Below are 55,238 nucleotides of genomic sequence, written 5' to 3'. Positions count from 1 at the left end.
CTGACGAGCCCTGGCACGACGGCGTCGAAGTCGACCAGCAACTGCTCGATCGCACCCGCGGTTGCTGCGTGGGCTGCGTAAGAAACATCCGTTGTGCCGCGCTGCGGCTTCAACTCATCATACCGCCCGATCAACTCCCTGATTTCCCGTGTGGTCGATCGATTAAGGATCGGGATCGCCTGATGCTCTAGCGCCGGGTCGGTAGATCGGTCAGGATTTCCCTCTATAATATCCTCGGATAACTCCGGATAGTTGCAGATCGCACGGAACATCGAAGCCAGCGGCTCGGTGGCGGCGAGGATGAGCGGCGCCGTATGTCCGCGTAATGTATCGCGGACGGCCTGGTCCACTTTCTCGACATATTGGTGCAAGAGCACTTTCTCGCCCTCAAGATTCTGCAAATGCCCGCGCGGCGCGCGGACATGGAATGATGGACGTTGCGTTGCCTCTTCCGCATTCTTTGGCAGTCCTGGCACCCATAACCGCGACGGCGGCAAATTGGCAAAGACGTGAATCAGTCGGACGCTCTCTTTCGCAAGTGCAAGCACGAAGGCATCGTGCCGCGAGGTCATCGCCCGCAACACCGGCGTCAGGTGCAAGCGATCCGCGACCTCGGCGAGCGGCTTTGGCGCTTCCGCCAGACGGAAGGTGCGCAGGGATTCAGGCAGCGCGAGCACCGCAAGTCCGTTACCCTGATGGTTCCAGAACGAGAGAGTCTCGTCCGGCTTCGTCCGCTGGCGCTGCCGGACTTTGTCTTGATCCGGGTCATGTTGGCCGCCGGCGAACTGATCGAAGCGCTGTTCGAACGCTTCGATCACACGCTTGTCGGCGCCAGCGTCGCGCAATTGCGCGAGCGCCTGCTTCGCCAGATCCTTGAACAGGGTACGATTCGCCTCGGCCCTCTCGCCAAGGCGAGACGTTGGCATGTACAGGGAAACACAGAACTGGGCCCTTAGCTGCGCTAGATCCCTGAACTCTGCTACGGTTGGTAGATCGATGTGAAGCATCGGATCCTCGAGGGTGCCGGTAAACGTAATGCAGATTCTCGCAACATCGTCGCCAAATGACGTTGACGATCGTCAATGACGGAAGCTGCTTGAGCGCCCAACCAAATGCGCCGCAGGGAGCCGATCCGATCAGGGTGTAACCCCACGCCAGCAAACCCCAATCCCGCATCGACTTGCGCGCCGGCGCCGAGCCTTTTCTCAGGTGGAATGGCGCACAGCCAGATGCTCACCGGTGCCAGCACGTAGTAATCGTAGGGCCAGCTTGTCAGGATCGTGAGGCCGCCGATGATCCAGCGCACGTCACCGCCGATCCGATAGTGGACAAAGGCGAGAGCTGCCGAAACTAGGGAGCTTGGCATGACCGTAGCCACCCATCACGATCAGGGTTCCGGACTCGTCTGCGACATGAGACAGGATCGCGTCTGCCACCTCGATATCCGGTGCCGGGATGATTTCGATCTCGACCTTGACGTCGTGGCGCGCCAAGTGGCTTGCCATTTCGACCCCGCGAATCTCGGTGGTCTCATTCTTCGTTTTGTCGTTCTCGATGATCAGCAGATCAACCTGGTCCGCCCTCGCCAGCAGCGGTAGCGCATCGTTGATTGCCCGCGCCGCGGTGAGGCTGCCGTCCCAGCAGCATACCACGCGGTCGAGCTTCAATCCGTTCTTATGGATATATGGCACGACGATGAGTGGACGTCCCGACTCGAAGAGCGCGCTTTCGATCATGTCGTCATTGGCTACCCCGTCTGGGCTGGACTGAAGAAACGTGCTGAGATCGGAGCGTCGAGCGATCGCCGCGAACAGCGTTGGCGCCTCCGGCCTTACGGTCCTGACGAGACGATGTTCCGCCGAGAGCTGGCGGCTCCTTGCGGCCTCGTCAAACCTCCTGATTGCTGCCTCCGCGGCTTTCTTGCTCTCCTCCACCATCATTGCGACGATATTGGGCGGCATTTCCAGCATCACATAGCCTGGAAAGTCCGGCGCATAGACAAAGGCCACGCCTGCAATATGAGCATCGAATGCTTCCGCGACCGTGATCGCGAACTCGCGCGCCCGGTCTCGTGAGACGTCATGCTCCAGATTGACGACGATATCCTTGATCATCGAGAAGTTACCTCTCCGTGAGGCGCACGCTTCAGGCGTCAGTAGCGATCCTCACCGCGACGAACGCACGTTCCAGCCCCATCCATCCTTAGAAGCCATCCTTAGAAGCGCTCACGCCGGAAGACACAGCACAGTCCGTGGCGACTCATAGTAATAATGAGGCGCGGCGAGTGCGGCGCCGATCAATACGCCCGCCGCCCAGCCCCTACAACGGGAGCGACGGAAAACCGTCATGCCATCAAGCCTGTGTCGCGGTCGGAGAAATGGCAGTGCCTGTGGCTCCGCAGCAATCGTGATTAGGTTGTTCTTCGTCACAGAGGTCCACTTGTTTTTGCCGCGACGGATCCGCCTCCGTTGATGATAGTGCGGCATCTTCACATCATTATGCCGGCCGTACCCTGACGGTTATCAATTGCCCTCCCCGGAATCAGCCCCATGCTTGTTGAGTCCTCTAGAGCAGGGTACTCCTCGTGAAAACTGAAAGCACATCGAGGCAGGATGTTCGTCGCACGGCGGCAGCGGTGGAAGCGTCCCGGTTGCCGCAGGTACGGCTATCCGGTACCGATCGATTGGAAACCTTCAGCGACGGCGTACTCTCAATAACAATCACGCTGCTGGTCGCCGAAATCGTCCGGCCCGAACATGCTCCCGGTCAACTCCTTGACCGACTGGTCGAGCAATGGCCCAGCTACATCGCTTTCCTCGCGTCGTTCTTTTACACGGGAGTCATCTGGCTCAATCATCGCGCCGTGTTTGCCCGCGTGCGCTACTGCGACCGCGGCCTACATCTTGCCAATCTATTTCTGCTGCTGACATCCGGGCTTATCCCGTTCCCGACCGCGATCCTTTCGTCCTCCATCCAGATCGGCAATGATTTTGATGCAAGGATTGCCGTCGTGCTCTATGCGGCTATTGCCGGCAGCATGTGCCTGGCTTGGCTCATCTTGTTTCACGTTCTGAGCATTCATCCGTGGCTCGTCGAGCACCACATCGGTTCTGAGTTCTTTCCCAAGGAGCGGTTGCGCGCCATCATTGGCATCGTCTGCTACACGGTGGCGGGCGTGGTGGGGCTGTCGATGCCGAAGCTCGCCCTGGTTATCTTCCTGGCGCTGCCCGTCTTCTACGGGGTCACCAGCGAAGGCCTCACGGAGACCCGGATACGCTTGCAGTTTGGCAACGGCCAGCGCGAGGCTGCTGTCAAGCGCGGCGCAGACCGCGCCGGATAGCTACTATGGCTTTTTTGACAGTCTCTTCCTTCACCGTCTGCGCCGCCGTTTGCCACATCGCCGGATCGGCTGCGCCAAGTGGCTACGTTGACGCCCGTCAAGGCGCGCACGCATTGATCTCGGCATTAAACCTCTCGGCTTGGGCGATCGGGGAAGGAAGCGCAAGATGTCAAAGACAGTTGCGGACGTTCTGGTTGGCGCACTCGAACAGATCGGCGTCAAACACATCTTCGGCTTGATTGGTGACTCGCTCAATCCGCTTGCCGATGCCGTGCGCCGCAGCAAGGTCGAATGGATCGGCGTCAGGCACGAGGAAGGGGCGGCGCTGGCGGCTGCGGGACAAGCAAAGTTGACCGGACAACTCGCGGTGTGCGCGGGCACGACGGGTCCAGGCAGCAACCATCTTGTCGCCGGCCTCTATGAGGCTTGCCGCGATCACGCACCAGTGCTGGCGCTCTCGGGCGATATGCCGCGCAAATTCCATGGCACCGACTACATCCAGACCACCGAGCCGGATCTTCTGTTCCGGGACGTGTCGCTTTACACTGAAACGATTGCGTCCGCGGCGCAGGCCGGTGCAGTGATCCATCAGGCGATCGCCGCAGCCTACGCAGGGCCTGGTGTCGCGCATCTGACGCTTCCGCAGGATGTGCTGGCCACGAAGGCCGAGGGCAGTGTTGCCAGCATCGCCACCCTCCAACCGCGGCCGGAGTTTGCAGCAAACGAGCATGACGTTGCCGAGATGGCGCGCCGAATCGATGCCGTCGACCACATCGTGATCATGTGCGGCGCCGGCTGCCGCGGTGCGATCGAAGAACTGCGGAGGCTCTCTGACCGCCTCAAGGCGCCGCTGGTTCATTCGTTTCGCGGCAAGGAGTTGATGGCGTATGACGATCCCCGCTGGATGGGCGGACTCGGCATCATCGGGACCAAGCCGGTCTACAAAGCGGTGCAGGATTGTGAGCTCTTGCTGATGGTCGGTACTGACTATCCTTATTCCAGCTTCCTGCCCGACAAAGATAAGGTGATTCAGGTCGACGTACGACCGCAAGTTCTAGGCCGGCGCGCGCCGACGACGCTTGGCGTCACCGGCTCTGCGCGGCCAACGCTGGCGCTGCTGCTCGGCAAGGTCGCCCCAAAAACTGATGGCCTGTTCTGGGACCTGGTTACGCGAGAACGACGGAAATGGGACGAGATGCTCGACAAGCAGGCCGACCTGCGCCGCAGCAAGGACAACCTTCATCCACAAGTGGTGGCGCGCGCAGTCAGCGATCTCGCCAACCCCGATGCGATCTTTGCTCTGGACACCGGGTTGAATACGCTGTGGTCTGCTAACTGGATGCGTCAGACCGGCTCGCAGCGGATTCTCGGCTCATTCAACAATGCTGCCGTCGGGACGGCCCTTGGGCAGGCCAACGGCGCGCAGGCCCTGGAACGGTCGCGTCAAGTGATCGCGCTGATTGGTGACGGCGGCTTCAACATGCTGATGGGCGAATTCCTCACGGCAGTCCAACATAAACTGGCGGTCAAGGTCGTCATCTACAACAACTCATCGCTCGGCCTAATCAAGCTCGAGGCCGAGAGCGTCGGTCTCGTGCCGTTCCGCCGGGCAATCGAATTTCCTAATCCGGATTTTGCAGCGCTGGCGCGGGCCTGCGGAGGGCACGGCTTCCTAGCGAGGAATCCGGCGGAACTGATGTCGGCGCTGCCTGAGGCATTTGCCGCCGAAGGACCAGCAATCGTGGACGCCGTCGTGGTCGCTGACGAGATGCCTAACGTGCCCCATGTTGATTTGGAGCAGTTCGGGCACTTTGCACTCGCCAAAATCAAGGAGGCGGTTCTCGCCGTAACGGGCGGCTGATGCGATCGAACACTCTTAGCCTTGGTCATCTGCTCGAGCGAGACCGCCTGGTTGACGATTGTCAGTGATGTCGACTCTCATTGTGACGAGCATCATACCGGAGTCTCCGTTTGAAAGAGCTGGGCCGTTACATCCGCGTTCCGTAGCGGACGTCTTGAACTCGCAGCCACTGACAGCGGAGCAGACGCGACCATAATTGATGACTGTCAACGCGCTCGCCGCGAATCGTATTTAATGGATATCCCATGTGGCTCAGCCTCGGTAGCACATGCGAAGAAACGTTGCCCTGGTTCGAAGTAAACGGGAGAAAGACATGGCGCTGCCAATTCGCGGGGGCCATACGCATGCGCCACTGCACCCATTTTTCGTTGGACTGGGGGGCGCCTTGCTCATGGCCGCTCTGTTCACCGACTTTATGTATACGAGCAACTCGCTCTCGCAGTGGGCCAACTTCTCGGTTTGGCTGATCACAGGGGGCCTCGTGCTGGCGCTCATCGGTACGATCTTCCTAGTAGTTGACGTCGCGCTCGGAAGGGCCGGAGCGATCCGCTGGCTTGATTTTGGGTTGGTAGTGGCCGCCGCAATCCTCTCCCTGGTCAACGTCTTCGTTCATACGCGGGATGCGTGGACTTCCGTTGTCCCGACTGGCATCACCCTTTCCACGATCGTCACGATCCTGCTGCTTGCCGCCGGTGTTCGGGGCTGGTGCGTTACCGCCGTAAAGGCTGTGGGCCGGGGAGAACGCGAATGATCGCGAATCCCGTTCGAGTGACTTCGGGACTTATGATTCTCGCGGTGCTCGCGGCCTGCAGTGACCAAGGCGGCGATCCATCAAAACAATATGGACCGAATCCCGACCTTCCTGAAGCTCACCAATATCTGGTGCCGCCCATGAGCGTACCGCAGGCGGTTGGCTGGCAGACCGGGGAAACGCCCACCGTTCCCGCGGGTATGCGCATCCAAGCGATGGCGACCGGACTGATGCATCCGCGCACGGTTTACCCGTTGCCCAACGGCGATATCCTCGTCGTTGAAGCCAACGGTCCCGGCACCAAGCCATTCCGGCCCAAGGATTACATCTCAGGCAAAGTGAAGGCACGGGCCGGTGCGTCCGACAAGGGCGGAAATCGCATCACTTTGTTGCGCGACGCCGACGGCGACGGCGTTCCGGAAATAAAGACTGTTCTGCTCGACCATCTTCACTCGCCATATGGCGTCGCATGGGTAGCGGAAACTTTGTACGTCGCCAATACCGACGCGATCATCGCCTTTCCCTTCTCGCCGGGCCAGACGGAGATTACGGCGCCCGGAACGAAGCTTGCCGATTTGCCCGCCGGCCCGATCAATCACCACTGGACCAAGTCGATGGTGGCCAGCCCGGGTGGGTCAAAGCTCTATGTGGGGGTCGGCTCTAACAGCAACATCACCGAGAATGGGGTAGACATCGAAGAAGGGCGTGCAGCGATCTACGAAGTAGATCGGCTCACAGGTGCAAAGCGCCTTTTCGCGACTGGAACGCGCAATCCGACGAACCTCGCCATTCAGCCTGGAACGGGGCAATTGTTCGCTGTGGTCAACGAGCGGGACGAGATCGGCCCCGACCTGGTTCCGGATTATCTTACATCCATCAAGGACGGCGGGTTCTACGGCTGGCCGTATAGCTATTGGGGGCAGCATGTGGACGTACGCGTCCATCCGCAGGATCCTGCAATGGTGACGAAGGCGATTAAGCCGGATTACGGCCTTAGTTCCCATGTTGCGGCACTCGGCCTTGTATTTAGTCAGGGGGAAACGCTGTCACCGCAATTCGCCAACGGGGCGTTCGTGGGTGAACATGGCAGTTGGGACCGGGATCCGCTCAACGGCTATCAGGTCATCTTCGTTCCCTTCGCAAACGAACGGCCGAGCGGGATGCCGACCCCGGTGCTGACGGACTTCCTTGCGCCGGATAAAAAAACGGTTCACGGGCGGCCGGTCGGCGTGGCACTTGACCGGACTGGTGCACTCATCGTCGCGGACGATGTCGGGAACGCGGTCTGGAGAGTGAGCGGCTCTGGCAACGGTAAATGAGCGCGCGATGCCGATATCGACCAAGCCGGCTCAGAACTTAGAAACCCAGTTTGCGGCGCTCAGATCAGTCTCGAGCGAACGCAATTTCGCGGGCCGGTTAGCGCATGGATCAGTGCGACGATGGAGGTCGAGCCCGCAGTCGAGCACAGCGGCGGATGGTGATCGGCGAGATATTCGCTGAGATCGACCGGAACCAAAATCACGATGAGATATCCAAGCTGGATTAAGGCCGCCGTCAGCGCGATCACGACTGCCTTACATGCGATTGCGACCAACTCGACCGAACCATAGTTCGGGGTGGTGGTTCGACACTCATCCTGAGGAGAGGTCCATGACCAGCACCAAAAGTCCATCGACGCTCGAGACATCCAACCCGCGAGACGGCAAGCTCGCCAGATGGGCGATCATTGCTGTGCTGATCGCGCTGCTCATCACGGCCTGCGTGCTCGGCTACCTCGGCTGGACCAGTACGGATAACCAGGTGCCGGAGTCCGGCTACGTCGCTCTGGTGATGGGCGTGGTGTTCTCGCTGGTAGTAGGCGTGGGCTTGATGACGCTGGTGTTCTACAGCAGCCGCAGCGGCTATGACGAACCGGCGGTGCTGATCAAGCCGCTGGAGAGCGATGTGGACGACGAGCGTGGGGTCGGCGGTTCTGTGTCTGCACGCAAGGTACCCCAATCAGAAAATTGAGCCTTGTCAATGCATGCGGCTCTTCTTTCTGAGAAAATGCATTTAGCGGCTCCTCACGTCGCTTGCCCTTCCCGGGCCCCCCGCGACTTGGACCGCCGGCAAAAGCCGCGCGGTCCTTCTTTTCAATTCCAATCGCGATGCAATTGGGACCTTCACTCCCGGATACCGACCCATTGGCGTCATACGGTCAGAGCGCCGCGATGATTGCGGGCCCTAGAAAAGCATGAACCCGAATCCGAATGACTGCATTGCGCTTAGAATTTTGATCAGCACAAGCAGTAAGGGCAGCTCGGCAGTGGTCCCGATAGCTCGCAGGCGACATCTATCTCCATTCCCACACGTTTGATGGGCGTCTACTGATCGCTCGCGCTGTGCAGACGCACGCTCGTGTGTGCCGTTATGGAATTACCGTGCTCCAATTGACGACCATCATGGTGGCTCTGCGAAAACGTTGGCTTTTTGCTCCGACGAAAACATTTGGATCGCACCATGGCTACCCCGTCTGCAGTACCTGAGCGCCCTGAGTGCACCCAGCTGGCTGATCTCAGCCGCATCTTGCTCAATCCAGCCCGCTCCAGGCAATATTCCGAAGGCGCGTCATGTCGTGGGCATGACTTCATTGCGCCGCTTGACGCCGACGGACACATCGATCCGGAGCTCCGGCCAAAATATCGAGCCGATCGTCGCGTGCGGCGAGTGTGGCAGGGCGAAGAGGATGAAGTCGGCTGCCTCGTTCATAAGCTCGGCGGGACAGAGCTCGCGCGCTGGGTGTTCGACTACAATTCCGACGAGGATAATCACGATGAGGCGGGCTATACGTTCGGCGCCCATCGATTCTCGTCCTGCGAATACGTCTCGATTAGTGGACAGGATCGCAAACTGCACCCCCTCCGCGGGGGCGCGGTCGACGCAGTCCTGCTGTCGGTGGGCCTGGTCAACTGTTGCGCACTCGAACTCAAGCCATGACGAACGCCATGATCAAGGATGTAATGATCCGGCTGGACGGGACATCTGCGGATGACGCGCGCTTGGCTGCCGCTGCCCAGATCGCAGCAATGTTCGACGGCCATATAACCGGATTGTTCTTCAATATTGTTCGGGAACTTGACGGCGGCGGCGCCGAGCAAACCGAACAATCGAAAGAGGCGGCAAGGCAGGCCGGCGACGCCACTGAAGCCATACTGTTCCAGCGTCTCACACGCTTGCAGCTTTCAACAAACTTACGTCGCTTCGACGTAATCGGCGATCTTGATATGTCCGAGACCGCATTGCTGTTGGCGCGCACCGCCGACACATTTGTAGCGCTCCGGCCGAACGGTCGGTCCAATGAGCCGCCGGACCTGATCGACAATTTGCTTTTCGGTACTGGACGCCATCTGTTTCTCGTTCCAGATGACTGGACGGGTTTCCGGCCCCTGGACAACGCGATCGTCGCCTGGAATGGCAGCCGAGAGTCCGCGCGTGCCATTGCGGAGGCCCTGCCCTTGTTGCAGCTTGCGAAAAAGGTTGGCGTGCTTGTAGTGGAAGGCGAGCGTCTAAGCAGCGGGGATCCGCTGAAAGCCAACGACGCCGTACAGCACCTCCGGCATCATGGCATCGATGCCGTCAAATATCGCGCAGTCGGCGAGGAGGATGATACGGCCGACATCCTGGTCGAAGAATGCCGCAGCCTCAGTGCGAACCTGTTAGTGTTGGGCAGTTACGGTCACTCAGGATTGCACGAATTGCTGCCAGGCAGCACGACCACCCGGATCCTGCGCATCGCGCCATTTCCCTTACTCATCGCGCACTAGTGCCGGGCCGATCTTACGTCCCGAATTCGCGATTGACGGCTGTCAAGGTTCATTCGCGCCGCGCATCATAGGGTGGCTCAAACAGGGTAGCCGATTGGAAATAGCTGGACGGCAGAAAGCCTAGCGCGCGTTCGGCCTAGCTCGGGAACCGTTTCATGGCCGCGATCGATCCAAGAGAGCTGATGTGGACCAGAGCGTGTGAACTGATCGATCGCGCGGAACGATTGCACCGCCAGTTCTTCCGGCCAACAGCGGAGCCAATCGGTGACGCGGTTTGGGAACCGCCAGTCGATATTGTCGAGACCGATTCCGATATCCTGATCACCGTTGCTCTCCCCGGCGTTGACGAGAATACGGTGAAGTTATCGGTCGATGCCGACAGCGTTCTCGTGGTGGGATTGCGCCGTCCGAGCTCGATCCCGCGCGGGAGCCTCGTTCATCGGCTCGAAATTCCCTACGGAAGGTTCGAACGGCAGATAAGTTTCCCCAGCAGGCGGCTTCAGCTTAGTGAGTCCGAACTCGCCTTTGGCTGCCTCTCGCTGAAGTTCACCAAACAACGGTAGATGGAAGGACGGCTCCATGCCTGATGCGACCGGCAATTCGAGCGCCGCGGCCACTCAAAGCCATCCCGTCATTCCGGAGGATGCGACGATTATCCTTCCCATTCGAAACATGTTGCTGTTTCCGGGCATTGTGTTGCCGTTGACGATCGCCAGACCGTCTTCAATCGCGGCGGTCCAGGAGGCCGTTCGAAGCGCACGCAAGATCGGCCTGCTGCTGCAGGACGATCCCAATATCGAACAGCCGGAGCCCGAGCATTTGCGGCGCGTTGGCACCATTGCCGAGATATTGCGCTATGTCACCTCGGACCTAACTCACTACGTCATCTGCCGAGGACTGCGGCGATTCCGTGTGGGAGACTTTCTCCCGGGCTATCCATTTCTGATCGCGCGGGTCAAGGAGATCGGCGTATCGGAGGTAATCACGCCCGAGATCGAAGCACGGATGCACCTGCTAAAGATGCGCGCGCGCGACGCGATTCAGCTGCTACCCAACCTGCCGCAAGAGATCGGCCCCGCGATCGAAGGGTTGGAGTCACCGTCGGCGCTCGCCGACTTCCTCGCCGGGATCATCGACATTCCAGTCGCCGAAAAGCAGGATCTGCTCGAGACCTTCGACGTCACTCAGCTTCTTGACAAGCTGCTCGGGCTGTTAGCGAAGCGAATCCAGGTTCTGCAACTTTCGAAGCAAATCGGTGAACAAACCGAACAAACCCTGTCATCGCAACAGCGCGAACACATTCTTCGCGAACAGCTTCGTCACATTCAGAAGGAACTGGGCGACGACGACCCCAAATCCGCGGAATTGAAGGAGCTGGGGGAAAAGATCGAGAAGGCCGGGATGCCAAAGAACGCTGAGGAGCAGGCCCGGCGAGAACTGAAGCGCCTTGAACGGCTACCGGAGATAGCGGCCGAGTATGGCATGGTCCGGAGCTATCTCGAATGGCTCGCGGAGTTGCCGTGGTCAAAGTGCGATCCCGAGCGCATTGATATTGATGTAGCGCGTCAGATCCTCGAAGAGGATCACTATGGCATCGAGAAAGTGAAACGTCGCATTCTGGAATATCTAGCGGTACGCAAGCTCAATCCGGAAGGCAAGAGTCCCATTCTTTGCTTTGTCGGCCCTCCCGGCGTTGGCAAGACGTCGCTCGGCCAGAGCATCGCGCGCGCAACCGATCGAAAGTTCGTGCGCCTCAGCCTCGGCGGCGTACACGACGAGAGTGAAATACGTGGACACCGGCGCACCTACGTGGGCGCATTGCCCGGCAACATCATCCAGTCGATCAACAAGGCCGGCACCCGCAACCCAGTGATGATGCTGGACGAGATGGACAAGTTGGGCGCTGGGTTCCACGGTGACCCCGCCGCCGCACTGTTGGAAGTTCTTGATCCGGAGCAAAACGCGACGTTCCGCGACAACTACCTTGCCGTTCCCTTCGACCTTTCAAAAGTCCTATTCATCGGTACTGGCAACGTGCTGGATAATATCCCTCCCGCGGTACGCGACCGGATGGAAGTCATCGAAATGCCCGGCTACATTGAGGACGAGAAGCTGGCGATCGCGAAACGTTATTTGGTCAAACGTCAGCTGGCATCGGCCGGGCTCAACGAGGGGCAATGCCAGATCGACGACGACGTCCTGCTGGCAGTCATCCGCGATTATACGCGCGAGGCCGGGGTGAGAAGCCTCGAGCGCCGGATCGGCGCGATTTGTCGGCACGCCGCGATGCTGATCGCTGAGGGCAAGTCAACGCGCGTCGTCATCGTGGTGGCGGATCTCCAGAATATATTGGGACCAAAGCGGTACGAGCCAGAGACTGCCATGCGGACCAGCGTGCCCGGTGTGGCGACCGGGCTCGCCTGGACGCCCGCCGGAGGCGAAATACTGTTCGTGGAGGCGACCAGCATTCCCGGCCGCGGCAATCTGATCCTCACTGGTCAGCTTGGCAATGTGATGAAGGAGAGCGCTCAGGCCGCACTGACGCTGGTGAAGTCGCGCGCCCTCGAATTCGGCATCGACACGAAGAAGTTGCAGAAGGCCGACGTCCACGTTCACGTTCCGGCCGGCGCGATCCCTAAGGACGGTCCAAGCGCCGGCGTGGCAATGTTTATGGCCCTGACGTCGCTTCTGACGGGGCGCACAATCCGAAGCGACACGGCCATGACCGGCGAAATCTCGCTGCGCGGCCTGGTGCTTCCAATCGGCGGCGTGAAAGAGAAAGTGCTGGCGGCGATCCAAGCCGGTATCGCCACGGTCATGCTGCCGGCACGCAACCGCAAGGACATCGAGGACGTCCCCGAAAAAGCGCGCAAGCAGATTCGCTTCGTCTGGCTCGAACGGGTCGACGAAGCTGTCGAAGCCGCCTTTGATTCTCCGCAAACCGACCAGCAGAACCTGCCCGGGATGACGCACGCGACCACGACGGAACGGCGGGCGGCGCGGTCCCGCTGACAGGCCGGTCTGCCGGCTTGTGGGCCACGCATTTGCCTCGCAAATTTGCCTCGCAAAATTGACCGACGTCATCGCAGCGCCCGGCAATCTCGTCCATGTAGCTTAAAATCTGCGAGATTGCCAATATGCTCGATCGTACCCGCAATGCTTCACTGCCCCGGCATCAGATGATGCAGGTCCCCCGCACCATGTTCGCTGCGGCAATCGACCGCTTCGGCGGACCGGAGGTGATCACCGGTCACGCTTTACCGGTGCCGCCGCTGGGCGTCGACGAAGTCATGATCGCTGTCGATACCGCCGGCGTCGGCCCGTGGGATGCCGACGTCCGCGAAGGGTACTTTGCGCCCCGCAAGCCGCATTTTCCCTTGGTACTCGGCTACGACGGCTCCGGCATTGTCGCCGCAGTTGGATCACGGGTGCGGAGGCTTAAAGTCGGCGACGAGGTCTATTCCTACAATTGGGAGAACCCGAAAGGCGGCTTCTATGCCGAATACGTCGCTGTGCCCGCCGACAAGGTCGCGCCGATCCCAAAGCGGCTTGACTTGCGACACGCCGGCGCAATCCCGATCACGGGCTTGACGGCCCTGCAAGGCATTGACGACGCCCTGAAGCTGAAAAAGGGCGAGACCATTATCATTCACGCTGCATCAGGCGGCGTCGGAACGCTTGCGGTGCAGTTCGCAAGACTCCGCGGTGCCCGAGTGTTTGCGACGGCATCCGGCCTCGAAGGCGTGGAACTGGTGCAGGAGCTGGGCGCCCATATGAGTGTCGACGGCAAGCGAGCCGATATCGATGACCAGGCGCGGCGCTTCGCTCCCGATGGCGCCGACGCCATACTGGCGCTCGCCGGTGGCGACGCGCTGGAAAAATGCATGAATGTGCTTCGGCCCGGCGGCCGGCTGGCGCATCCGAATGGTGTTGAGCCGGCGCCGAAGAAGCGGCGCGGCGTGGAATTGATCCGCTACGACGGAATATCCGGCGTTCGCGAGTTCGAACGTCTCAACGCGGCGGTGCAGGCTGCAAAACTGAAGGTCGCGATCGCTGAATGCTATTCCCTCACCCACGCCTACAAGGCGCACGAGCGACTTGCCGAGGGGCACGTGGTTGGCAAGATCGTCCTCTCAATACACGCCTCCTGACGCCAGGATGGTGGGCAGAGCCCGCCCATCGAGTCGCGGCCGGCCCGGATTGGGTGTCCACACGACGGCATCATGGCCTGACGCAGCCCGGTCGATGCGAAGCACCTAGCTCCGGCGCGCGATGCTCTCAGATCCACTCGATACCCTTGCAGGACGCTCGAGCGGCGCAACCTGCCGGAGAGCCGACCCGAACAGATCTCAAGATGGAAGTGCACGATCTGAAGCTGTTCGCGTTCGATTGTGCTCATCAAGTCGCGGGCGCCTCATCGACCCAGGATATTCCGAACTCGTCGAGGCCCTCGGCCAAGAAATCACCCAACAAGGGCTCGCCGAGCAGGTAGTGCACGGTCTCCCAGCGTGGGTTGCGATATCCGTTCCGCCGTTCAGCTGCGCGGTTACGCAGATCTTTCCACTCGTCGATCGTGCCATCGCCCCGTCCGAGCCACATCAGCGCGATGAGGTCGATCTGCTCGTCCTCGTTCAAGGCCCTGATGAAGCTTGCCAACTCGGCAGCGACCGAGTCGCTACCGTCGTCCTGCAATACGTCGACTTCAGCATCGTCAGTAGGATTCGATCCGGATTCCTCATCCGTCGGCAAATCCTTGACATCAAACTCGTGCGCCTTTTCAATCAGAAAGCTGATTTTTTCGCGGGAAATGGCTAGTTCGGGCATCGCTCGCTCCTTAGGAATAGGATTAACGCGCCTGGCGGCGAGATGACCAATTGGGCCAAACTGCACAATCCGCAGCGTGCCGGCCTCGCTCGGCGCACGAGCCGACAATCATGCATGCGATCAATTGCAGCCCTTCACCCTCAAGTCGATGCTACGGCATTGTCGGCCGGCCCTCGATGCCTTAGATCCGTTCCGAACCACGCTTGTGTGAGTCCACCTTAACCTGGCAACCGCTAGAGTTGCCGTCTAGAGGCGCTAAGCGCTCCAACGCAGAAGCGTCCGTTTGATTATTCAGATCGTTGGAGCGATCAGCCCGCTTTTGCCGAGGATGGCGCTGGCAGCATCAGAGGATCTCTTAGGACGACGATCTGCCGCACGCCATCCGCATCGATAACCTCGAGACTGGACAGCACCAGACCTTCTCCTTCGATGTATATCTCTCTTGGTTTGTGGATCAGATGGTCGTGTCCTTCGAGAGCGAGCGCGACTACGTCGTTTCTTGGATCATAGGAAATGCCATAGAACGGTAGCCATTCCGCCTCGATCTGATCGCCGCGATTGAGCGACGCCACCTCGATCTCGGCACGCTTGCCGGTCAGTGCTTTCGATATGAGATCGAAGTAGCCCCTCCATTGCGATTTTTCGAGCTTCTTCGCCATTGTTCGAGTCTCCGAGTGAGAATCCGACGGGTTCTCGATGATTACAAGCCGACAGCCCGTTTCTGCGCGCTGACAACGATCAATTCAGACGAAGTGTTTCCTGCCAGCGCGACGCGTGCTGTCAAGACCCGACGTCATCATCTCAAGAAGCAGGCTAGCGATCCGTCACCCACCGGCTTGCTATCCGTCAATGCAAATGGCCGGACCCGGAGGGATATTGCGCCCTTCACAAGCGGAGTGGCGAACATGGATACGGTACAAATCGTTCTAGCTCTATTGCTCCTGCTGTTAGTCGGCGGCGTCGCCTATTACCTCTCGCAGCATAGACCGCAGGCCCTGCGGCCGGCCCCCGCAACGCGGCGACACGCCGACTTGGGACGGCAATCTGATATCCAGCGGGATTTTCAGCGCGTCTTTTCCATGACGAGCGCGCAGGGAAAAGAGGGCCTGATCAAGCGCTGGATGGATCGGACCGGCTGCGACCGCACGGAAGCCATGCGGCTGGCAACGGAAGAGTGGCGGCGGGATAACCGCTGAAAGCCGAGTCTCTTTCCGAGCCGGATTGGCAGGGCGACCTGCGCTTCGTCATCGCCGACAAGCAGGTCATGCGACGGCCGTGCGCCGCGTTGGTTTGGATAACGGTACACCGGCGCAAATCCGTTTGGGAGCACGCGAGGCTTGTAGGGATTGACGACGCCGCCAGGCAGCAGAACGTCCAATCTGCTGGCAAGACGTCGGCATTTGCAATCTCCCTGTCGGCGTCAGGCGATCTCTCCTAGTGCGCCATCAGCAGCGGGATCGGCGATTCATGCATCAGACTGTAGGTCACCCCGCCGAGCAGCCGCTCGAACAGGCGCATATGGCTATATCCGCCCATGACGATAAGGTTCGCCTTCCGGCGCTCGGCCTCCGCCATCAATTGCGGGCCGACTTCGCCAGAGCGGCACTTGATGCGATGCAGGCTAGCCTCGATTCCGTGATGCCGAAGATGATTGACTGCATCGATCCCCATCACGGCGTCCTCCTCGGTTGGCTTTTCGCCGGTCGCAACGATGACCGACACTTTTTCGGCCTTGTGCAGAAACGGCATCGCTTCGGCAAGCGCACGAGCGGCTTCCCGGCTCCCGTTCCAGGCGACCATAATACGGTCGAAAGCGATCTTCGGCCGCTCCGTCTCAGGAACGAGATAGACGTTCCTGCCCGAGCCGAACAGCACGCCTTCGACGAGTTGCTCCGGATCCATCGCGCCATTGGGACGAAGCGCCACGAAGGTATCGGAGGAGCGCGCCTCTCGCGCGGCAATTCTGGCAACGTCGTCGGACAGCACATCGAACCGCCGGATCTCGACCGGCCGATCCAGCATACGCAGCCGCTTGGCTAGCGCATCCTCCATCGCGTCACCAGTTTCGCGCGCATGCTCGACAATCGCGGCGGTGGTGTCGCCCTCGATCGGCCCCGGCAATGGCATAACATTGAGATACAACCCGATGACCACGCGGGTCTCGAGCTGGCGGGCTATATCGGCGACGGCTGCCAAGCGGATTTCGTCGGAGGCGCCGCCGTCCAGCCACACCATTACATCCTTGATCATTGCTCTCTCCTTCCTCACGACAGCCGTCGCGATGTTTGGCTACTCTGCCGTTCTCGCAGCTCGAGGACCGGCCGCAACTCGATCTCATTAATTCGTCGATGCATTCGATCAGTCCGGCAGGTCGAACGGCTCCAACAGCAAGCGGCCGTTCGCCTTAGCGGCCGTCCTCGGCGCATGATACAGTGCACAGGCCGGCCTCCCCTTGATGGTCGTCAGCTACGGGCGATTTTCTTGCACGGCATAAAATTTGTGCGTTCACGATCACGGGGTTGTCATAGTGGGGCTTACCGAAGCCACCACCGTTGTGGCAGCCCTCGGGTACCAAACAAGCTGATCGCCTATGATCTCGGAATCAGCGTGCGCACACGGTCAGGGTTCATCGAGCGCGAATGATAGAGCGCCTTAGAATACGCCAAGCCACTGAGCCGGAAGTGTGACACGGCTAGGTTCGACTACCATCATCAAAGTGTTAGGCTGCGATCAAACCCGGTTTGCGGCCTTGCGGCGTCTTTCCGCCATGCTCCTCCAAGGCAGCTCTGTCGAGAATCTTGATCTTCCGCGTGCCCACCAGGGCAATAATGCCGCGCTGCTGCAGATCTGTGATGGCTCTACAAACCGTTTCGACCGAGACCGACAGGTATTCGGCAATGTCATACCGGGTGATCGGAAGTTCCAGCTGTCCCTGTTGATCGGACGCCCGCTTCTCAAGAGCCAGTAAAAACCAGCCGACCTTTTCGACGGCGGTGACGCCCCCGAGAATCATGAGCTGATCCCTGGTTCGCCTCAGCAACTGGGACGAAAGTCCTCGCAATTCCCGCGCAAGCTCGCGATCACCGTCGGCAAGCAAATCGACACGTTCAGCAGGATAGCTCGCGAGAACTGTCGGTTCAGCGATCGCCTCGACCGTTTCCTCCCTTTGATCGTCAGAAACAAAAAAGAAGTCGCGCGGCAACATGAGTTCGAGGATTTGTCGCCGTCCGTCGGGCCGGATCTTGCTGCGGCGAACTGCTCCAGCGATGAGGTAGCACCAGTGCCCGGCAGTTTCCGAACGGTCCGGAATTTCCTGATCCCGATTGCATTTCAAGATTGTGGCTGCCCCATCAAGTCGCCTCAGCGCATGAGGTTGAACCGACAGTATTCGACGATAGTGATCTGCCGCGTGCATTGGAACCTTCATAGGCGTCACCTTTTCTGGCAAGCAGCTCTTTGTGTCCTGAGATATTCTCACCGAGCGAGACCAAACTATCGGTCCGCCTTAACAACCCAGAAACGGAGGAAATCTGCGTAAGTAATAATACTTAACGCCGCCAGGCATGAGGGGCCGAGCAAAGCCCCTCGCTGAGACAAAGATGATCAAGGACATCCGCACTCCTCCGCAAGCCGGCGCGAACGAATAGACAATCCAAATTGACAATAGTCAGCGCCGCACTGGACGTGCCGAGAGCTATTCGCTCCGCATCGCAATCAGGAGAGAATTTGCTTGGTGTGGCAGTAGGCACCGCGGTCTACCTCGGTTGGACAATAAGTTGATTATGTCCGTTGCGCTTGGGACCGATTTTGTTTTGCGTTTTTTCCAGTGGACTTGCCAACAATGCGGTGCGCCGCGCCTGCAGCCACAACTCGCGAGGGACCGGAAGCGTTCTCTGAGTGGAATGTTTTGCAGATCTGGGTACGGTCAACTCACACTCACCCAGAGAACGAGATGATAGTCCAGAAAATCTTGACTAAGCGTGGCGGCGAAGCAGTCCATGTCCGCGAGATCGAAACTCAAGAAGCACAGAGTGCCCGCTCCATTCGCTGCGACGGATGCCGGCCGCGGCGATGAACACCGCGGGAGTGCCCTTAGTGCAGCTTGTGCCCTAAGCATCATTAATGCGGGGAGGAAACGAAGTAGAGAAATTGACGGTCGTCATGGCATCGACGGTGCCCATTTCTAAACTGGGGCGATCGGTAACTTGGTCAGCCGACGCGCAATTGATGTAGCAAGGAGACAACGAAAATGAAATCCGACAGCGAAATCGAACGTGATGTCCGCGACGAGTTGAAATGGGATCCAGATCTCGACGCCTCCGATATCGCCGTTTCGGTCAAGGATGGCGTGGTGACCCTTACGGGCTTCACCCACAGCTATGCCGACAGGCTTGAAGCGGAGTCGGCAGTAAAGCGCGTGGCCGGCGTCAAGGCTGTGGCGAATGACATCGAGGTTCGGCTGCCTTCGATCGATCAGCGCCCCGATCCGGATATCGCGCGAGATGCGGTCGCGGCGCTGAAGCAGGAGTTGCCGATCTCCCATGAGAAGATCAAGGCCGTTGTCAAGGACGGGTGGATCACATTGGAAGGCGCTGTCGAGTGGCAATATCAAAAGACGGCCGCTGAAAACGCGGTGCGGAAGATCAAGGGCGTCAAGGGCGTGACCAACGTCATCACCGTGAAGCCCAATCTTGAGCCGACGGAGATCAAGCGCAAGATTATGGGCGCCTTCAAGCGGAATGCGGAGGTTGATGCGGACCATATTTCCGTCGAAGCGAATGGCGGCGAGGTGGTCCTGAAAGGAACCGTTCGCTCCTGGATCGAACGCGAGGAAGCGGAGCGCGTTGCCTGGTCGGCACCTGGCGTCACTAAGGTCGACGATCGCATCGTGGTCAGCCCCTACTAAACCATCGCCCGCGCACTGTCCGCGGGTCTCATGCGCAAGCAAACCACAAGTCGACCCAAAACGATTAGGAGATTCCCATGAGATTAAAATCACTGGTCCCGTCTCGCGAACCCGGCGCGCTGATGCAGCCCGATTTCGGCTTGTTCGGCCTGCATCGCGAGATAGACAGGTTGTTCAATGAAGTCGCCCAGGGCATTGGCCAAAACGGCGCGCAGCTTGTCCCGAAGATCGAGGTCTCGGAAAACGATAAGTCGATTGAGGTCAGCGCTGAAATGCCCGGGCTCGAGCGCAAGGACGTCGAGATATCGATCGACGACGACATGCTCACCATTCGCGGCGAGAAGAAAATTGAGGATGACAAGACCGACAAGAACGTCCAGCACAGCGAGCGCAGCTACGGCGTGTTCTTGCGCGTGCTGCAGCTTCCGCCGGGAATCGACCCGTCGTGCGTGCAGGCGACAATGTCAAATGGGGTCCTGAAAATCTCGATTCCCAAGCCGGCCAAACCCGAACCGAAGAAAATCGAGGTCAAGGAAGGTAAGGAAGAAACCAGACAAGCCGCTTGAAGTCCCCAGCCGGCTTGCGGGACGCGCCTGCCGTTTCCCTCCCAACGGCTAGGCGCGCCCCGCCTCGATGCGGAACTGGGCGCAAAAGCACCCGTGATGCGATCGAAGCGCTGCTCGAAAACGGCAATCTCCCTCCTATCGTTCCAGCCCCCAGCTGCGCCAGCGCTCCCGGCAAGATCCTCAGAAATAGGACGATCGACCGACCTGGGCGTCCGTGCCGAGACGCGACGTGGGCATATAAAGCAGGACACGGCACGTCGGTGATGTGAAGCATGGTTGTCTCATCTCACCAGCGGAACGCCTCCTGTATAGCCTTGCCACAAACTTCGCCTGCGAAGCTGACGAACGTCAATGAGCCGGCAGTTCAAGCACCCAGGCGAACGAGCAACAGGCAGCGAAACCGATCAACGTGAGCCCCCATTCCAGCAATCCCCAATCCCGCATCAGCTTGCGGACAGGGGAGATCACCTGTCCAGGTGGCATGGCGCAGAGCCAGATGTTCATCGGCATCATCACGAAATATACATATGGCCAGCTCGCCAGGATCGTGATGCCGCCGATGATCCAGCGCACGTCGCCATCAAGTCTGAATTGAATGGAAGCGAGGACTGCGGACGCGACCGCGAGGACGGACAGCGTGAGCGTGCCGCGACGAAAGCTAAACGTCCATTCCTTTAACATCGCGCGGCCGCGGAGCTCCAGACGGGCTGGCTGCTCGACTACCCCGATATAGAGCGTCGCCCCAAGAAAGGCGGCGGCGACAGCGAAGGCGTAAAGACCAGGCCGCATGCTGCGGGCTCCCGATACAGGTCCAGTAACTGCATGATCAACGCGACATGAACACCGGAACGGTCATCGACTTCAACATGTCGCGGGTGACACCGCCGAGAATGAACTCCCGCATCCGGGCGTGGCCATAGCCGCCCATAACGATCAGACTTGCTGAGCAATCAGCTGCATAGGATAGAATGGCACTTGGAACATCGATGTCGGGAGCCGGCATGGCCTCGACCTCGACCTTGTCATCGTGCCGGGCGAGATGGTCCGCCATCTGGCGTCCTTGATCATCCGATGCTCTCCCGTCCAAACTGCGCGCATGGCTCACGGGCGCGTCCTTCGGGTCTGCCATCCACGAGCATCGATAGTCCGTAGATTTTCTCCGGCGCACGCCGCTCCTAGGCAAAGCTCAGTAACAGTCCTCTACGCTGCGAAATCGCCAAGCCCATCCATCCCAGAGCCGTTCGCGTCTGACGATACAATGCGGTCCGTAGAAAGCAGGCTCATATGCGTAATACGGTCTTGGTGCCGCGAGCGCAGCGCCAATCAGAGCCCCTGCCGCGAGCCCGCCCACCACAGGAGCGACCGGGAAATTAGGGTGCCTCCAGCGAGCTTGCGCCGATGACGGACTCGCAATTGCGGCAAGTGCCAAAGACGTTCCAATGGCGAGCGTGATCAGAGCCTTCTTCATCGCAGATCTCCACTTTGTTTGCCCGACGAATTGAGCATCCAACCCGACAAGCGCAGTTTACGTACAGCTTAGCCCATCTAGCCCATCGCCATGGAGATGCTACCCGCGTGCTCCGCTCGCGCATTGGCGTTCGTCAACGATTGCCCGGACAATTTCCGAGATCAGAGCACCGAACTTGGGAGCAGATCGCATTGGCGTGCGCTTGTCGTCACTTGGCAAGTTGAACGACATCCACGACGACAACCCCGAATCCACCTTCGGCAATCTCCCGGAGCGGCTTGACGATTATGGTTTGGCCTATTTGCATATTGTCAACCCACCGCTTGGAGCAAATGCAGAACGGACAAGAGCGCGACCCGCAGGCGCTCAAAATGGTCCACGTACTCCGAACGAAGTATCAGGACACTGTTATCGTAGCCGGCGGGGTCCAAGCAAACGGCGCCACGCGCTAGCCGCGCGAAGGACTCGAGGACCTGATGGCATTCGGCCGGTTTGCAATCCGGACTTGCCTGAGCGGCTTCGCATTGGCGTGCCTCTCAACAAGGACGATCCGCTCCCCTATTATAGCGGCCGCCAGAAGAGCTATACCGACTACCCTCGCTGGCGCAGGATTGCGGCGAACAACCGAAAGCCTGCGTCGAGCAGCGTTGGCGGTGAGCGCGGTGGTTGCCTCGCGCTCGGCGTGCCTGCGGCTCAATAATACCGGGGAATCGGTCCGAGATGCGGCGTCGGCCGGTCCGAAAGATCAAACATGGCCTCGTCGACGTAGCACCAGCCCCAGCCCTCTGGCGGATCATACGCCTCGATGATGGGATGTCCGGTCGCGCGAAAATGCTTGGTCGCGTGCCGATTGGGCGATTCATCGCAGCAGCCGACGTGCCCGCACCTTCTGCAGATACGCAGATGCACCCACTGTGAGCCCGTCTTCAGGCATTCCTCACAGCCAGGTGCGCTGGGAACAACGTCGCGGATTGTCGCCAGATGTCGGCAGAATATCGCCATTGCTCACCTCTCATCAGAGATCAGTTTATCGCAAGTTGGCGCACGCGAAATTGACGACCGTCAAAGCGCAACCGTTTCGACGAATGTGAAATGGTCGTTGCAGCGCGGCAGCATCAGTCAAGCCCTCCGACGCGATGAACAGGCCGCCTGCATGTCTCTTCCTAAGTAGACGTGGTGCTCAGGAGCGGCAAATGCCACAAACCGTCTCGCAGCGCCTGGTCGGTGTACCCGAGCGCCAAAAACGCGCGCAGATCGGGACTCATGATTCTTGCCGCAGTTCATGATATGGATCCAAGACCATGTCGCATGCCGTGAGCGCGAGCCGCGGCGATCGCAATGGTCATTCTCCGAATAGCTTGGATAGCCATCCTTTTGCGAAGCTCTTTCGAGTGGTTCTTCCATCAGGAAGATGAACGACAAGATCGATCGCCCGGCCTTGCGCGATCTGCTGGGCGACCAGCTCCGCCTCTTCGCGCGTAGCATAATGAGCGACTTCATTGCCCGCGTCGGTTCGTACGATCCAGCCCTCGAAATTGGCGCTGGGGATGACATGAATCGCGGCATCTGACATCATCTGAACTCCACGTGGGAATCTGAAAGCTGGATAATGCCAGAAGCGTTGAAGCACGCTGACAGACGTCAATCGTTCACGCGCCGAGGTCCAACGCGCGCGGCAGGTCTGGCAAATAGAGTGGCTCGTTTGAATTCCGGACCGGCTTGATTCCAGTGCGGACGTCTGCAGCGGGGAAGATTTACGTAGCGCGCATCCGCGTGGCCTTCATCCTGCCGCTGATCCTGGTGATCACTTTCCTGTGCGCGCTCGGCATCGTAACCGGCGCGCACCTGCATGGGCGAGCCGACCAGGCCCTGTCTTATGTCTGTCCGGAAGCATAGGCATGCCGATGCTCTATCCAGCGTCGGAATCCTGTCGCAGGCCGTCGAACCTCGGTTCCGCGCCGCGCATGCGGCACGCCGACGTGCTCGCCCTGCTGACGATCAATTAGCGGCACGACCATATCTTTGAAGCTTTTGGCCCGCAGGCGACATCAAAATCGTCCCTCGCAACCGGGCGCATTGGAATTTCCTGCCCGCGCGCACGACAACTCAGCACGATTCAACCAAATTGGCCCTTGCGGGGAAGCTTCGAGCATCTGAGCGATCAGAGCATCCTCCAGCTGTATGATGGAATTCGGCATCAGGTCGAAGCCGACAAGGCCGTCGGCGACAAGTACCGTTTGGTCGGTCGTGCTGCGCGAGCGTGCTGATCGGCTCAGGCAAGAGATCCTGCGCCGGGAATTGAACTTCTCGCCAATCGTCTGCGCTTCGTCGAGATCGGAACCATCACGCCGATTCGTGCCTTAGGATTCCAGGAGGATCAATATGGCACGCACAGTAACATGGAAGCGCCCCGGATCGCCGATCGGCAAGAAGGGGCCGCGTAAAGCAAATCCCTCATACAAGCGTCGCTCGCGCCAGCCGTGGTCGACGGCAGACGTCAGGATGCTGCGCCAGTTAGCGAAGGGCAATACGCCGACCGGCGTCATGAGCATCAAGCTTCAACGCCCGATCGCGGCGATCCGCAGCAAGGCGCACCGGGAAGGCATTTCGCTAAGGCCGGTCAATCGCTCGCCCTATAACAGGCGTCCGACCAAGACGCGCGCAGCCAAGCGGGGCTGACAAGCAAGACTTGGCGAGGCCGTGATCGCCATGAGACCTCGCCCACAGAAAGAGGGCCTCCGCGAAGGCGGAGGCCGAGTGGAGAGGTCATGGGATGTAAAGCCATCCTGCTCACCTCGGCTCGTTCCTCATCCTTCCTAATGCTTTTCGCGAAGCTGCCGATCGAGATCGGCGGCCTGGTCGGCATTGTAAGCGCGCTTCAGGAACTCGTTCCGTGCTTGCCCCGGCGGCTGTTTCTTGGCCCGATCCCGCATCTCCCTCGCGAATTTCACGAGCGGATCTTCGAGAGAGAGCGTGTGTTTAAGCCGCCTGCGTCTCAATCCCATCGGACACTCCAACTTCTGATGGAGCGATTTTGCTCCGACTGGAAAAGACGTGCAGGAACATAGGTTAATTCGAGCACATTTCGGACACCGCCGCGAACATCCTTTCGGACAAACCGAGCAACGTCTTCAGTGCATTGGCGTTCTTTGCTCGAGCGATTGCTTCAACGTCCCGCGAGCAACAACGGCCTGCAGACATGGCACGCGTCCTGATCGGTACTTCCGGCTGGCACTACGACTCCTGGCGCGGTCCCTTCTTTCCGGAAGGCTTGCCGCTGAAGGAGCAGCTGCACTACTACGCCGGCCAATTTGACAGCACCGAATTGAACGGGGTGTTCTATCGCACGCCGACCCCGGAAGCCGTGAAGGCATGGCGGCAACAGACCGGCGAAAACTTCATCTTCGCCTGGAAGGCGTCGAGGTTCATCACCCATTGGAAACGTCTGTCCGAAACCAGCGAAAACAGCCTCGAACTGCTCGAACATCGTGTCGCCTTCTTGCGGGGCAAGATGGGACCAGTTCTATTTCAACTGCCCCCTCAATTCGAGGTGAACGTTGACCGGCTCGCCTCCTTCTTCAAACTGCTGTCGAAGAAGCGGCGCTACAGTTTCGAGTTTCGTCACCCGAGCTGGTATCAACCCCGCGTCCTGCGGATGTTGGCCGACGAAAACATCTCGCTCTGCCTCTCCGATCATCACGACGCGCCGGCGCCGTGGAAACGAACGGCAGATTTCGTCTATGTGCGCGGCCATGGTCCGGGCGGACGCTATCGGGGTCATTATACCCGGCCGGCGTTGGCGCAATGGGCGCGGCGGATCAAATCTTGGAAGCGGCAAGGCTGCGATGTCTATGTCTATTTCGACAACGACCAGAAGAGTGCGGCTCCTGCCGATGCACTGAAGCTGAAGTCGCTTCTTTAGCTACGGCCCGCCGGCAACCGAGCCCGCGATCACCATAACAAGGTCGGCCAAATCGACCTTTCCGTTGACGATCAACTCTTCCGTGGAGCCCTCGACTTCAGCGCTTGCGGCCTATTAGCCGCCTGGTGCGTAAGCTCGTCGAGGATGGCTTCCTTGAGTTTTTCTTCCAGCATGCGCTGCTCCTTCAGGCAGCCACTCCCATTGCTCGTGGGGGCCGCCGCTTGCCCTCCAACTAAAAGGACGCTGCTTCCTTGGTTCCTCGCCGTGGCGAAGCTGTTTCAGGCCCCCGTGCCCCAGCGCCTCGCACGAGCGGCGTGAAATCGCGCGCTGGTCTGCGGCTTAATGAACAGCGCCGCCACGATCGGATGCTGTCTGCGGATCTCGGTCTCGATCGCGACCACGCATTGCTCGATGTCGTCGGCGCGCTTGTCGTCCGCGAACTCGACGCTCAGCGCCGCGACCACTTCGGCCGGCGACATCTGCACCGTCAAAAGCCCATTGGCCTTGAGCACGCCGGGAGAGTGTCGCGCGATATCGAGGATGGATCGCGACAACTCGGTATGAGCCGGCTCGCCGATCAGCAGGCTCTTGCTCTCCCTGGCGAGCCCGATCGACGTGATCCCCAGCAGAATGCCGATCAGGATCGAACCGATGCCGTCCCAGACCGGCTGGGCGAACAGCGCCGCCACAGCGGTTGCTGCGGCCGCAATGACGATACCGACCAGCGCGGCGCTGTCCTCGAGCAAGACCATGAAGGCGGGAGGATCCTTGCTGCGGACGAAGGTTTCGTACCAGCCAAGCCGCGCGTGCTCCGACCGGAAATGGCGAAAGGCAAACAGCCATGAGACCCCCTCGAACACAAACGACAGGCCGAGCACGACGAAGCTGACCATCGGATCCTGGATCGGCTCCGGCGCCATGACGTGGATCACCCCTTGATAGAGCGAGACGCCCGCGCCAAGCGAGAAAATCAACAGAGCGACGATGAAGCTCCAGAAATACAATTCGCGCCCATAACCGAGCGGATGGGATTCATCGGGCGGGCGGCTCGCCCGATGGTAGCCGTAGAGCAGCAGCACCTCATTGGTGGTGTCGACTACGGAGTGCACCGCCTCGCTCATCATCGCGGAGCTTCCGGTCCAGATCGCAGCTCCGATCTTGGTCACCGCAACGAGAAGGTTGCCGGCGAGCGCGGCGTAAACGATGGTCTTCGACGATCCTTCCACCGTGTTGGTCACCCACCGACATCCTCGATCATTTCGGAGCCGGATCGGAGAGTCCCGCGCCGGGGTCCTCGAATCGCCCATTGCGGGCGAGCTGCACCGACCGGCCCAGCGCCATGGCTGTATTCAGCACCTCCTGGCGAAACGCACGATCTTCGTTCAGTGCCTGGTGGGAGGTCGCATATTGCGCCATGTAGCCAACATAGCCGTCCATCTCACCGAAGCGGCCGGCCGAGATGAGGTGCATGTCGGTCAGCCAGTCGGACAGGGTTCGGCGCGCGCCCTCGGCGCCGACGCTGTCGCCGTGAACGATGAGGCCGAAATGGCGGCCGGAAAGATGTCGCGGATAGGGCCAGCCCTTCAACTCCAGCGCCTTGGCCTCGACGGCCTTCTTGCCGTGCGTTGATGTCGGATCGGGGTTGCCGCCATCGGCGCAAACCAGCCGATCCATCATCGCCTTGAGGCCGCCAGGCACGTGATACCAATTCACCGGCGTCACGATCAGAATGCCGTGGGCCGCGACCCAGAGCGGGTAGATCTCGTTCATCCAGTCGCTGGTCTGGCCCAGGGAATAATTCGGGTAGCAACTGCACGGCCAGTGGCAGAGCGGCATTGCGGTGGAGACGCAGGATTTGCAAGGGTGGATGTTTTTGCCGAACTCGGATGTCAGGCGAGATAGATCCAGGATATCGACAGCAAAGCCCATGTCCGTGAGGACTGGCTCGGCGAGCTCAACCATGCGCCAGGTCTTGGACATCTCGCCAGGACAGGTGTGCTCGCTACGGGCCGAGCCGTTGATGACGAGAATGCGCGGTGTCCCGTCGGCGTTGTCGTGCTGCCGCTGCGCCTCAAGGATAGCCGCGCGCGCGGCGATCCAATCCACGGATAAAGCATAGTCGGGATCGGCAAAGCCCTCGCCTGCCTTGCGTGTCACCGGGGATTTACGCGAATGGCTGTAGGCCTCCCAGGCCGCTCCGATGATGGCATCGAGTTCGCGCTGGAGCGGCGCAAAGGCAGGATCGACGAACTGACGCCTGTAGCGGTGCTCGAATTCTTCACGGGACAGCTTGACCGGCGGCATCCCTTTGCGAACGTCCGGTTCCGTCATGCTGCTCCTCGTCCGGTTCGTTTGAACGGGCCAACCCGAACGACCACCAGGGGGTTCCTCGGCGCCTATCGTTCCGAAACGCAGGAGATTGTGGCGAGCATTGAACCACGCGCGCCGGAGGGCGTTGACCCCGGCACCGCCGGGTGACAACCGGACACAACAGGGAACGACGGACGTGGCGCATTTTTCCGGTTTCTGCCCACGACATCAACGCATCGGTACGCGCTGACGTCTAACCTGTTCCCGGCGCGTGCAGCCTTCCTACCGCACGCGCCACCTCAACCTTTGCTACTGCTTCGCCGTGCCCGGCTCGGCCATCTTGCGGTGCTGCCTTGCCAGCACCTCGTTCGGTGTGACGTTGGCGACCGTCGTCTGGAGCTTGTTCTTCATGCCGGTGACGATGTCGGACTCGCCGCGGAGCATCGCCTCGAAGCCGGCTTTTGCGACCTCATGCGCATCATCCTTTTCATCGGTGCCGACCTTGGTATCCATCATATCTGCGCGACGGAAGAATTCAGTCTCGGTTGCACCGGGCATCAGACAAGTGACGGTGACTCCGCTGTCGCGCAGCTCCTCGCGCAGCGCGAAGGAGAGGGAATCGAGAAACGCCTTGGTGCCATTATAGACGGCCTGGAAGCTGCCGGGCAGGAAGCCGGCAATTGACCCAGTGATGAGGATGCGCCCCGAATTGCGCCGGAGCATCTCGTTGCCGGCGCGATGGATGAGATAGAGCGTGCCGGTGATATTGGTATCGACCACGCGCCTGATCCGCCCGAAATCCTGATCGAGAAACGCATTGCCGAGACCGACGCCGGCATTCGCCAACAATGCGTCGATCGGCCGGTCGCCGACTGCCGCATAGAGCTTGTCGACGCCTTCCGTCGTGGCGAGATCGGCCTCGACCGCCTGGACGCTGCCGCCGCGCCTGCGCAGATCCGCGGCCGCGGCTTCGACCGCAGGCTCGTTCGCGGCGATAAGCAGATCAAAGCCGTCCTCCGCGCAGCACTTTGCGAGTTCCAAGCCGATTCCAGTGGAGGCGCCGGTCACGACGGCGAATTTTTGGGCGGACATGAGTGTATCCTTGGGGGCTGGCGTTGATCACGCCCAATCGTCCGGCCGCCTGCTCGTTCCTATCCGCGTGGCCCGCGAAGATTCGCGACAGCAATAGCAACCATCGTTCCGTCCTGGACTTAGATGCCCGTAATTTCAGGCGGAGGACGGACGATGAAGGCGCTGGTCTGGCACGGCAAGGAAGACATCCGCTGCGACACCGTCACCGATCCGGAGATCCAGGAACCGCGCGACGCCATCATCAAGGTCACCAGTTGCGCGATCTGCGGCTCGGACCTCCACCTCTTCCACAACTACATCCCGGGCATGCTGCCCGGCGACATCATGGGCCACGAGACCATGGGCGAAGTGGTCGAGGTCGGCTCCGGAATGGACGGCAAGCTGAAGAAGGGCGACCGCATCGTCGTGCCTTTCACCATCATCTGCGGCGAATGCGACCAGTGCAAGCGCGGCAATTTCTCGGTCTGCGAAACCACCAACCGCAAGCGGCATCTCGCCGACAAGGTGTTCGGGCATGCGACCGCCGGACTGTTCGGCTACACCCATCTCACCGGCGGCTATCCCGGCGGTCAGGCCGAGTATCTTCGCGTGCCCTTTGCCGATGCCACGCACATCAAAGTTCCCGCGGGCATTCCCGACGAGCAGCTGCTGTTTCTCAGCGACATCTTTCCGACCGGCTGGCAAGCCGCCGTGCAATGCGACATCGTGCCGACCGACAGAGTGGCGATCTGGGGCTGCGGCCCGGTCGGGCAGATGGCGATCCGCAGCGCGATGCTGCTCGGCGCCAATCAGGTCATCGCGATCGATTGCCTGCCCGAGCGGCTCAGCATGGCTGAGGCCGCGGGCGCCACCACCATCAATTTCGAGACTGAAAGCGTGCTGGAGCGGCTGAAGGAACTGACGGACGGCAAGGGTCCGGAAAAATGCATCGATTGCGTTGGCATGGAAGCGCATGTGATGGCCTCCCTGCCCGATACCCTGCTCGACCGTGCAAAGCAGATGGTGATGCTGGAGAGCGACCGCCCTCATGTCCTGCGCGAGATGATCTATGTCTGCCGGCCCGGCGGCATTCTCTCCGTTCCCGGCGTTTACAGCGGGTTCTCCGACATGCTGCCCATGGGCGCGTTCATGAACAAGGGGCTGACGATGCGCACCGGCCAGACCCACGTCAACCGCTGGACCGACGACTTGCTTCACCGAATCGAGCAAGGCGAGATCGACCCGTCCTTCGTCATCACCCACACCGTCCCGCTCGAGCAAGGTCCCGAGATGTACCAGGTGTTCCGCGACAAGCGGGATTCCTGTGTCAAGGTCGTTCTGAAGCCCTGAAGGAGCCATCAATGTTTCATTTCTCCAACCTCGTTCGCTCCAAGGGTGATCCGACGATCATCGAGGGCGGACCAAGCCTGAAGCGGCCCGAGGATCAGCTCGCCCGCGCACTTGGCTGGTTCAGCATCGGTCTCGGCGTCGTGGAACTGTTCGCGCCAAGGCGGGTCACGGAAACGCTGGGCATGGAAGGCAGCGAGACCATGGTGCGCGCCTTCGGCCTTCGCGAGATCATGGCTGGTATCATGTCGCTGTCCGTCGATAAAAATGCCGGCCTCTTGGCCCGCGTCGGCGGTGACGGCCTCGACGCCGCCGCGCTGCTCTCCGGACTGACATCAGACAATCCCAAGAAGGGCAACATCGCGCTGGCGCTGCTGATGGTCGGCGGCATCGCGGTGCTGGACTATCGCGCTGCGCAAGACACCAAGCCGCGGCGACCGCCGCGCGATGCAAGGCGCAAGCTCTATCCGAGCCGCAGCGGCTTCCCAAAGGGACTGGCGGCGGCGAAAGGTCGTGCGAAGGATATGGTCCAGCACACAACGGCCGGTGTCACCTCTTGACCAGCCCGGCACAAGGCGGCGCTCTCGCTGGATCGCCGCCGTCGCGCTCGGTCTGATCAGCAGCAGCCTCTCGACCATCGTCAGCCAGCTCTCAGCGGCACGCATCGGCCGCGACGCGGCGATCGACTGGATGACGGTGGCGGCCATTCCAACGCGCGACTGGGCGATCGGCGCCGAGCCCACCTGGAGCGCGATCTTCGCCGGCATCGCCTTCCACCAGTGGGCCGATTTTTCCTGGGCTGTGGTCTTCTTCGGCGTGCTCGGGCGCTGGACCGCCGGCCTGCGGCCGCGGACAATGTTGCTGCTGGGACTGCCGTGGGCGCTATTCTCCTCGGGCATGGAATGGTTCGTGCTGGTGCCGCTGTTTCCGTTCCGGCAGCCATTGTTCACGCTCCAGCAGCCCTACTGGATCGGGCTACTCGTCCACGCCTCTTCAGCCCTGATGTACCCGCTCTTTGCCCGGCTGCGCTGGTCGCGTGGCAACGCGCCAGTGGCGGACGTGCGCTTCGCCAACGCCTGGCTCGGCGGTGCCCTGGTTGTGATTGCATCGCTCGGCATCATCGCTCTGTTCGGCAGCCACGGTTACGAGCCGCCATGGATGGGGCATGACAGAGATGCGGACCAGACCTATATCCGCCACATGACGACGCATCATGCTCAGGGCATCGAGCTCGCGCTCATGGGCTCCCGGCGGGCGCAGAATTCGCATCTGCGAAAACTCGCGATGCCGATGGTCGCCAGCCAGGCCGGCGAAGTCAGGATTTTCGAGAATTGGTGGCTGAGCTGGTTCGACACCGACATGCCGGATTGCAGCGCCGGGGAGCGCGCCGCCATGCCGGGCTCCCTGTCGCCGGCCGAGATGCGGATGGTCAAGCTTGCGCCGCCCGATCAGTTCGACTCGATCTTCGTCGAGATGATGAGCCGGCATCACCAGGGCGCGGTAAAGATGGCGGATCAGATGTGGCGCAGCCGCGGTGACCCACGCCTGCGCGTCATGGCTCACGCGATCCGCCACGAGCAGAAGGGCGAGATCGCGTTGATGCAGGGAACGAGCGGCCTCGCGGCGGTCATCGCTGCCACGCGGAACATGCTGGGGGACACTGTCAATTGATCGCGAGGCCGGGCATGCCGCCCCGTGAATAGGAACGCTCGCCTGCCCAGGGCGTCAGCCGGTATGGCAAAGCTCATCAAGATTCGATTTCATCAATTCGGCGGCAATGACGTGCTTCGCGTCGACCGGCTTGAACAGTCGGGCCCCGACGCCCGCCAGATCCTGGTGTCCGTTCGGGCAGCCAGCGTCAATCCCGTCGACTTCAAGATCAGGTCGGGCAAGTATCCGTCCGTGCAGGAGGATCGCCTGCCCTACACGCCCGGCCGCGACGTCTCCGGCATCGTCGAGACATGCGGCGCGCAGGCGACACGTTTTCGACCGGGCGACGCCATCTTCGGGATGGTCCCGGTCTTCGGCGGCGGTTACGCCGAACGAGTTGTCCTGGATGAACGCGCGGTTGCCGACATGCCCGTGGGGCTCGATCATGTTCAGACCGCGGCCATCCCGTTGGCGGGGCAGACGGCGTATCAAGGTCTGTTCCGGCGTGGCAAGCTCAAGGCTGGAGAGACGGTCCTGATCCACGGTGGTTCCGGCGGGGTCGGCCATTTCGCGATCCAGCTCGCCAAGGCCATCGGCGCCCGCGTGCTGACCACCGTATCGACCGAGCGCGTCGACTTCGTACGATCGCTTGGGGCCGACACGGTGATCGACTACAAGACCGAGCGCTTTGAGGAGGTCGCCAGGGATATCGACATGGTCTTCGACCTGATCGACGGCGAGACCCGCGAGCGCTCCTGGGCGCTGCTCAGGAAAGGTGGGCGCCTGATCTCGACCCTAACCGAGCCATCGCAAGAGCGCGCCAAGGAGCTTGGCGTGACCGCGATGCGCTACACCGTCGAGCCAGATGGCGAAGAGCTGGCCGAGATCGGACGACTGGCCGATACAGGCAAGCTCAAGCCGCACATTCAGGCCACCTTCCCGCTTGAGCAGGCGGCAGATGCTCTGGCGACTGTGGAGCGCGGCCATACAGCCGGCAAGGTCGTGCTGACGTGTGGCTCCGCTGGCTGACGCAGCCCAACCACGCGAGGACAAGCAGCCGGTCGGGTAGTTACTCGCGCCAGAGCTCCATCAGCTCTTCGGCGGTGACGAGATCTACCTGCCCGTGAAAGCGGGTGCGGTACATCGTCATCAGCGCATCATGCCCGACGTCGGATGAGCTGCACAACGCGTCTTCCACGATGACAACCCTGAAGCCAATATCAACGGCGCTCAACACCGTCGACAGCACGCAAACATCCGTCTCCGCGCCGGTGACGATGACGGTGCCTACGCCCTTTTCGATGAGCAGGCTAGCCAGGGCCGGATTGCTGAACGCGGAATAGGCCGGCTTGTCGATGATGCGGACCGGCGGAACGTAGCGCGCCAGCGCGGGCACAAGGTCGAGAGCGAACGGCGGGAGTTGGTCGCGCGTGGCCTGGTGCCAGTGCCGGAAATAGCTTTCCCATTGCCCCGGGCGATCCTCCGGCGCCTGCGGCGTGATAAAGCGCGTAAAGACTGTTCTCGTCTGATAGCGCGACACGATCGACGCGATCATGGGCAAGACCCGCTCCATCCAGGGAGTTTCCCAGAGGCCGCCTGGCGCAAAGATATTTTGCATGTCGATGCAAAGGTGCACGGCGTCCCGGATTTCGGCGACCTCCGACTTGCTGCTCATGATCGCATCCGATGTTCGTCCAGCGCCCGCGCGAGATACGGCGCCGTGCGGCTCGATTTGTGCCGCGCGATCTCCGCTGGCGGTCCCGCTGCAACGACCTGCCCGCCCTCGTCGCCGGCGCCCGGTCCGATGTCGATCACCCAATCGCTCGCGGCGACGACGCTCATGTCGTGCTCCACGACGATCACGGTGCTCCCCGCCTCCACCAATCCGTCCAACTGGACGATGAGTTTTTCGACATCCGAGGGATGCAGACCCGTGGTCGGCTCATCGAGGACATAGATGCTGCCAGCGCGCTGGGCGCGCTGCAGCTCGGTGGCAAGCTTGACGCGCTGCGCCTCGCCGCCGGACAGCTCCGTCGCGGGCTGACCAAGGCGGATATATCCAAGCCCGACCTGCCGGATTACATCGAGCGACCGCGCAATATGCGCGTCGTCGACGAAAAACGCATGGGCCTCATCGACGGTCATTCCGAGAATGTCGGCGATCGACTTGCCGTTGAGCTTGATCTGCAGCGTCTCCCTGTTGTAGCGGGCACCATGGCATTCCGGGCATGGCGCATAGACGCTCGGCAGGAACAACAGCTCGACGCAAACGAAACCTTCTCCCTGGCAATTCGGGCAGCGGCCCTTCGGCAGGTTGAAAGAGAACCGCCCGGCATCGAAGCGGCGCCGGCGCGCCTCTTTCGTCTGCGCGAACAGCTTTCGCACGTCGTCGAACAGACCGGTATAGGTCGCCAGATTGGAGCGAGGCGTCCGTCCGATCGGCTTCTGGTCTACGACAACCAACCGCTTCAGGCGGTCAAGCCCTTCGGTGATCTTCCCGCTCGAGGTCTCGACTGGCGCGCGTTCCAGCACGTCTTCGCCGTCATCCTCGGTTGCATGAGATTGTCCAAAATGCCGGCTCAGCGCCTCGACGAGGAACTGGCTGACAAGGCTGGACTTGCCCGAACCGGATACGCCGGTGACCGTTGTCAGCACGCCCAGCCGGAATGCGATGTCGATGCCCCTGAGATTGTTGCGCGTGACACCGCTCAGCCTGAGCCATCCCTGCGGCGAGCGCTGCTTGTGCTGCGGCGGAACGGCCTGGCCGAACAGGTATTTTGCGGTGCGCGATCCCGCGACGGACTCCAACCCGTCGATAGGGCCGCTGTAAAGGATCTCGCCGCCACGCCTGCCGGCGTCCGGCCCGACGTCGACGATCCAATCGGCATGACGCACGACATCCAGCTCATGCTCGACGACGAAGAGTGAGTTTCCGGCCGCCTTCAGCCGGTCGAGCGCGCGGAGCAGCGCCTCGGTGTCGGAGGGATGGAGACCGGCAGACGGCTCGTCGAGCACATAGACCACGCCGAACAGATTGGAGCGCACCTGCGTCGCCAGGCGCAAACGCTGAAGCTCGCCCGGAGACAAAGTCGGCGTGCTCCGCTCCATCGTGAGATAGCCGAGGCCGAGATCCAGCAGCACGCCAAGCCGTGCGCTGAGGTCCTGCGCGATCCGTTGAACAACGATTGCCTTTTCCGGGTGAGCATCCTGTCGGCCAACCTTGCCCTCGCAATAAGGCCGCATCAGCGCCGCCAACTGCTTCAACGGAACGCGTGCCATGTCGGCGATATCCATGCCGGCAAACTTGACCGACAGCGCCTCGGGCTTCAGCCGCTTGCCATGGCAGGCCGAGCACTCGGTGCTCAGCATGTATTGCGAGACGCGCTTCTTCATCATCGCGCTGGTCGTGTTGGCGAACGTCTCCATGACGTAGCGCCGGGCGCCGGTAAAAGTGCCCTGGTAGCTCGGCTCTTCCTTGCGCCGCAGTGCCCGCTGGACCTCCCTAAGATCGTAGCCGGCATAGACCGGGACCGTAGGCCGCTCGTCCGTGAACAAGATCCAGTTGCGGTCCTTTTTGGGAAGCTCGCGCCAGGGCGTGTCGACGTCGTAGCCGAGCGTCGTGAGAATATCTCGCAGGTTCTGGCCGTGCCATGCCGTCGGCCACGCCGCGACGGCGCGCTCGCGGATGGTGAGGGTGTCGTCGGGGACCATCGAGCGCTCGGTCACGTCATAGACACGGCCGAGGCCATGGCACTTCGGGCAGGCGCCTTCCGCCGAATTAGGCGAGAACGACTCCGCGTACAGCATTGGTTGCGACTTCGGATAATCGCCGGCGCGCGAATAGAGCATCCGAAACAGGTTCGACAGCGTCGTGACGCTGCCCACGCTGGATCGCGTGGTCGGTGATCCCCGTTGCTGCTGAAGCGCCACCGCCGGCGGCAGCCCTTCGACCTCGTCGACCTCAGGCACGGCCATTTGGTGGAACAGGCGCCGGGCGTAGGGCGACACGGATTCCAGATATCGCCGCTGCGCCTCCGCATACAGCGTTCCGAATGCGAGCGATGATTTTCCCGAGCCCGAGACGCCGGTGAACACCACCAGCGCATCGCGCGGAATATCCACGTCCACGTTCTTCAGATTGTGCTCGCGCGCACCGCGCACCCTGACAAATCCGCCAGCCGATTTCCCCGCGCCCTGCTCCACCTTGTAAACCTTGTCGTCCATCATTCGCTGCCTATGCCGTTAGGACAGATAACGGGCCCCAAACCGCAATGATCCTCCGCACTGCCGCTTGGAACCATTGCCGGGCGCGCAGGTTCGTTCCAACGATCGCCGGATAAGAGGCGCATTTTGCTGTTCCCGTGCCGGATCGACAGGGCTACAAACGTCCCCGCATGCAGATCGCTGGATGGGTCGTGGCGCTCATTGCCTGGACGCGACGCCACCACCGCCGCGGCGGCGCGGCATGACTGGACATTCGTACGTCCTCATACAGATAGGCCAACCTCACGACTCCTCAGCTCGATGTGTGTCGTGGTCGGGTCAAGCGAGGAATTCCGAGAGCCGCCACCGAAGCATAGTCGCGGGGGACTCAGGCAAGCGGGAAACATGCGGTGCGCCGCTGCGCTTCGCGGTTAGCGGTGCGCCGGCTGCTGTCCGATCTTCGGCGGCTCGAGCCATACTTCCTTCAGGCGATCGCCCGTGGCGACGACGACTATAAAGTTGAGTTTGCCATCCTGCTTCATCAATCCGCCGGCGAGAGCGCTGCCCGCCGAGGCCCTTTCTGCGACCTGCACCGCGTCCGACAGCTTCTGCCTGATCCACTTCAGGGCGATGATATTGGAGAGATCTTCCCGATCGAGCTCCTTGAGTGAAGATGCGATTTCGCCATCCGACACGCTCCCGGCGTTCGCGTCTATCACGTTCTCGTAGACGCGCTCATTCCTGACCGTGCGAACGCGGTAGACCGGCGGACCGGATATTTCGAAGCTGACGTCAGCCGTCTTCGAGCCTTCGTGCAGACGCTCGGCGATCGCCATTGCCTGACTCAACGGCACACGAACGGTATGGAATTGTTCGAGCACGCGACGCGTCGCTTCATCAAGATCGCGCTCCGCGGCAGAGTTTTGCTGCTCCGCGTCGGCAGAATCCTTGGTAATGCCCGCCATCGCGGCCGTCCCGGTCAGGGCGACGGAACAAAACAAGAGGGCGAGCAACTGCATCTTTGGCACGGCAAATCCTATCGTTCGTTCAAACATGATCGGTGACTTAGTTCGGTGCCGAGGCGTATCGGCAAGGACGGCGCTCACGACACGCCGAAATTCCGTGACCAACGCTGGTTTCGAGAGCCGGATGTCGAGCCAGCCGCTGCTTTGTGGTCCGCGCTTGAATGGGCCTTCGACCTCGTGCCGCGACGTCGCCAGGGCCGTCGGTTTCGCTCTTGTGGTCCTGAACGTCGGAAGGTAACTGTGCCAGGCTTTCGCGAAGGCGCGGATCGGACGACGGCGCCGGGCTCGCGATTTCGGCTTCGGGCGCTTGCGCCCGATCATTCGCAATGTCGTCCTCGGCGCGCGTCGTGCGTAATCCAAATCCGCCGGTATCCATGACCACCGCGTCTGGGACTTTCATCTCTGTGTAGATGCGGATCGGCGGCAGCGTGGAATGCGAGTCAGTGACTCGGCTCGGAAGAGGTGCAGGCAGCGCCCAATCGGCTGCAAGAAGCAGCAGCATCAACGCGCTTCCGACCCACAGAAAATAGGCCCGCAGGGGAAGCTCGGGTTCGTCAAGGATGCCAGAGCGTCTCATCAGCACAGACTTCCTGCTCATGGAAACTGACTCTCAGGCATTGGATTGATATCCCATGTCAGATGCCCCAAAGGCGCGGATGTTGGCGCACGAGCTCGGTGTTGAAATAGCCGCGCTCGTCGACCCATTCGGCCGGACAATAGGTCATCGCTTTGGGGTCGAGCGCGTGTCCGTCCCGCTTCAGGGCCTTTCGCGTACCTGTGAGGCCGGCCCACATTGAACGGCCGGTCGCGGGATCCGTTTGGATGACGTCGAACACTTCGATGACGTTGAGCATTTCAGCACTCCGATCAGGATGGACGGGCGGCGCGAACGAGCGGCAGCGGAGGCCCGCGCCGGGCGGCATATTGCACCGATAGGGAATCGCGGTCGGCAAGCGCATGCAGACAGGCCATCGCCGAGATGGTGATAGCCAGCAGAAGACCGATGCTCACGAGCGACAAGGCCACCATCAGGTTGAAAGATGCGGCCGCGATCCCGGGCAAGGGATTTTCCCTTGCGAGCACCCACAACAAGCTTGACATCGTTCGGCTCCTAAATAAACTACACCGTATATTTCGTATACAGCGCAGATCGCGAAACGTGTCAAGAGCGAAGACTCACAAGCGCGTGTTCGTGCTGGTCGGCGCGAGAATTCGGCAGGCCGCGGTTTCGCGGTCGGATGCCTCAACTGGAGAAAGGATCGTATATGTTTAAGAAGCGAGCAGTGCTCGTGGGTGCGACGCTGGTTTCGATGGCCGGCGCGGCTTTCGCGCAGGAGAACCGCGGCACGGCGGAGCAAAGGGCCGCATGCGCGCCCGACGCGTTTCGCCTGTGCGCCAGCTACATCCCCGACCCCACCGACGTGGAAGCCTGTCTCAGGCAAAACAAGGCGGGGCTGAGCGAAGCCTGCGGAGCAGTCTTCGACGCCGCGGCGGCCGCGGCTCCTGTCGGAACGACGGGATCGCGTCGGTATCGTGGCGCAAAAAATGAGGAATGATCGCATGAATACGATCTATTTTCCCGCTTTCGCCGCGTTCGGAGGTTCGGCGTTCGGGGCGATTTCCACGATCGTGACGGGGTGGATGACCCGCCGTCGCAGGCTCCGCGAGCGCCATCATGCCCACGCGGTCACCAAACGCGAAAAGCTCTATCGCGGTTTCATGGAGGAAGCGTCGCGGCTTTACGCGGACGCGTTGACCAGCGACAAATCCGAGATTCCAGCGTTGGTGAACTTGTATGCGCTGATCGGGCGCATGCGGATACTATCCGACGATGAGGTGGTTCATGCAGCGGAGCGCGCAGGCCGGCTGATCATCGAGACGTACGTCGCACCGAACACGTCATTCGTCGATTTGCCGGGATTCATGGAGGAAATGGATCCGCTGCGTGAATTCGGAGAGGCTTGCCGGCGCGAGATGCAGGCAATTCCGTCTCGTTGAGGTCGATCATGAACCAGGCCCAGAGGTCATTGCGTGACGGATCGTCCCAACCTCGCGAAGAAATCGTGCAGACCGCCATCCGGCTGTACCGCGCCGTCGGCTATCGGAAGACGACGGTTGCGGACATCGCCCGCGGCGCCTCGATGTCCCCCGCAAATCTGTATCGATTCTTTCCTTCCCGCCAGGCGGTCGAAGAGTGCGTGGTGGCCGGACTGCTCGACGAGGTGTTTGTGGAAGCAGAAGCCGCCGCTCGCAGCCGCATCTCGAGCCGGGAGCGCTTGGAGGCCGCGTTTGGGGCTATCTTCCAGCATCATCAACTCAGGCGAGCGCACGATCCGAGGCTCCACGAACTGGTCGTTGCCGCAGGACAAGCGAATTGGCGGGTCACCCTGTCCCACGCCGACAAGCTCGGCCATCTCGTGCGGTCGATCATCGCGGCCGGGCAGGCGAGCGGCGAATTCCGGACAGGCAGCCCGATGGCACTCGCCAGATGCATGCTCGACGCGATGGATGCTTATTTGGATCCGTCGCGCCTCGAACTGGCGGCTGGCCGGCCGGCCTTCGATGAGATGATGAACTTCTGTGTAGGCGCGCTCCAAACCGGCGCGCCGGCGCAAGTCGCCGGCCTACCGTCGCCATCCCCCGCGACATGCCTGGCCTAGCGCGCCTAGCGGAGTGCAGCTCACGGGGTCCAATCCGCCTCGCACGCCGCAAGAAAAAAGCCGACGCGTTCCCGCACGAAAGAGGGCAACTCCCGTCGAAGGTCTTTGGGCGTCTCTCCCACCAGCGAACGGAAGAGCATCGGAAGTAGGATCAAGTCCAGGAAGATCTGAGCGGTGGCAACGCTTCGCTTCCCGCTGAAAGGGCCTTTTGGCGCGCGTGCAAGTTTTTGCGTCGTCTGGTTCAGAAGCTGAGATATCGCGCCGACGGAGCGGTCCCGAGCGGCGTCATGGACGTTGCGGCTCAACTCGGGGAAGCGCTGCGCTTCCGCGATCGTGGCGCGAACCATCCCCAACGATTCTTCGATGACCTTCTCCACGATCGCGGTGCCGAGGCTCATGAGCTTGTCCTCCAGGGTGCGGCCCTCGGGTTCGAAACCTTCGAAATCCGTCAGCCCGCTGATTGTGCGGGCGACCACCGCTGCGAACAACGCCTCCTTGCCGGGGAAATGCGCATAGATCGTCGGCTTGCTCGCAGGGGCCAGCTCGGAGATGTCGTCGATGCTGGCGCTGCGGTAGCCCTTCTCGAGAAAGAGCTGCTGGGCCGCATCGAGGATCCGGGACGGGGCGTCGCCGGCGAGCTCCTTGGTCGGTCGGCCCCGTTTTGGAGCGTTCTTCTTCGTCATCGTCCGGTCTCCCAATCACGAGTCTGTGCGCACGCAGATCGCACTTGACATACGCGGCGGTAAAAGGCAACTAAAAGAAAATATACGGTATAGTTTATTTAACCACGCAGCACCGCCCGACGCTGTGAGGGGTTCGGATCATCGGGGCCGCTGAAAATCTGCCCGCTACTTTCGATCTACGTCAGGAGAACCGTCTTGAGCTCACGGAAGCGTCGTCCCCAAGAGGGCGTCCTGTTGCGCGAATGGCAGCACAGGATCGCAGATGGCGTCGCCTCGGCGATCGATCTTGTCTCCGCTGCGATCATCAGGGCTGAAGGTGCTGAAGCAAAGGCCGCCTTGAGCGATGTGGTCTCCTTGCTGCTCGGACATGCCGAGGTGCATCGAATGCTCGCGAGGGCCGACGGCGAAGCCCTTCTCGATGCTGCGGCGTACGTCCATCAACTGGGCTGCGCGCTGCGACAGTCCCGATTGGACATGATGAAGATCCGGCTGACGCTCGACACCGAGCGTGTACCACTTCAGGCTGAGCGGTGCTGGAGGCTCGGCCTGATCGTCCATGACCTGATCGCGATGGCAGCCAAACACGCGTGTTTCGATGCGCGTGCCGGTGAGATCAAGGTTCGGTTGAGCCGCCGTGGGGCGCTGGTGAATTGCGTCGTGCTGGACAATGGCTCACGCTCGGTCCGATCCGATGCTCGAAGATGGCTCCGGATCGACAACGATGTCGCCAGAAGCCTCGGGGGCCGCGTCGAGCAGGGGATCGGCAGCGAGTTCACGTCCGTTGTCCTCTCGTTTCCACTGACCGAGCGCGAGCAGCAGGCAAATCAAGGGATGGCGACGCGCCGCATGAGGCTCGCGCGGCGCCTGAAGGCGAAGACCGCCAATGTCACGCCCCTCCGACCATCTCCCGCGGCCACGCTTCCTGTCGCAGCCGAGCCGATTCCGTCGGTCGGACTCAACGAGGAAGCGTCTTCCTTCCGCAAACCGGGAGATGCCCTGGGCCAACTGTTCTCACCCTCTCAACATATGGCGGCGCAATGATATCTCTCTGTCCGGACCTCGTCCAAGCAAGGCGCCTGATGAATCCTCTCTGCGGCCTGGCGCTCGCGATTGGGGCAGCCGCGCTTGGCGGCTGCGACAATCGTGCGGCCGCTCCGGCGGCGCGAGCCGCGTTCGTACGCACGGAGATCGTGCAGCCGAAGGAGCGGCAGGCCTCGATCACTTTGACCGGCGAGGTCCAGCCTCGTTTCCGCGCCGATCTCTCATTTCGCGTCAGTGGACGCGTGATCGCGCGCTACGTCGACGTCGGGTCTCACGTCAGGTCCGGCGAAGTGCTGGCGCTTCTCGACTCCGCCGAGCAGGAGGCCGATGTCGACGCAGCGACCGCCGCTGTCCTGGCCGCGGAGGCCCAGTTGCGCGTGGCGAAGGCGACTTTCGACCGGCAGACGGCGCTGATCGCGAGTGGCTTCACCACGCGGACGGCCTACGATCAGGCGCAGGAAGGATTGCGGACTGCGGAAGGCGCACTTGAAGCGGCACGAGCGTTGCTCGGGACGTCGAAAGACGCCCTCGGTTACACGGCCCTGCGAGCCGAAGCAGACGGCGTCGTCACCGGGCGCAACTTGGAGACCGGCCAGGTCGTGCAGGCCGCGCAACCGGTCCTTTCGCTGGCGCAAGATGGGGAGCGGGACGCGGTCTTCGACGTCTATGAGTCGATTTTTCTGAGGAATGCCGACAGCAGCGAAGTCTCGCTGGCGCTCGTCGCGGATTCAGGCGTGACCGCGAGCGGTCACGTCCGGGAGGTCTCGCCGGCCGTCGACGCCAAGAGTTCGACCATTCGGGTCAAAGTTGCGGTCCAGGATCCGCCCGGCATGATGACGCTCGGAAGCGTCGTCGCCGGAACGGTCAAAGTGAAGGCCGAGCGGCAGATCGCACTGCCGTGGAGCGCGCTGATGGCGGCCGGCACTAAGCCCGCGGTCTGGACCGTCGATCCGGCGACGAGCGTCGCCTCGCTGAAGCCAGTGACGGTCGGTGGGTATGAGTCCGGGGAGGTGTTGATCAAGGCAGGTCTCCAGCCGGGCGAGCGTGTCGTGGTCGACGGCGGCAAGCTCTTGAGCGTCGGCCAACCCGTGACTTACGAAGGAGACCGCTCATGATCAGCCGCGGAATTATTGCGGCGGGCCCGCTCGCATGCGCGCTCGCGCTGGTCGGATGTCAGCAGGAAGCAAAGGCTCCGGAGCCCGTGCGGCCTGTCCAATCGGTGCTCCTCGAAGCTGGCCGCGCCGACGATGTGGTTGCGGTCGGCGTGATCGAGCCGCGCTACAAGACCGATCTCGGGTTCCGCTTGCTGGGGCGCCTGACGACGCGTCCTTTCTATGTCGGCGATCTCGTAAAAGAGGGACAGACGGTCGGCATCATCGACTCGACGGCCCTTGAACTCGCCGTACGCTCGGCCAAAGGGCAGCTCGCCAAGGCAGAGGCGCAACTCGCGACGGTCAGAGCGACCGAGGAACGGCAGCGAACGCTCATCACGACCGACGCCACCACGAAACAGACGCTGGATAATGCCGAGCAGGCCCGCGCCGGCGCGGAAGCCACGGTGGCGCACGAGCAGGCGAATCTGACAAAGGCGATCGAGCAGCTCGGCTATTCGCAAATCAAGGCCGACTTCGCCGGCGTGGTAACCGCGGTCGGGGCCGAAGTCGGACAGGTGGTGTCTCCGGGCCAAAGCGTGGTGACCATCGCAAGGCCCGATGTCCGCGAGGCTGTTGTCGATATCGGCGAAGATTTTCCGGTGCCGCTGCAAGTCGGCCTGCCGTTCACGGTCAGCTTGCAGCTTCTGCCGGCAGTGCAAGTGGAAGGCAGCATTCGCGAGATCGCCCCCCAGGCGGATCCGGCGACGCGCTTGCGCCGGGTCCGGATTGCGCTGAGCAATCCGCCCGACAATTTCCGCCTTGGTGCGACAGTCACGGCAAAGCTCGACAAGCCACAGGGCGCAATCCTGCGCCTGCCGGCCACCGCAGTCCTCGCCAAAGACGGCGCGAACTTCGTCTGGACGGTCGATCGGACCACCAGCGCTGTGTCGTTGCAAAGGATCGATGTCGTCACCGACCAGGCCGGCGCGCGTATCGGCGGCGGCCTTGCTCCTGGCGCGCGTGTCGTTACCGCCGGTATCCACAGCCTCAAGCCAGGACAGCAGGTCCGCATCGAACAGGATGACAAGCCATGAAGTTCAACCTCTCCGACTGGGCGCTCGGCCATCGCTCGCTCGTCTGGTATTTCATGATCGCCTTCATGGCGGCGGGCCTTTTTGCTTATCTTCAGCTTGGCCGGCAGGAAGATCCGGACTTCACCATCAAGACCATGGTGATCCAGGCCCAGTGGCCGGGCGCCTCGCCCGAAGAGATGACGCGCCAGGTCACTGACCGGATCGAGAAGAAGCTCGAGGAGCTGGAATCGCTCGACTACACCAAGAGCGTGACGGTCGCTGGCCAGACCACGGTGTTCGTCTATCTGCGCGACAGCACCAAGGCTGCCGACGTCAAGCCGACCTGGATCCGTGTCCGCAACATGATCGCGGATATCAAAGGCGACTTCCCACAAGGAGTGATAGGACCGGGCTTCAACGACCGGTTCGGCGACGTGTTCGGCAATATCTATGCCTTCACCAGCGACGGTCTGAGCCAGCGTCAACTGCGCGATGAAGTCGAGGACATCCGGGCCAAAGTCCTCACCGTCCCCGATGTCGGCAAGGTCGACATCTTGGGTGCGCAGGACGAGGTGATCTATCTCGAATTCTCTACCCGCAAGATCGCGGCCCTCGGCCTCGACGTCCACTCGATCATGACTTCGTTGCAGGGACAGAACGCGGTCGCGCCGTCCGGCGTGTTTCAGGAGGGACCCGAGCGGATCAGCGTACGGGTGAACGGCCAGTTTTTGTCGGAGGCAAGCCTGAAGGCGGTCAACCTGCGTATCAACGATCGCTTCTTTCCTCTGACCGACGTCGCGACAATTACGCGCGGCTATGTCGACCCGCCGCAGACGCTGTTCCGGTACAATGGACAGCCCGCCATCGCGCTCGCAATCGGCATGAAGTCCGGCGCAAATCTGCTGCACTTCGGCGAGGCGCTAAAGGAGGAAATGACCCGGATTATCACCGACTTGCCGATCGGTGTCGGCGTTCACCTCGTCGCCGATCAGCCCATCATCGTCGAGCATGCCGTGTCGGGCTTCACCGAGGCGCTGTTCGAGGCCGTGATCATCGTCCTGGGCATCAGCTTTCTCAGCTTGGGTACACGCGCCGGTCTCGTCGTCGCGGTCGCGATCCCGCTGGTTCTCGCCATCACCTTCGTCGTGATGGCCTATGCCGGCATTTCGCTTCAACGGATTTCGCTCGGCGCCCTGATCATCGCGCTCGGACTGCTGGTCGACGACGCCATGATTGCCGTCGAGATGATGGTGGCGCGGCTCGAGATGGGCGATCCCCTGGAGAAGGCGGCAACGCACGTCTATACGTCGACCGCGTTCCCGATGCTGACGGGCACGCTGGTGACCGTCGCCGGCTTCATTCCGATCGGGCTCAACAGCAGCAACGCCGGCGAGTTCACCTTCACGCTGTTCGTGGTGATCGCCGTCTCCCTGATCGTCTCTTGGATCGTGGCGGTGCTGTTCACGCCATTGCTGGGCGTCGCCATTCTGCCCGCCGAAATCAAGGGCCATCATGAGCAGAAGGGACGCGTCGCGCGATTATTCGCGCGCCTGCTGCTCCTCTGCATGAAACACCGTTGGACGACGATCAGCGTCACCGTTGCAGCGTTTCTGCTCGCCTTGTTCGGCATGAATTTCGTGCAGCAGCAGTTCTTCCCGTCGTCGGACCGCGCCGAGCTGGTGATCGACTGGAACCTGCCGCAGAACGCGTCGATCGCGGACTCCAATGCGCAAATGGCGCGCTTCGAGCGAGAACAGCTCCAGGGCAACGGCTCGGTCGATCACTGGTCCAGCTATGTCGGCACGGGGTCGCCGCGCTTCGTCCTGTCCTTCGACCTGCAGACCGCCAACGCCTGGTTCGGCCAGATGGTGGTCGTGACCAAGGGGGGCATCAAGTCGCGCGACAAGGTCAAGGCGCAGTTCGAGGACTACCTTAGGAAGACGTTTCCCGGGACCGACACCTACGTCAAGCTGCTCGAGGTCGGTCCTCCGGTGGGGCGTCCCGTGCAGTATCGCTTGAGCGGACCCGACATCGCCAAGGTGCGGGACCTCTCGCAGAAACTGGCCGGCATCGTGCGGGGCAACCCCGATCTCGGCAATGTCGTATTCGACTGGATGGAGCCGGCCCGCGTCGTCAAGGTCGACGTCCTCCAGGACAAGGCGCGCCAGCTCGGCGTGACCTCGGAGGACATCGCCACGACCTTGAACTCCGTTCTCGATGGCTCGCCGATCACCCAGGTGCGCGACAGCATCTACCTCGTCAATGTCACGGGACGTGCGACCGCGCCGGAACGTGCGTCCATCGACACGCTGCGCGATCTGCAATTGACGGGGCTCGGCGGTCAATCCGTGCCGCTCGGGGCCGTGGCCAATCTGCGCTACGAACTCGAGCAGCCTACGATCTGGCGGCGCGCGCGGATTCCGACGATCACGCTGAAAGCCAGCGTCATCGGCAACGTCCAGCCGAAGACGATAGTGGACCAGCTCGCGCGGAAGGTGGCTGAGTTCGGCAAATCGCTGCCGGCGGGCTATTCGGTGACGATCGGCGGCTCGGTCGAGGAGAGCGCCAAGAGCCAGGCGCCGATCGTGGCCGTCGTGCCGATCATGCTCTTTGTCATGGCAACGATCCTGATGATCCAGTTGCAGAGCTTCCATCGCTTGTTTCTCGTCTTCGCGGTCGCGCCGCTCGCCATCATCGGCGTGGTGATGGCGCTGCTGCCAAGCGGAGCGCCGCTCGGCTTCGTCGCCATCCTCGGCGTGCTCGCCTTGATCGGCATCCTGGTGCGCAACTCTGTGATCCTGATCGTCCAGATCGAGGACCTTAGGAAGGAGGGTCGGCCGGCCTGGGACGCGGTGGTTGAAGCGACCGAGCATCGCATGCGGCCGATCCTGTTGACCGCGGCCGCCGCGAGTCTCGCGCTGATCCCGATCGCGCGCGAGATCTTCTGGGGCCCGATGGCCTACGCGATGATGGGCGGCATCATCGTCGGCACGCTGCTGACGCTACTGTTCCTGCCGGCGCTGTATGTAGCCTGGTTCCGCATCCATCCCGATCACGGCGATTCAACATCGACGCACGAGCCCGCCGTCGCACCTGTCGTGCCGGAGTTCGACGCCTCAGGGCCCGAGCGGATTTCCGCGCCCGTACCCGAACCTCATTTCTGAGAGGAGAAAAGACCATGTCCCGCAAAATCCCGCCGATGCTGTCAGTCGCTGCGACCCTCGCGACCTTGGCGTTGTCAACACAAGCAGCCTTCGCGCAGTTTCCCCCGCCGCCCCCGATGGCCGGGCCTCCGCCGATTGCAGCCGGCGGGCCGCCTCCGCTGGCTGCCGGAGGTCCTCCGGTCTTCGCGGCTCGTCCCCCGGTAGCACCTGGTGGTGCGCTCCGTGCCGGCGCCGGTAGCCCGGCGCCTCGTTTCGGCGCCGGATCCGCACCGCACGGCGCTCTCGCAGGGGCCGGCCGGGGCGGACCGGCCGCGGCAAACGCCACTCGCGCCACATCGCTCACCTACAGCCGCTTTGGCGGCTACGGCCGTTACGGTGAATCGCGGTACGGATATCGCGCGGCGTATGCGGCGAGCGCTTACGCCGGAGCCGCTGCGGGTTATGCCTATGGGCGCGGCTACTCTTCCGATGGCGATTGCTACTACACCTACACGCGGCACCGGCGAGTTCTGGTCTGCGACTGACGATCACGCTCGTGCGTCCTTTACGATGCGTCAGCAACCGAGCTGATTGGGCGCAATCGACGACCCCGACGGGCGAACGGGGGAAATCACTTGAGCACGCGCATGTGAACGTCACCATCTTGATCATTTAATACACTATACGTTATAGTTTATTAAATGCGGACCGGACGGCGCTGGCTTGAGCAAACGGAAATCAAGGGCAAAGCATCATGAACTTCCAGCCTCGAACAAACCTCGCTGCCGTCGACCGGCGTCTGCCGTTCGATTGCATCGCTCTGCTCCTGCAGGGTGGCGGCGCTTTGGGGGCTTACCAGGGAGGCGTCTACGAGGCCCTGGCGGAAGCCGGCATCCATCCGGATTGGATCGCCGGCATTTCGATCGGGGCGATCAACGCTGCGATCATCGCCGGCAATCCGCCGGATTCGAGGGTCGACCGGCTTCGCGAATTTTGGACGCAGGTGACGCTGGATGCGCCGTTCACCGATTTGATGAACAGCGATCACACCCGCAATTTCCTCAACCAGGTGAACGCGAGCTTCGCGGCGGTGTTTGGCGCAACCGGATTCTTTTCCGCGCGGCCGTTCGCGCCGTGGCTACAGGCGGGTGGAACGCTTGCCGCCACGAGCATCTACGACACCAGCGCGTTGAAGGCCACACTGGAGCGCCTCGTCGATTTCGATCGCATCAACGCGGGCATGACGAGATTCAGCGCAGGTGCCGTCAACGTGAGGACCGGCAATCTGGTCTATTTCGACACTGCCACTCATACAATTCGGCCAGAGCACATTCTGGCCAGTGGAGCGCTGCCGCCGGGCTTCCCGGCGGTGGAGATCGACGGCGAACACTATTGGGATGGTGGCCTCGTATCGAACACCCCGTTGCAGTGGGTGATCGAGTGTGGCGCGCGTCAGGACACGCTCGTTTTTCAGGTCGACCTCTGGAGCGCGCGCGGCCAAATTCCGCGCAATATGGCGGACGTCGTCACGCGTCAGAAAGAGATCCAATACTCCAGCCGCACGCGGGCGAGCACGGACCAGTTCAAGAGCCTGCATCGGTTGCAGCGGGATCTGGCGGATCTTTTGGCCCGCCTGCCTGACGAAATGCTCGAGCACGAGGACGTCAGGCGACTCAGGACGGCTGCCTCTCACAACGTGCACAACCTCGTCCACTTGATCTATCGCGCGCGGGACTACGAAGGCCACTCCAAGGATTATGAATTTTCTCGCCTCTCGATGCAGGACCATTGGCGCGCCGGCTATCACGATGCATTGCGCACCCTTCGCCATCCCGAAGTGCTGGCCCGTCCGACCAGTGCGGACGGCGTCGCTACGTTCGATCTCGAGCATGATGGGCGCGAATAGGCCCCCCTGCCTTTCCCACCGACAGGAGAATTGAATGAACGAGAATGAAGTCGTGAGACAGGCATTCGCGATGCCGCTCACCAATCCGGCCTACCCGCCGGGACCATATCGCTTCGTCAACCGTGAATATCTGATCATCAGCTATCGCACCGACCCTGCGAAGCTGCGATCGGTCGTGCCGGCTCCGCTTGAATTCGATGAATGCGAAGCGCTGGTCAAATACGAATTCATCCGCATGCCGGACTCCAACGGCTTCGGCGACTACACCGAGAGCGGCCAGGTCATCCCGGTGACGTTCCGGGGCCGTAGAGGCGGCTACACCCACTCCATGTTCCTCAACGATGAGGGACCGATCGTGGGCGGCCGGGAGCTCTGGGGATTTCCCAAGAAGCTCGGCCAGCCGACGTTGCGGACCGAGGTCGATACACTCATCGGCACCCTCGATTACGGGCCGCTGCGGGTCGCAACCGGTACGATGGGATATAAGCACCGCGAAGCCGACCTGGCGCAAGTCAAGGCCGCTCTCGATGAACCCAACTTCCTCCTCAAGATCATCCCGCACGTCGACGGCAGTCCGCGCATTTGCGAGCTGGTCGAATATCGCCTCGAGCAAGTTGCCTTGAAAGGGGCGTGGACCGGGCCCGCGGCTCTCTCCTTGACGCCTCACGCGCTCGCTCCCGTGGCGGATCTGCCCGTCCTCGAGATCGCTTCCGCAGTTCACATCCGCGCAGACCTTACCTTGGGGTTGGGCAAGGTCGTGCACGACTATCTGCAGCAGCCGATCCGCCGTCCTCTCCGAAGCTACGAGAGAGCCCTGGTCACCTGATAGGCGACTGCGATCGGCGGCGCGAGTCCAGGAAGACCGCGGCATCGGCCGGAAGACCCTCATAGATCAACAAGGAAAGGCCAAATGAGTATCCTGAAAGGCAAGGTCGCAGTCGTGACCGGCTCCACCAGCGGCATCGGTCTCGCGTATGCGCGTGCTTTCGCCGGCGCCGGGGCCGACGTCGTGCTCAACGGAATCGGAGCGCCGGACGAGGTCGAGAAGGAGCGAGCTGCGATCGAGAGCGAATTCGGAGTGAAGGCAGTCTATTCGCCCGCGGACATGGCCAAGCCGGACGAAATCCCCGAGCTCGTCGCTCTTGCGGAGAACGCATTCGGCAGCGTGGATATCCTCGTGAACAATGCCGGCGTCCAGCATGTCGCCCCTATCGAGGAGTTTCCGGCCGACAAGTGGGATGCGATCATCGGGATCAACCTGTCGTCCGCCTTCCACGCGATCCGTGCAGCAGTGCCTGGCATGAAGAGGCGCGGCTGGGGTCGGATCATCACCACGGCCTCGGCGCATTCCGTGGCCGCTTCCCCCTTCAAGTCGGCCTACGTCGCTGCGAAGCACGGCATCGTGGGACTCACCAAGACGGTGGCGCTGGAGCTCGCCCGTTCCAAGATCACCTGTAATTGCATCAGCCCTGGCTACGTCTGGACGCCGCTGGTGGAGAAGCAAATCCCGAACACGATGAACGCACGCAACATGAGAAGAGATCAGGTGATCAGCGAAGTCCTGCTCGCGGCTCAGCCTACGAAGGAATTCGTCACGGTCGAGCAGGTGGCTTCGTTGGCGCTGTTTCTGTGCAGCCAGGACGCTGCTCAGATCACTGGTGCCAACCTTTCCATCGACGGCGGTTGGACTGCCGCATAGAGCCCGCGGAAACGCGACGTGGCTTCTTGAGACGGGCGATCTGAGAAGATGATCGACGAACAACCGGGATAGACCAAGACGATACGGCCACGCCCATCACTTCAACAGGAGAAAACAGTGAACAAACGACTGATAGCGACCGTCATCGGCTGTGCCTGCCTTACGTTGGCGACGGCCGCCGAGGCCCGAACCTCTTACGACGGTTCCTGGGACCTTCTCTTCGTTACGCAGCGCGGAAGCTGCGATTCAACCTACAACTTTTCGGTGAACATCAACGACGGGATCGTGACGCATCCCAATCTGGTGAAGTTTACGGGGCACGTCGGACGATCGGGCGCGGTTCATGCGTCGGTAACCGTCCATGACAAATACGCGTCGGGCTCGGGGAAGCTGACGGGAGACGCCGGTCGCGGGAGCTGGAGCGGTCATGCGGCCGGCGGGCGCTGCTCCGGATATTGGACCGCGCAACGGACCGGCTAAGGAGCAGCGGCTCGGGGCAACCGGCGAGACCCGTCGCAGTGGCGGGAGCGCCACGGATCACGATACCAGCGCCAGTCCGGGTCGAGCCGCCATGACCATGGTTGGCACGACAACGTCATGTTTGCCGCCGCACGCTTAAGAGCGCGCGGCGGCCATGATGTCAGCGCAAAAGCATGATCAGGATGATCAGCGGAATCGGAATTCCGACGAGCCAAAGCAGAATGGGCATGGTTCTATCTCCTCAGTTTCTTGCCGAAGATGATTGAGTGGTTGCGCAGCGCTTCCCTCCCCATGTCCCGTCCCGAAGTCCGCCGCCTTCCATGGCGGCGAGGGTCGCGGAAAATGCACCAATGAACAGCGACGGCGTTAGCCAGATGGCCGTTTGCATCGCGGCCTTGCGAGCGGCATCGAGGTCGGCCTTGGCTTAGGTCACGACGTCGTTCACGCGCTTCTCGGCATCGGCCTGGCTGAGGCCGGTGCGCGCGGCCACGACTTTGGCGATGTAGGTTTTGTCGTTCGCGTTCACATCGCCTCCGGCACGGAAGTCGGTGGTCAGCAGACGCACCATTTCTGGCCGCGGATAGGATTGCCCTTGTGCCTGTGCGGACGGATCGTTGGGGCGAAGCAGCGTGTCGACGTATCCCGCCATCGCTCGCCCACCTCCCTAAAGATTTCGAGTCTGAGCCGGGTTCGACTCCGGCCGGCGGTTATGAAGACAAGAACCGCAACACTGTGCGTGCTGCAGAGCGCTCGCAATTTTATTTTTTGCGAACGCCTCCCGTCCATCATCTTGTCGGTATTCCTGTCGGTATCTGAGGCAACCGACGACTAAAAGTATCGCAAATTCAATTTGTTATGCGACTAGTTGATTATCGGCCAGGGGCACCAAGAATAAAACATCAATAATATCAATTACTTAATGGACTAGTTCGATTCCTGCTTTCAGGAAAGTTCTTCTTGGCGCATTGAAAATGCACGCAAAAGTCCGCGGCAGCCATCCGTTTTGTCGGTATTTTTGTCGGTATCGCAAATCCAAACCTTCGGAACGAATTTCGTTATTGCCGAACGAACGAATTGAGCAGGCGGGCCGCAAGAACGATGGCGCGAACACCAAACCGAAATCCCGTGCGGTGAGCTGGAATCGAACGGCCGATTACAACCGGAATCGAATCAAGTTCTGAAGCCGCGAACCAGTGACTCGGCTCGTTTGCGCGGGACTAAATCTGTCCTGATTTGAGTTGAACTAACCGTTGCCCTCCGAAGGCAAAGGTCACACGTTCGAATCGTGTCGGGTGCGCCAATTTTGCTTTGTTTCGCAGTGTGATGTGCGCTCTTGGACTGAAACTTCAGTTCGGCCTCATTCGAGCGAGTAAGCGATACGACAAAGATTCGGGACTGAGTATCGATAGCTTGTTTCGATGTTCGTCTCGCTCACCGCGTTAAACGGCTCCATAGCGTTCGATGGCTTTCGTAGGGGTGGTATTGGATGCCGCGTGCGGAAGTCGGCATGAGCGTTCGCACCATGTCGGTCTAGAAGTTTTTCGCGGCGTCACTACCCTAAAAGTTTGATTCATCAGAATTATTCCTCGATTGCTCCGCCGATCAATCTCAGGTGCTCTCGGAAGCCGAAAGTTGGATCCTCCATACGATGCGCGAGATACTGCGCAAAAGCAGCTTGATGCCTGAAGCTACGTCCTGCGCGCATTTCGCGGGCCTGCCGGTGCTCCGTTGACCTGATTGCTTCCGCGGCTTGGACCACGTCCACAAGCCGCTCGCGCGGCAGAAAAATCGCCCCGTCTGCATCACACACGACTACGTCGTCAGGACCGACCACCCATTCGCCTACGCGCGCTGAGAGAAGAGCGTCGGGAGCACGCTTGTCGAGCCGTTGAGGCCCCGTCGGCAATGAACCGAGCGAGAAAAAAGGCAATCCAATCTCGCGAAGCTCCGGCGTGTCACGGTGCAGTCCCCAGATGGCGATGCCCGCTAGACCGGCGTTAGACACTTCGAGCGTGACCAGGTCGCCAACGCACGCTTCGTCGATGCGACCACCATTGTCGACCACAAGGACGTCGCCGGGCTCCGCCACTTCCAGAGCCTCCAGGAATACGTCCACGCTGCCGCAGTGGCGCGCCGGCCGCACCCGGCCGACACATCGCATGTCAGGCGCGATCGGCCGCAGTGCCGCCGGTGCGCATCGCACTGCGACGCTCGTCCTCAGACAAGCATCTGCCAAGTGTGGGGTACTCAAATCTTTGAGACGCTCAATGAGTTCGTCAGTCATGATGCCTGCCTCAGGTCGCGTACCTTGGTGTTGAACTTGTTGGTCATGGCGACCGAATATCGGTATCCGCGCAGCACTCGCATCGGAGCGAGGAGGTCGAGATCTTCCGTGGGAGATGCTCCGAAAGCGAGCGTCGCCGCGCCTGCCCAAACCTGCGAGATCTGGAAGTTCTCTCCGTGAAGCCGGGTCAGTTCGTCGACCGCCGGCCGGTCATGCTCGCCTTCGTACAGAGAAGCGAAGTGCCGGCGTGCGATGATCGGCTTGCTTCCGAAGACCGGCGCCTCGGGCTCGGCCTCTGTCTCTATCGCGACGGTTCCCTCCGCCAATCTGCGCCCGTGCAGAGCGAGAGTCCCCCCGAACCGTCCCGACGGCCCCAGACTGGGCGCAGCGGGCGACGTAAGCGGAAACGCTCGCGTCGTGTGCACGACGCCGAATTTCTTCGGATATCCGAGGAGCCATCCACGCACCATCGAGAGATCCGAATCGACGTAGATGTACGGACAGTGAAAGACCGCTTGATCACCTAGCCGAGCTCCTACGAAGACGAGACATTCGTTGTACTGCGATCGGCTGGGATCGAGAAACTCTTCGCCTTCGTCCGTGGATGCCTGCCACGCCGCGAACGACGCCGTGCACAACACGGCTCCGTCGCGCGCATCGGGTGCCAGACCGGGCGGGAGAATTTCAGCGACCCGGGCTTCGGGCGCCTCGAACGCGACGGTCAGGAAATCAGCCGCGTAGTGCCACGGGGGAAAAGGCGCTACGGCGGCGCGGCCCCTCGGAGCGAACGGCGGCGTAAATGAGGATCGGATCTGCATTCGTTACTCCTTCGTGATGTGCGGGCTGCAGCGTTTTCGATGGCCGTTCATCCCATCGCACCCGTGCGGCTCAGAAAGTCAGCTATTCGGTCCGCTCCCTCGGCCATGTCCGAATGCGTCCCGGCAAAGGAAAGCCGGACGTAGTTGGCGCCGCGAGCCGGATCGAAATCGATGCCGGGAGCGACGGCGACGCCGGCTTCAACGAGGAGGCGCCGCGCGAAATCGACGCTGTCATTCGTGAACCGGTGCACATTGGCATAGACGTAGAAGGCGCCGTCGACCGGATGGAGATCTCCAAGTCCCGCCTTGGGCAGCTCCCGGAGCAAGAGTTCACGGTTCGCCGCATAGCCCGCCTTGACGGCCTCGAGCTCATCGGTGGCGTCGAACGCTGCGATCGCGGCCTGTTGGGAGAGCGCATTCACGCTGATCGCGAGGTTCTGGTGCAGGCATTCCAGAGACCGCGTCATCTCCGCCGGCACCACCATCCAGCCGATCCGCCAGCCGGTCATGCAGTAGTATTTGGAGAAGCTGTTGACGACGATCACGCCGTCCGAAAAGGCAAGCGCGCTCTTGGCCGGAAAACCGTAGACCAGCCCATGATAGATCTCGTCCATGATCAGGCGGATGCCGAGTTCGCGGCACGTGTCAACGATGGCGCGTAGGTCGTCCGGAGCGATCACCGTGCCGTTCGGATTATTCGGACTCGCCAGGATCAATCCCTGCAGCGGCTTGCGCGAATGGGCCCCGGCGATCATCTCGGGCGTCACTATCCATCGGGTCTCCGCCTCGGTCGGGAGATCGACGATCTCGAGACCCAGCGTCTGGAGGATGTTCCGGTACGGAGGATAGCCGGGCGTCGAAACGCCTACCCGGTCGCCGACGTCGAAAAGCGACAGGAAGGCGAGGTTGAACGCCGCCGACGATCCCGTCGTCACGACGATGCGGTCCGGCGAGACGTCCAGTCCGTGCGCGTCTCCGTAGTAGGCCGCGATGCGTCGGCGCAGAGCCGGAATGCCCAGCGCCTCGGTGTAGCGGATGCGACCGTTCGAGAGCGCCGCGGCGGCCGCTTCGCGCACCGGCCCGGGAACCGGTGCGCCGGGCTCGCCGACCGCCATGTGCACGATCCGCCGCCCTTCCCGCTCGAGCGCGAACGCGCCCGCCATGATGTCCATCGCCCGATACGGCTCGACGGCGCTGCGCTTCGAAAGTCGATTCATGCGGTCCTTCCCGTCCCGGTCAACAGCATCCGCGTCCCGCAGTCCCCGGCATCGCGCGGGGCATATCGCCCCAGCCTCTCGGGGCTGGGAACG

59 protein-coding genes and 1 pseudogene (2 of these 60 only partly in view) are annotated in these 55,238 nt (G+C 61.4%); 32 read left to right on the top strand and 28 right to left on the bottom strand.

Features of this window, described 5'->3' with window-relative positions; genetic code table 11:
- The 3 genes in view from QA645_RS07285 to QA645_RS07275 are tightly spaced (at most 1 nt apart) and all read right to left on the bottom strand, a layout consistent with a single transcriptional unit that may run on beyond the window.
- Positions 1-1,007, bottom strand: the 5' portion of a protein-coding gene (locus QA645_RS07285; protein ID WP_283049240.1) for a hypothetical protein. 175 nt of this gene lie to the left of the window's left edge; the window shows 1,007 of its 1,182 coding nt (coding positions 1-1,007); it begins with the start codon at positions 1,005-1,007; its stop codon lies off the left edge, out of view.
- Entirely contained in the window at positions 980-1,306 is a 327-nt protein-coding gene (locus QA645_RS07280) for a hypothetical protein (protein WP_283049238.1), read from the bottom strand. The genes QA645_RS07285 and QA645_RS07280 overlap by 28 nt, the downstream gene beginning before the upstream one ends.
- 1 nt (position 1,307) lies before the next feature.
- Complete coding sequence (locus QA645_RS07275; RefSeq protein WP_283049236.1) at positions 1,308-2,114, bottom strand: universal stress protein; 807 nt, start codon at positions 2,112-2,114, stop codon at positions 1,308-1,310.
- Between the two features lie 470 nt (positions 2,115-2,584).
- Here QA645_RS07275 and QA645_RS07270 point away from each other — a divergent pair, with 470 nt between their 5' ends.
- From QA645_RS07270 to QA645_RS07255, 4 genes are all read left to right on the top strand, one after another.
- Positions 2,585-3,340 carry a TMEM175 family protein gene (locus tag QA645_RS07270; RefSeq protein ID WP_283049234.1) on the top strand — a complete coding sequence of 252 codons (756 nt, stop codon included), beginning with the start codon at positions 2,585-2,587 and terminating at the stop codon, positions 3,338-3,340.
- Positions 3,341-3,506: 166 nt separating this feature from the next.
- A complete protein-coding gene (locus tag QA645_RS07265; RefSeq protein WP_283049232.1) occupies positions 3,507-5,201 on the top strand; it encodes a thiamine pyrophosphate-dependent enzyme in 1,695 nt (564 codons plus the stop codon).
- 313 nt (positions 5,202-5,514) lie between these two features.
- Entirely contained in the window at positions 5,515-5,952 is a 438-nt protein-coding gene (locus QA645_RS07260; protein ID WP_283049231.1) for a DUF2231 domain-containing protein, read from the top strand.
- The gene (locus QA645_RS07255; RefSeq protein ID WP_283049229.1) at positions 5,949-7,271 is read left to right on the top strand and encodes a sorbosone dehydrogenase family protein; all 1,323 of its coding nucleotides are present in this window, start codon (positions 5,949-5,951) and stop codon (positions 7,269-7,271) included. The genes QA645_RS07260 and QA645_RS07255 overlap by 4 nt, the downstream gene beginning before the upstream one ends.
- Positions 7,272-7,330: 59 nt before the next feature.
- Here QA645_RS07255 and QA645_RS07250 read toward each other — a convergent pair whose 3' ends face one another.
- Positions 7,331-7,519 carry a hypothetical protein gene (locus QA645_RS07250; protein WP_283049227.1) on the bottom strand — a complete coding sequence of 63 codons (189 nt, stop codon included), beginning with the start codon at positions 7,517-7,519 and terminating at the stop codon, positions 7,331-7,333.
- Positions 7,520-7,602: 83 nt separating this feature from the next.
- Here QA645_RS07250 and QA645_RS07245 point away from each other — a divergent pair, with 83 nt between their 5' ends.
- The 6 genes from QA645_RS07245 to QA645_RS07220 all read left to right on the top strand — a co-directional run bounded on the left by QA645_RS07245 (position 7,603) and on the right by QA645_RS07220 (position 13,906).
- Positions 7,603-7,962 (top strand): hypothetical protein, encoded by a 360-nt coding sequence (locus QA645_RS07245; protein ID WP_283049225.1) that lies wholly within the window; start codon positions 7,603-7,605, stop codon positions 7,960-7,962.
- A 489-nt stretch (positions 7,963-8,451) separates the two neighbouring features.
- The gene (locus tag QA645_RS07240) at positions 8,452-8,928 is read left to right on the top strand and encodes a hypothetical protein (protein ID WP_283049223.1); all 477 of its coding nucleotides are present in this window, start codon (positions 8,452-8,454) and stop codon (positions 8,926-8,928) included.
- Positions 8,925-9,755, top strand: a complete 831-nt coding sequence (locus QA645_RS07235; RefSeq protein ID WP_283049221.1) for a universal stress protein — start codon at positions 8,925-8,927, stop codon at positions 9,753-9,755. The genes QA645_RS07240 and QA645_RS07235 overlap by 4 nt, the downstream gene beginning before the upstream one ends.
- 155 nt (positions 9,756-9,910) lie before the next feature.
- Positions 9,911-10,318, top strand: a complete 408-nt coding sequence (locus QA645_RS07230) for an Hsp20/alpha crystallin family protein (protein WP_283049219.1) — start codon at positions 9,911-9,913, stop codon at positions 10,316-10,318.
- Positions 10,319-10,334: 16 nt separating this feature from the next.
- On the top strand, positions 10,335-12,767 hold the full coding sequence (gene lon, locus QA645_RS07225) for an endopeptidase La (RefSeq protein ID WP_283049218.1): 2,433 nt from the start codon (positions 10,335-10,337) through the stop codon (positions 12,765-12,767).
- Between the two features lie 125 nt (positions 12,768-12,892).
- Entirely contained in the window at positions 12,893-13,906 is a 1,014-nt protein-coding gene (locus QA645_RS07220; RefSeq protein ID WP_283049216.1) for an NADP-dependent oxidoreductase, read from the top strand.
- 247 nt (positions 13,907-14,153) lie between these two features.
- On the opposite strand, the gene QA645_RS07215 is transcribed toward QA645_RS07220, so the two are convergent.
- Complete coding sequence (locus QA645_RS07215) at positions 14,154-14,579, bottom strand: DUF3775 domain-containing protein (protein WP_283049214.1); 426 nt, start codon at positions 14,577-14,579, stop codon at positions 14,154-14,156.
- Positions 14,580-14,887: 308 nt separating this feature from the next.
- Positions 14,888-15,238 (bottom strand): DUF5335 domain-containing protein, encoded by a 351-nt coding sequence (locus QA645_RS07210; protein ID WP_283049213.1) that lies wholly within the window; start codon positions 15,236-15,238, stop codon positions 14,888-14,890.
- A 246-nt stretch (positions 15,239-15,484) separates the two neighbouring features.
- Between QA645_RS07210 and QA645_RS07205 the strand changes: the two genes are divergently transcribed.
- The gene (locus QA645_RS07205; RefSeq protein WP_283049212.1) at positions 15,485-15,775 is read left to right on the top strand and encodes a hypothetical protein; all 291 of its coding nucleotides are present in this window, start codon (positions 15,485-15,487) and stop codon (positions 15,773-15,775) included.
- A gap of 238 nt (positions 15,776-16,013) precedes the next feature.
- On the opposite strand, the gene QA645_RS07200 is transcribed toward QA645_RS07205, so the two are convergent.
- Entirely contained in the window at positions 16,014-16,814 is an 801-nt protein-coding gene (locus QA645_RS07200; RefSeq protein ID WP_283049211.1) for a universal stress protein, read from the bottom strand.
- Positions 16,815-17,298: 484 nt separating this feature from the next.
- A complete protein-coding gene (locus tag QA645_RS07195) occupies positions 17,299-18,006 on the bottom strand; it encodes a helix-turn-helix domain-containing protein (protein ID WP_283049210.1) in 708 nt (235 codons plus the stop codon).
- A gap of 822 nt (positions 18,007-18,828) precedes the next feature.
- Here QA645_RS07195 and QA645_RS07190 point away from each other — a divergent pair.
- Both QA645_RS07190 and QA645_RS07185 read left to right on the top strand, forming a co-directional pair.
- Positions 18,829-19,485: a BON domain-containing protein gene (locus tag QA645_RS07190; protein ID WP_283049208.1), complete on the top strand. Its 657-nt coding sequence runs from the start codon at positions 18,829-18,831 to the stop codon at positions 19,483-19,485.
- Positions 19,486-19,562: 77 nt separating this feature from the next.
- Positions 19,563-20,051 (top strand): Hsp20/alpha crystallin family protein, encoded by a 489-nt coding sequence (locus QA645_RS07185; RefSeq protein ID WP_283049206.1) that lies wholly within the window; start codon positions 19,563-19,565, stop codon positions 20,049-20,051.
- A 348-nt stretch (positions 20,052-20,399) separates the two neighbouring features.
- Here the strand turns inward: QA645_RS07185 and QA645_RS07180 are convergent, their stop codons facing one another.
- The 4 genes and pseudogenes from QA645_RS07180 to QA645_RS07165 form a co-directional block, all read right to left on the bottom strand.
- Complete coding sequence (locus tag QA645_RS07180) at positions 20,400-20,840, bottom strand: DUF1772 domain-containing protein (RefSeq protein ID WP_283049205.1); 441 nt, start codon at positions 20,838-20,840, stop codon at positions 20,400-20,402.
- Between the two features lie 37 nt (positions 20,841-20,877).
- Positions 20,878-21,111 (bottom strand): annotated as a pseudogene (locus QA645_RS07175) (universal stress protein); the annotation flags it as partial.
- Between the two features lie 1,101 nt (positions 21,112-22,212).
- Positions 22,213-22,521, bottom strand: a complete 309-nt coding sequence (locus tag QA645_RS07170; protein ID WP_247820253.1) for a UBP-type zinc finger domain-containing protein — start codon at positions 22,519-22,521, stop codon at positions 22,213-22,215.
- A 340-nt stretch (positions 22,522-22,861) separates the two neighbouring features.
- The gene (locus tag QA645_RS07165) at positions 22,862-23,095 is read right to left on the bottom strand and encodes a DUF2188 domain-containing protein (RefSeq protein ID WP_283049200.1); all 234 of its coding nucleotides are present in this window, start codon (positions 23,093-23,095) and stop codon (positions 22,862-22,864) included.
- A 197-nt stretch (positions 23,096-23,292) separates the two neighbouring features.
- Here QA645_RS07165 and QA645_RS07160 point away from each other — a divergent pair, with 197 nt between their 5' ends.
- Together QA645_RS07160 and QA645_RS07155 are read left to right on the top strand one after the other, a co-directional pair.
- Positions 23,293-23,415, top strand: a complete 123-nt coding sequence (locus QA645_RS07160) for a hypothetical protein (protein WP_283049198.1) — start codon at positions 23,293-23,295, stop codon at positions 23,413-23,415.
- Positions 23,416-23,901: 486 nt separating this feature from the next.
- Positions 23,902-24,198 carry a hypothetical protein gene (locus QA645_RS07155; RefSeq protein WP_283049196.1) on the top strand — a complete coding sequence of 99 codons (297 nt, stop codon included), beginning with the start codon at positions 23,902-23,904 and terminating at the stop codon, positions 24,196-24,198.
- Between the two features lie 137 nt (positions 24,199-24,335).
- On the opposite strand, the gene QA645_RS07150 is transcribed toward QA645_RS07155, so the two are convergent.
- Positions 24,336-24,470 (bottom strand): hypothetical protein, encoded by a 135-nt coding sequence (locus QA645_RS07150; RefSeq protein WP_283049194.1) that lies wholly within the window; start codon positions 24,468-24,470, stop codon positions 24,336-24,338.
- Positions 24,471-24,718: 248 nt separating this feature from the next.
- Here QA645_RS07150 and QA645_RS07145 point away from each other — a divergent pair, with 248 nt between their 5' ends.
- Entirely contained in the window at positions 24,719-25,441 is a 723-nt protein-coding gene (locus tag QA645_RS07145) for a DUF72 domain-containing protein (RefSeq protein WP_283049192.1), read from the top strand.
- A 278-nt stretch (positions 25,442-25,719) separates the two neighbouring features.
- Here the strand turns inward: QA645_RS07145 and QA645_RS07140 are convergent, their stop codons facing one another.
- From QA645_RS07140 to QA645_RS07130, 3 genes are all read right to left on the bottom strand, one after another.
- Entirely contained in the window at positions 25,720-26,679 is a 960-nt protein-coding gene (locus tag QA645_RS07140; RefSeq protein WP_283049191.1) for a cation diffusion facilitator family transporter, read from the bottom strand.
- Between the two features lie 16 nt (positions 26,680-26,695).
- Entirely contained in the window at positions 26,696-27,772 is a 1,077-nt protein-coding gene (locus tag QA645_RS07135) for a flavodoxin family protein (RefSeq protein ID WP_283053117.1), read from the bottom strand.
- A gap of 288 nt (positions 27,773-28,060) precedes the next feature.
- The gene (locus QA645_RS07130; protein ID WP_283049189.1) at positions 28,061-28,843 is read right to left on the bottom strand and encodes an SDR family NAD(P)-dependent oxidoreductase; all 783 of its coding nucleotides are present in this window, start codon (positions 28,841-28,843) and stop codon (positions 28,061-28,063) included.
- A 153-nt stretch (positions 28,844-28,996) separates the two neighbouring features.
- Between QA645_RS07130 and QA645_RS07125 the strand changes: the two genes are divergently transcribed.
- The 4 genes from QA645_RS07125 to QA645_RS07110 all read left to right on the top strand — a co-directional run bounded on the left by QA645_RS07125 (position 28,997) and on the right by QA645_RS07110 (position 32,848).
- Entirely contained in the window at positions 28,997-30,172 is a 1,176-nt protein-coding gene (locus tag QA645_RS07125; protein WP_283049187.1) for a zinc-dependent alcohol dehydrogenase, read from the top strand.
- An 11-nt stretch (positions 30,173-30,183) separates the two neighbouring features.
- Complete coding sequence (locus QA645_RS07120) at positions 30,184-30,729, top strand: hypothetical protein (protein WP_283049186.1); 546 nt, start codon at positions 30,184-30,186, stop codon at positions 30,727-30,729.
- Positions 30,716-31,840 carry a DUF305 domain-containing protein gene (locus QA645_RS07115; RefSeq protein ID WP_283049184.1) on the top strand — a complete coding sequence of 375 codons (1,125 nt, stop codon included), beginning with the start codon at positions 30,716-30,718 and terminating at the stop codon, positions 31,838-31,840. The genes QA645_RS07120 and QA645_RS07115 overlap by 14 nt, the downstream gene beginning before the upstream one ends.
- A 63-nt stretch (positions 31,841-31,903) precedes the next feature.
- Positions 31,904-32,848: an NADP-dependent oxidoreductase gene (locus tag QA645_RS07110; protein WP_283049182.1), complete on the top strand. Its 945-nt coding sequence runs from the start codon at positions 31,904-31,906 to the stop codon at positions 32,846-32,848.
- Positions 32,849-32,888: 40 nt separating this feature from the next.
- On the opposite strand, the gene QA645_RS07105 is transcribed toward QA645_RS07110, so the two are convergent.
- From QA645_RS07105 to QA645_RS07080, 6 genes are all read right to left on the bottom strand, one after another.
- Complete coding sequence (locus QA645_RS07105) at positions 32,889-33,497, bottom strand: cysteine hydrolase (protein ID WP_283053115.1); 609 nt, start codon at positions 33,495-33,497, stop codon at positions 32,889-32,891.
- Complete coding sequence (gene uvrA / locus QA645_RS07100; protein ID WP_283049180.1) at positions 33,491-36,043, bottom strand: excinuclease ABC subunit UvrA; 2,553 nt, start codon at positions 36,041-36,043, stop codon at positions 33,491-33,493. The genes QA645_RS07105 and uvrA overlap by 7 nt, the downstream gene beginning before the upstream one ends.
- A 410-nt stretch (positions 36,044-36,453) precedes the next feature.
- Complete coding sequence (locus QA645_RS07095) at positions 36,454-37,041, bottom strand: PepSY domain-containing protein (protein ID WP_283053113.1); 588 nt, start codon at positions 37,039-37,041, stop codon at positions 36,454-36,456.
- 46 nt (positions 37,042-37,087) lie between these two features.
- The gene (locus tag QA645_RS07090) at positions 37,088-37,645 is read right to left on the bottom strand and encodes a hypothetical protein (RefSeq protein WP_283049178.1); all 558 of its coding nucleotides are present in this window, start codon (positions 37,643-37,645) and stop codon (positions 37,088-37,090) included.
- Positions 37,646-37,682: 37 nt separating this feature from the next.
- Positions 37,683-37,901: a hypothetical protein gene (locus QA645_RS07085; protein ID WP_283049176.1), complete on the bottom strand. Its 219-nt coding sequence runs from the start codon at positions 37,899-37,901 to the stop codon at positions 37,683-37,685.
- 13 nt (positions 37,902-37,914) lie between these two features.
- Complete coding sequence (locus QA645_RS07080; protein WP_283049175.1) at positions 37,915-38,148, bottom strand: hypothetical protein; 234 nt, start codon at positions 38,146-38,148, stop codon at positions 37,915-37,917.
- A gap of 164 nt (positions 38,149-38,312) precedes the next feature.
- On the opposite strand from QA645_RS07080, the gene QA645_RS07075 reads away from it, so the two are divergent.
- From QA645_RS07075 to QA645_RS07065, 3 genes are read left to right on the top strand one after another with little or no spacing between them, the layout of a single operon-like run.
- Complete coding sequence (locus QA645_RS07075; protein ID WP_283049173.1) at positions 38,313-38,603, top strand: hypothetical protein; 291 nt, start codon at positions 38,313-38,315, stop codon at positions 38,601-38,603.
- Between the two features lie 4 nt (positions 38,604-38,607).
- Positions 38,608-39,045 carry a hypothetical protein gene (locus QA645_RS07070; RefSeq protein ID WP_283049171.1) on the top strand — a complete coding sequence of 146 codons (438 nt, stop codon included), beginning with the start codon at positions 38,608-38,610 and terminating at the stop codon, positions 39,043-39,045.
- An 8-nt stretch (positions 39,046-39,053) separates the two neighbouring features.
- Positions 39,054-39,707, top strand: coding sequence for a TetR family transcriptional regulator (locus tag QA645_RS07065; RefSeq protein WP_283049169.1), 654 nt, complete (start codon positions 39,054-39,056; stop codon positions 39,705-39,707).
- Positions 39,708-39,727: 20 nt separating this feature from the next.
- On the opposite strand, the gene QA645_RS07060 is transcribed toward QA645_RS07065, so the two are convergent.
- Complete coding sequence (locus QA645_RS07060) at positions 39,728-40,390, bottom strand: TetR/AcrR family transcriptional regulator (protein ID WP_283049168.1); 663 nt, start codon at positions 40,388-40,390, stop codon at positions 39,728-39,730.
- Between the two features lie 195 nt (positions 40,391-40,585).
- Here QA645_RS07060 and QA645_RS07055 point away from each other — a divergent pair, with 195 nt between their 5' ends.
- From QA645_RS07055 to QA645_RS07015, 9 genes are all read left to right on the top strand, one after another.
- Positions 40,586-41,431: a sensor histidine kinase gene (locus QA645_RS07055; RefSeq protein WP_283049166.1), complete on the top strand. Its 846-nt coding sequence runs from the start codon at positions 40,586-40,588 to the stop codon at positions 41,429-41,431.
- 38 nt (positions 41,432-41,469) lie between these two features.
- Positions 41,470-42,546: an efflux RND transporter periplasmic adaptor subunit gene (locus tag QA645_RS07050; protein WP_283049164.1), complete on the top strand. Its 1,077-nt coding sequence runs from the start codon at positions 41,470-41,472 to the stop codon at positions 42,544-42,546.
- A complete protein-coding gene (locus QA645_RS07045; RefSeq protein WP_283049163.1) occupies positions 42,543-43,619 on the top strand; it encodes an efflux RND transporter periplasmic adaptor subunit in 1,077 nt (358 codons plus the stop codon). The genes QA645_RS07050 and QA645_RS07045 overlap by 4 nt, the downstream gene beginning before the upstream one ends.
- Positions 43,616-46,762 (top strand): efflux RND transporter permease subunit, encoded by a 3,147-nt coding sequence (locus tag QA645_RS07040; RefSeq protein WP_283049162.1) that lies wholly within the window; start codon positions 43,616-43,618, stop codon positions 46,760-46,762. Before QA645_RS07045 ends, QA645_RS07040 begins: the two co-directional genes overlap by 4 nt.
- A 14-nt stretch (positions 46,763-46,776) precedes the next feature.
- Positions 46,777-47,286, top strand: coding sequence for a hypothetical protein (locus QA645_RS07035; protein WP_283049161.1), 510 nt, complete (start codon positions 46,777-46,779; stop codon positions 47,284-47,286).
- A gap of 209 nt (positions 47,287-47,495) precedes the next feature.
- Complete coding sequence (locus QA645_RS07030; RefSeq protein ID WP_283049159.1) at positions 47,496-48,647, top strand: DUF3734 domain-containing protein; 1,152 nt, start codon at positions 47,496-47,498, stop codon at positions 48,645-48,647.
- Positions 48,648-48,681: 34 nt separating this feature from the next.
- Positions 48,682-49,473 (top strand): acetoacetate decarboxylase, encoded by a 792-nt coding sequence (locus QA645_RS07025; RefSeq protein ID WP_283049157.1) that lies wholly within the window; start codon positions 48,682-48,684, stop codon positions 49,471-49,473.
- 84 nt (positions 49,474-49,557) lie between these two features.
- Positions 49,558-50,346 carry a 3-hydroxybutyrate dehydrogenase gene (locus QA645_RS07020; protein ID WP_283049156.1) on the top strand — a complete coding sequence of 263 codons (789 nt, stop codon included), beginning with the start codon at positions 49,558-49,560 and terminating at the stop codon, positions 50,344-50,346.
- Positions 50,347-50,463: 117 nt separating this feature from the next.
- Entirely contained in the window at positions 50,464-50,826 is a 363-nt protein-coding gene (locus tag QA645_RS07015; protein WP_283049154.1) for a hypothetical protein, read from the top strand.
- A 424-nt stretch (positions 50,827-51,250) separates the two neighbouring features.
- Here QA645_RS07015 and QA645_RS07010 read toward each other — a convergent pair whose 3' ends face one another.
- The 5 genes from QA645_RS07010 to QA645_RS06990 all read right to left on the bottom strand — a co-directional run.
- Positions 51,251-51,475 (bottom strand): hypothetical protein, encoded by a 225-nt coding sequence (locus QA645_RS07010; RefSeq protein WP_283049151.1) that lies wholly within the window; start codon positions 51,473-51,475, stop codon positions 51,251-51,253.
- A 930-nt stretch (positions 51,476-52,405) separates the two neighbouring features.
- Positions 52,406-53,110: a hypothetical protein gene (locus QA645_RS07005; protein ID WP_283049149.1), complete on the bottom strand. Its 705-nt coding sequence runs from the start codon at positions 53,108-53,110 to the stop codon at positions 52,406-52,408.
- A complete protein-coding gene (locus tag QA645_RS07000; RefSeq protein WP_283049147.1) occupies positions 53,107-53,928 on the bottom strand; it encodes an acetoacetate decarboxylase family protein in 822 nt (273 codons plus the stop codon). Before QA645_RS07000 ends, QA645_RS07005 begins: the two co-directional genes overlap by 4 nt.
- A 47-nt stretch (positions 53,929-53,975) precedes the next feature.
- The gene (locus QA645_RS06995; RefSeq protein WP_283049146.1) at positions 53,976-55,145 is read right to left on the bottom strand and encodes an aminotransferase class I/II-fold pyridoxal phosphate-dependent enzyme; all 1,170 of its coding nucleotides are present in this window, start codon (positions 55,143-55,145) and stop codon (positions 53,976-53,978) included.
- On the bottom strand, positions 55,142-55,238 hold the 3' portion of the coding sequence (locus QA645_RS06990) for a Crp/Fnr family transcriptional regulator (RefSeq protein WP_283049145.1). Its footprint extends 617 nt past the window's final position; the window shows 97 of its 714 coding nt (coding positions 618-714); the start codon falls outside the window, past its right edge; the stop codon is at positions 55,142-55,144. Before QA645_RS06990 ends, QA645_RS06995 begins: the two co-directional genes overlap by 4 nt.

The sequence above is a fragment of the Bradyrhizobium sp. CIAT3101 genome (assembly GCF_029714945.1).
GTDB lineage: Bacteria > Pseudomonadota > Alphaproteobacteria > Rhizobiales > Xanthobacteraceae > Bradyrhizobium.
Note: the sequence above shows the minus strand (reverse complement) of the source record. Positions and strands in the feature narration are given on the sequence as shown.

What these genes read in the sequence shown, in the direction of transcription:
- QA645_RS07110 (WP_283049182.1), top strand. Translation starts at nt 31,904, where the DNA reads ATGGCAAAGCTCATCAAGATTCGATTTCATCAATTCGGCGGCAATGAC.
- QA645_RS07195 (WP_283049210.1), bottom strand. Translation starts at nt 18,006, where the DNA reads ATGAAGGTTCCAATGCACGCGGCAGATCACTATCGTCGAATACTGTCG.
- QA645_RS07065 (WP_283049169.1), top strand. Translation starts at nt 39,054, where the DNA reads ATGAACCAGGCCCAGAGGTCATTGCGTGACGGATCGTCCCAACCTCGC.
- QA645_RS07185 (WP_283049206.1), top strand. Translation starts at nt 19,563, where the DNA reads ATGAGATTAAAATCACTGGTCCCGTCTCGCGAACCCGGCGCGCTGATG.
- QA645_RS07255 (WP_283049229.1), top strand. Translation starts at nt 5,949, where the DNA reads ATGATCGCGAATCCCGTTCGAGTGACTTCGGGACTTATGATTCTCGCG.
- QA645_RS07090 (WP_283049178.1), bottom strand. Translation starts at nt 37,645, where the DNA reads ATGAGCAGGAAGTCTGTGCTGATGAGACGCTCTGGCATCCTTGACGAA.
- QA645_RS07060 (WP_283049168.1), bottom strand. Translation starts at nt 40,390, where the DNA reads ATGACGAAGAAGAACGCTCCAAAACGGGGCCGACCGACCAAGGAGCTC.
- QA645_RS07095 (WP_283053113.1), bottom strand. Translation starts at nt 37,041, where the DNA reads ATGCAGTTGCTCGCCCTCTTGTTTTGTTCCGTCGCCCTGACCGGGACG.
- QA645_RS07275 (WP_283049236.1), bottom strand. Translation starts at nt 2,114, where the DNA reads ATGATCAAGGATATCGTCGTCAATCTGGAGCATGACGTCTCACGAGAC.
- QA645_RS07215 (WP_283049214.1), bottom strand. Translation starts at nt 14,579, where the DNA reads ATGCCCGAACTAGCCATTTCCCGCGAAAAAATCAGCTTTCTGATTGAA.
- QA645_RS07265 (WP_283049232.1), top strand. Translation starts at nt 3,507, where the DNA reads ATGTCAAAGACAGTTGCGGACGTTCTGGTTGGCGCACTCGAACAGATC.
- QA645_RS07190 (WP_283049208.1), top strand. Translation starts at nt 18,829, where the DNA reads ATGAAATCCGACAGCGAAATCGAACGTGATGTCCGCGACGAGTTGAAA.
- QA645_RS07075 (WP_283049173.1), top strand. Translation starts at nt 38,313, where the DNA reads ATGTTTAAGAAGCGAGCAGTGCTCGTGGGTGCGACGCTGGTTTCGATG.
- QA645_RS07200 (WP_283049211.1), bottom strand. Translation starts at nt 16,814, where the DNA reads ATGGTGTGGCTGGACGGCGGCGCCTCCGACGAAATCCGCTTGGCAGCC.
- QA645_RS07260 (WP_283049231.1), top strand. Translation starts at nt 5,515, where the DNA reads ATGGCGCTGCCAATTCGCGGGGGCCATACGCATGCGCCACTGCACCCA.
- lon (WP_283049218.1), top strand. Translation starts at nt 10,335, where the DNA reads ATGCCTGATGCGACCGGCAATTCGAGCGCCGCGGCCACTCAAAGCCAT.
- QA645_RS07085 (WP_283049176.1), bottom strand. Translation starts at nt 37,901, where the DNA reads ATGCTCAACGTCATCGAAGTGTTCGACGTCATCCAAACGGATCCCGCG.
- QA645_RS07165 (WP_283049200.1), bottom strand. Translation starts at nt 23,095, where the DNA reads ATGATGTCAGATGCCGCGATTCATGTCATCCCCAGCGCCAATTTCGAG.
- QA645_RS07230 (WP_283049219.1), top strand. Translation starts at nt 9,911, where the DNA reads ATGGCCGCGATCGATCCAAGAGAGCTGATGTGGACCAGAGCGTGTGAA.
- QA645_RS07050 (WP_283049164.1), top strand. Translation starts at nt 41,470, where the DNA reads ATGAATCCTCTCTGCGGCCTGGCGCTCGCGATTGGGGCAGCCGCGCTT.
- QA645_RS07210 (WP_283049213.1), bottom strand. Translation starts at nt 15,238, where the DNA reads ATGGCGAAGAAGCTCGAAAAATCGCAATGGAGGGGCTACTTCGATCTC.
- QA645_RS07130 (WP_283049189.1), bottom strand. Translation starts at nt 28,843, where the DNA reads ATGTCCGCCCAAAAATTCGCCGTCGTGACCGGCGCCTCCACTGGAATC.
- QA645_RS06995 (WP_283049146.1), bottom strand. Translation starts at nt 55,145, where the DNA reads ATGAATCGACTTTCGAAGCGCAGCGCCGTCGAGCCGTATCGGGCGATG.
- QA645_RS07070 (WP_283049171.1), top strand. Translation starts at nt 38,608, where the DNA reads ATGAATACGATCTATTTTCCCGCTTTCGCCGCGTTCGGAGGTTCGGCG.
- QA645_RS07245 (WP_283049225.1), top strand. Translation starts at nt 7,603, where the DNA reads ATGACCAGCACCAAAAGTCCATCGACGCTCGAGACATCCAACCCGCGA.
- QA645_RS07235 (WP_283049221.1), top strand. Translation starts at nt 8,925, where the DNA reads ATGACGAACGCCATGATCAAGGATGTAATGATCCGGCTGGACGGGACA.
- QA645_RS07000 (WP_283049147.1), bottom strand. Translation starts at nt 53,928, where the DNA reads ATGCAGATCCGATCCTCATTTACGCCGCCGTTCGCTCCGAGGGGCCGC.
- QA645_RS07205 (WP_283049212.1), top strand. Translation starts at nt 15,485, where the DNA reads ATGGATACGGTACAAATCGTTCTAGCTCTATTGCTCCTGCTGTTAGTC.
- QA645_RS07045 (WP_283049163.1), top strand. Translation starts at nt 42,543, where the DNA reads ATGATCAGCCGCGGAATTATTGCGGCGGGCCCGCTCGCATGCGCGCTC.
- QA645_RS07035 (WP_283049161.1), top strand. Translation starts at nt 46,777, where the DNA reads ATGTCCCGCAAAATCCCGCCGATGCTGTCAGTCGCTGCGACCCTCGCG.
- QA645_RS07135 (WP_283053117.1), bottom strand. Translation starts at nt 27,772, where the DNA reads ATGACGGAACCGGACGTTCGCAAAGGGATGCCGCCGGTCAAGCTGTCC.
- QA645_RS07120 (WP_283049186.1), top strand. Translation starts at nt 30,184, where the DNA reads ATGTTTCATTTCTCCAACCTCGTTCGCTCCAAGGGTGATCCGACGATC.
- QA645_RS07220 (WP_283049216.1), top strand. Translation starts at nt 12,893, where the DNA reads ATGCTCGATCGTACCCGCAATGCTTCACTGCCCCGGCATCAGATGATG.
- QA645_RS07080 (WP_283049175.1), bottom strand. Translation starts at nt 38,148, where the DNA reads ATGTCAAGCTTGTTGTGGGTGCTCGCAAGGGAAAATCCCTTGCCCGGG.
- QA645_RS07125 (WP_283049187.1), top strand. Translation starts at nt 28,997, where the DNA reads ATGAAGGCGCTGGTCTGGCACGGCAAGGAAGACATCCGCTGCGACACC.
- QA645_RS07180 (WP_283049205.1), bottom strand. Translation starts at nt 20,840, where the DNA reads ATGCGGCCTGGTCTTTACGCCTTCGCTGTCGCCGCCGCCTTTCTTGGG.
- QA645_RS07030 (WP_283049159.1), top strand. Translation starts at nt 47,496, where the DNA reads ATGAACTTCCAGCCTCGAACAAACCTCGCTGCCGTCGACCGGCGTCTG.
- QA645_RS07145 (WP_283049192.1), top strand. Translation starts at nt 24,719, where the DNA reads ATGGCACGCGTCCTGATCGGTACTTCCGGCTGGCACTACGACTCCTGG.
- QA645_RS07020 (WP_283049156.1), top strand. Translation starts at nt 49,558, where the DNA reads ATGAGTATCCTGAAAGGCAAGGTCGCAGTCGTGACCGGCTCCACCAGC.
- QA645_RS07170 (WP_247820253.1), bottom strand. Translation starts at nt 22,521, where the DNA reads ATGGCGATATTCTGCCGACATCTGGCGACAATCCGCGACGTTGTTCCC.
- QA645_RS07155 (WP_283049196.1), top strand. Translation starts at nt 23,902, where the DNA reads ATGGCACGCACAGTAACATGGAAGCGCCCCGGATCGCCGATCGGCAAG.
- QA645_RS07010 (WP_283049151.1), bottom strand. Translation starts at nt 51,475, where the DNA reads ATGGCGGGATACGTCGACACGCTGCTTCGCCCCAACGATCCGTCCGCA.
- QA645_RS07025 (WP_283049157.1), top strand. Translation starts at nt 48,682, where the DNA reads ATGAACGAGAATGAAGTCGTGAGACAGGCATTCGCGATGCCGCTCACC.
- uvrA (WP_283049180.1), bottom strand. Translation starts at nt 36,043, where the DNA reads ATGGACGACAAGGTTTACAAGGTGGAGCAGGGCGCGGGGAAATCGGCT.
- QA645_RS07040 (WP_283049162.1), top strand. Translation starts at nt 43,616, where the DNA reads ATGAAGTTCAACCTCTCCGACTGGGCGCTCGGCCATCGCTCGCTCGTC.
- QA645_RS07240 (WP_283049223.1), top strand. Translation starts at nt 8,452, where the DNA reads ATGGCTACCCCGTCTGCAGTACCTGAGCGCCCTGAGTGCACCCAGCTG.
- QA645_RS07005 (WP_283049149.1), bottom strand. Translation starts at nt 53,110, where the DNA reads ATGACTGACGAACTCATTGAGCGTCTCAAAGATTTGAGTACCCCACAC.